Annotated in this window: 47 protein-coding genes and 1 tRNA gene (2 of these 48 cut by a window edge); 34 read left to right on the top strand and 14 right to left on the bottom strand. The window is 51.1% G+C overall.

Annotated features, from left to right (window positions below; all coding sequences use genetic code 11):
* A protein-coding gene (locus H6624_05000) for a hypothetical protein (GenBank protein ID MCB9083676.1) crosses the window boundary here: on the bottom strand, positions 1–1,142 show its 5' portion. It extends 352 nt beyond the left edge of the window; only the first 1,142 of its 1,494 coding nucleotides appear in the window; the start codon lies at positions 1,140–1,142; its stop codon lies off the left edge, out of view.
* A gap of 138 nt (positions 1,143–1,280) precedes the next feature.
* Here H6624_05000 and H6624_04995 point away from each other — a divergent pair, with 138 nt between their 5' ends.
* On the top strand, positions 1,281–1,868 hold the full coding sequence (locus tag H6624_04995; GenBank protein ID MCB9083675.1) for a hypothetical protein: 588 nt from the start codon (positions 1,281–1,283) through the stop codon (positions 1,866–1,868).
* Positions 1,869–2,041: 173 nt separating this feature from the next.
* The gene (locus H6624_04990; protein MCB9083674.1) at positions 2,042–2,446 is read left to right on the top strand and encodes a hypothetical protein; all 405 of its coding nucleotides are present in this window, start codon (positions 2,042–2,044) and stop codon (positions 2,444–2,446) included.
* Positions 2,447–2,458: 12 nt separating this feature from the next.
* Here H6624_04990 and H6624_04985 read toward each other — a convergent pair whose 3' ends face one another.
* Positions 2,459–3,664: a thioredoxin domain-containing protein gene (locus tag H6624_04985; GenBank protein ID MCB9083673.1), complete on the bottom strand. Its 1,206-nt coding sequence runs from the start codon at positions 3,662–3,664 to the stop codon at positions 2,459–2,461.
* Between the two features lie 169 nt (positions 3,665–3,833).
* Here H6624_04985 and H6624_04980 point away from each other — a divergent pair, with 169 nt between their 5' ends.
* Both H6624_04980 and H6624_04975 read left to right on the top strand, forming a co-directional pair.
* Entirely contained in the window at positions 3,834–5,456 is a 1,623-nt protein-coding gene (locus H6624_04980; protein MCB9083672.1) for a ChaN family lipoprotein, read from the top strand.
* A complete protein-coding gene (locus H6624_04975; protein MCB9083671.1) occupies positions 5,456–7,237 on the top strand; it encodes a DUF4339 domain-containing protein in 1,782 nt (593 codons plus the stop codon). Before H6624_04980 ends, H6624_04975 begins: the two co-directional genes overlap by 1 nt.
* A 31-nt stretch (positions 7,238–7,268) precedes the next feature.
* On the opposite strand, the gene H6624_04970 is transcribed toward H6624_04975, so the two are convergent.
* Positions 7,269–7,559, bottom strand: coding sequence for an HU family DNA-binding protein (locus H6624_04970; GenBank protein ID MCB9083670.1), 291 nt, complete (start codon positions 7,557–7,559; stop codon positions 7,269–7,271).
* Positions 7,560–7,699: 140 nt separating this feature from the next.
* On the opposite strand from H6624_04970, the gene argS reads away from it, so the two are divergent.
* The 5 genes from argS to pyk all read left to right on the top strand — a co-directional run bounded on the left by argS (position 7,700) and on the right by pyk (position 14,357).
* Positions 7,700–9,409, top strand: a complete 1,710-nt coding sequence (gene argS, locus H6624_04965) for an arginine--tRNA ligase (protein ID MCB9083669.1) — start codon at positions 7,700–7,702, stop codon at positions 9,407–9,409.
* A 100-nt stretch (positions 9,410–9,509) separates the two neighbouring features.
* The gene (locus tag H6624_04960) at positions 9,510–10,196 is read left to right on the top strand and encodes a tetratricopeptide repeat protein (protein MCB9083668.1); all 687 of its coding nucleotides are present in this window, start codon (positions 9,510–9,512) and stop codon (positions 10,194–10,196) included.
* Positions 10,193–11,008 (top strand): hypothetical protein, encoded by an 816-nt coding sequence (locus tag H6624_04955; protein MCB9083667.1) that lies wholly within the window; start codon positions 10,193–10,195, stop codon positions 11,006–11,008. Before H6624_04960 ends, H6624_04955 begins: the two co-directional genes overlap by 4 nt.
* A 160-nt stretch (positions 11,009–11,168) precedes the next feature.
* Positions 11,169–12,836, top strand: coding sequence for a hypothetical protein (locus H6624_04950; GenBank protein MCB9083666.1), 1,668 nt, complete (start codon positions 11,169–11,171; stop codon positions 12,834–12,836).
* A 48-nt stretch (positions 12,837–12,884) separates the two neighbouring features.
* Complete coding sequence (gene pyk, locus H6624_04945; GenBank protein MCB9083665.1) at positions 12,885–14,357, top strand: pyruvate kinase; 1,473 nt, start codon at positions 12,885–12,887, stop codon at positions 14,355–14,357.
* Here the strand turns inward: pyk and H6624_04940 are convergent.
* From H6624_04940 to H6624_04925, 4 genes are all read right to left on the bottom strand, one after another.
* Positions 14,354–15,340 (bottom strand): Crp/Fnr family transcriptional regulator, encoded by a 987-nt coding sequence (locus H6624_04940; protein ID MCB9083664.1) that lies wholly within the window; start codon positions 15,338–15,340, stop codon positions 14,354–14,356. The two genes, pyk and H6624_04940, sit on opposite strands and share 4 nt — an antisense overlap.
* Positions 15,341–15,464: 124 nt before the next feature.
* Positions 15,465–16,115 carry a CoA transferase subunit B gene (locus tag H6624_04935; protein MCB9083663.1) on the bottom strand — a complete coding sequence of 217 codons (651 nt, stop codon included), beginning with the start codon at positions 16,113–16,115 and terminating at the stop codon, positions 15,465–15,467.
* 36 nt (positions 16,116–16,151) lie between these two features.
* Positions 16,152–16,847, bottom strand: a complete 696-nt coding sequence (locus H6624_04930) for a CoA transferase subunit A (GenBank protein MCB9083662.1) — start codon at positions 16,845–16,847, stop codon at positions 16,152–16,154.
* A complete protein-coding gene (locus H6624_04925) occupies positions 16,844–18,022 on the bottom strand; it encodes a thiolase family protein (GenBank protein MCB9083661.1) in 1,179 nt (392 codons plus the stop codon). The genes H6624_04930 and H6624_04925 overlap by 4 nt, the downstream gene beginning before the upstream one ends.
* Positions 18,023–18,197: 175 nt before the next feature.
* Between H6624_04925 and H6624_04920 the strand changes: the two genes are divergently transcribed.
* Together H6624_04920 and H6624_04915 are read left to right on the top strand one after the other, a co-directional pair.
* The gene (locus tag H6624_04920) at positions 18,198–19,256 is read left to right on the top strand and encodes a DUF4097 family beta strand repeat protein (GenBank protein ID MCB9083660.1); all 1,059 of its coding nucleotides are present in this window, start codon (positions 18,198–18,200) and stop codon (positions 19,254–19,256) included.
* 72 nt (positions 19,257–19,328) lie between these two features.
* A complete protein-coding gene (locus H6624_04915; protein MCB9083659.1) occupies positions 19,329–20,114 on the top strand; it encodes a hypothetical protein in 786 nt (261 codons plus the stop codon).
* A 333-nt stretch (positions 20,115–20,447) separates the two neighbouring features.
* Here H6624_04915 and H6624_04910 read toward each other — a convergent pair whose 3' ends face one another.
* Positions 20,448–21,023 (bottom strand): hypothetical protein, encoded by a 576-nt coding sequence (locus H6624_04910; GenBank protein MCB9083658.1) that lies wholly within the window; start codon positions 21,021–21,023, stop codon positions 20,448–20,450.
* 114 nt (positions 21,024–21,137) lie between these two features.
* On the opposite strand from H6624_04910, the gene miaB reads away from it, so the two are divergent.
* The 7 genes from miaB to dnaE all read left to right on the top strand — a co-directional run bounded on the left by miaB (position 21,138) and on the right by dnaE (position 32,053).
* The gene (gene miaB, locus H6624_04905; protein MCB9083657.1) at positions 21,138–22,511 is read left to right on the top strand and encodes a tRNA (N6-isopentenyl adenosine(37)-C2)-methylthiotransferase MiaB; all 1,374 of its coding nucleotides are present in this window, start codon (positions 21,138–21,140) and stop codon (positions 22,509–22,511) included.
* Positions 22,504–23,016 (top strand): bifunctional nuclease family protein, encoded by a 513-nt coding sequence (locus H6624_04900; protein ID MCB9083656.1) that lies wholly within the window; start codon positions 22,504–22,506, stop codon positions 23,014–23,016. The genes miaB and H6624_04900 overlap by 8 nt, the downstream gene beginning before the upstream one ends.
* Positions 23,017–23,025: 9 nt before the next feature.
* On the top strand, positions 23,026–23,562 hold the full coding sequence (locus H6624_04895) for a gamma carbonic anhydrase family protein (protein ID MCB9083655.1): 537 nt from the start codon (positions 23,026–23,028) through the stop codon (positions 23,560–23,562).
* Positions 23,552–25,015 carry an IMP dehydrogenase gene (gene guaB, locus H6624_04890; protein ID MCB9083654.1) on the top strand — a complete coding sequence of 488 codons (1,464 nt, stop codon included), beginning with the start codon at positions 23,552–23,554 and terminating at the stop codon, positions 25,013–25,015. Before H6624_04895 ends, guaB begins: the two co-directional genes overlap by 11 nt.
* An 18-nt stretch (positions 25,016–25,033) precedes the next feature.
* The gene (locus tag H6624_04885) at positions 25,034–26,476 is read left to right on the top strand and encodes a hypothetical protein (GenBank protein MCB9083653.1); all 1,443 of its coding nucleotides are present in this window, start codon (positions 25,034–25,036) and stop codon (positions 26,474–26,476) included.
* Between the two features lie 573 nt (positions 26,477–27,049).
* Complete coding sequence (guaA, locus tag H6624_04880; GenBank protein ID MCB9083652.1) at positions 27,050–28,573, top strand: glutamine-hydrolyzing GMP synthase; 1,524 nt, start codon at positions 27,050–27,052, stop codon at positions 28,571–28,573.
* Between the two features lie 6 nt (positions 28,574–28,579).
* Positions 28,580–32,053, top strand: a complete 3,474-nt coding sequence (dnaE, locus tag H6624_04875) for a DNA polymerase III subunit alpha (GenBank protein MCB9083651.1) — start codon at positions 28,580–28,582, stop codon at positions 32,051–32,053.
* Between the two features lie 31 nt (positions 32,054–32,084).
* Here the strand turns inward: dnaE and H6624_04870 are convergent, their stop codons facing one another.
* Complete coding sequence (locus tag H6624_04870) at positions 32,085–32,852, bottom strand: hypothetical protein (GenBank protein ID MCB9083650.1); 768 nt, start codon at positions 32,850–32,852, stop codon at positions 32,085–32,087.
* 85 nt (positions 32,853–32,937) lie between these two features.
* Between H6624_04870 and H6624_04865 the strand changes: the two genes are divergently transcribed.
* The 9 genes from H6624_04865 (at position 32,938) to H6624_04825 (ending at position 40,002) form a co-directional block, all read left to right on the top strand.
* On the top strand, positions 32,938–34,416 hold the full coding sequence (locus H6624_04865) for a hypothetical protein (GenBank protein ID MCB9083649.1): 1,479 nt from the start codon (positions 32,938–32,940) through the stop codon (positions 34,414–34,416).
* 101 nt (positions 34,417–34,517) lie between these two features.
* Positions 34,518–34,808: a hypothetical protein gene (locus tag H6624_04860; GenBank protein ID MCB9083648.1), complete on the top strand. Its 291-nt coding sequence runs from the start codon at positions 34,518–34,520 to the stop codon at positions 34,806–34,808.
* Between the two features lie 336 nt (positions 34,809–35,144).
* Positions 35,145–35,624 (top strand): nucleotidyltransferase, encoded by a 480-nt coding sequence (locus H6624_04855; protein MCB9083647.1) that lies wholly within the window; start codon positions 35,145–35,147, stop codon positions 35,622–35,624.
* A 77-nt stretch (positions 35,625–35,701) separates the two neighbouring features.
* Positions 35,702–36,892 carry a hypothetical protein gene (locus tag H6624_04850; GenBank protein MCB9083646.1) on the top strand — a complete coding sequence of 397 codons (1,191 nt, stop codon included), beginning with the start codon at positions 35,702–35,704 and terminating at the stop codon, positions 36,890–36,892.
* Positions 36,893–36,950: 58 nt separating this feature from the next.
* Positions 36,951–37,889 carry a hypothetical protein gene (locus tag H6624_04845; protein ID MCB9083645.1) on the top strand — a complete coding sequence of 313 codons (939 nt, stop codon included), beginning with the start codon at positions 36,951–36,953 and terminating at the stop codon, positions 37,887–37,889.
* 28 nt (positions 37,890–37,917) lie between these two features.
* The gene (gene lipB, locus H6624_04840) at positions 37,918–38,577 is read left to right on the top strand and encodes a lipoyl(octanoyl) transferase LipB (GenBank protein ID MCB9083644.1); all 660 of its coding nucleotides are present in this window, start codon (positions 37,918–37,920) and stop codon (positions 38,575–38,577) included.
* Positions 38,578–38,634: 57 nt separating this feature from the next.
* Positions 38,635–38,711, top strand: a tRNA-Val gene (locus H6624_04835).
* 416 nt (positions 38,712–39,127) lie between these two features.
* Entirely contained in the window at positions 39,128–39,475 is a 348-nt protein-coding gene (locus H6624_04830; protein MCB9083643.1) for a winged helix-turn-helix transcriptional regulator, read from the top strand.
* Positions 39,472–40,002, top strand: coding sequence for a nucleotidyltransferase (locus H6624_04825; protein ID MCB9083642.1), 531 nt, complete (start codon positions 39,472–39,474; stop codon positions 40,000–40,002). The genes H6624_04830 and H6624_04825 overlap by 4 nt, the downstream gene beginning before the upstream one ends.
* Positions 40,003–40,115: 113 nt before the next feature.
* Here the strand turns inward: H6624_04825 and H6624_04820 are convergent, their stop codons facing one another.
* Positions 40,116–41,633 carry a hypothetical protein gene (locus H6624_04820; protein ID MCB9083641.1) on the bottom strand — a complete coding sequence of 506 codons (1,518 nt, stop codon included), beginning with the start codon at positions 41,631–41,633 and terminating at the stop codon, positions 40,116–40,118.
* Positions 41,634–41,888: 255 nt separating this feature from the next.
* Between H6624_04820 and H6624_04815 the strand changes: the two genes are divergently transcribed.
* From H6624_04815 to H6624_04805, 3 genes are all read left to right on the top strand, one after another.
* Entirely contained in the window at positions 41,889–43,403 is a 1,515-nt protein-coding gene (locus H6624_04815) for a tetratricopeptide repeat protein (protein MCB9083640.1), read from the top strand.
* Between the two features lie 195 nt (positions 43,404–43,598).
* Positions 43,599–45,251, top strand: a complete 1,653-nt coding sequence (locus H6624_04810) for a hypothetical protein (GenBank protein ID MCB9083639.1) — start codon at positions 43,599–43,601, stop codon at positions 45,249–45,251.
* A 204-nt stretch (positions 45,252–45,455) separates the two neighbouring features.
* Positions 45,456–47,534 (top strand): beta-propeller domain-containing protein, encoded by a 2,079-nt coding sequence (locus H6624_04805; protein MCB9083638.1) that lies wholly within the window; start codon positions 45,456–45,458, stop codon positions 47,532–47,534.
* 56 nt (positions 47,535–47,590) lie between these two features.
* Here the strand turns inward: H6624_04805 and H6624_04800 are convergent, their stop codons facing one another.
* A complete protein-coding gene (locus tag H6624_04800) occupies positions 47,591–47,938 on the bottom strand; it encodes a DMT family protein (GenBank protein ID MCB9083637.1) in 348 nt (115 codons plus the stop codon).
* Between the two features lie 211 nt (positions 47,939–48,149).
* On the opposite strand from H6624_04800, the gene H6624_04795 reads away from it, so the two are divergent.
* A complete protein-coding gene (locus H6624_04795; GenBank protein MCB9083636.1) occupies positions 48,150–49,319 on the top strand; it encodes a DUF2252 family protein in 1,170 nt (389 codons plus the stop codon).
* A 54-nt stretch (positions 49,320–49,373) separates the two neighbouring features.
* On the opposite strand, the gene aceA is transcribed toward H6624_04795, so the two are convergent.
* The 3 genes from aceA to H6624_04780 form a co-directional block, all read right to left on the bottom strand.
* Positions 49,374–50,675 (bottom strand): isocitrate lyase, encoded by a 1,302-nt coding sequence (aceA, locus tag H6624_04790; GenBank protein ID MCB9083635.1) that lies wholly within the window; start codon positions 50,673–50,675, stop codon positions 49,374–49,376.
* Entirely contained in the window at positions 50,599–52,284 is a 1,686-nt protein-coding gene (aceB, locus tag H6624_04785) for a malate synthase A (GenBank protein MCB9083634.1), read from the bottom strand. The genes aceA and aceB overlap by 77 nt, the downstream gene beginning before the upstream one ends.
* Positions 52,285–52,673: 389 nt before the next feature.
* Positions 52,674–53,702: a hypothetical protein gene (locus tag H6624_04780; protein MCB9083633.1), complete on the bottom strand. Its 1,029-nt coding sequence runs from the start codon at positions 53,700–53,702 to the stop codon at positions 52,674–52,676.
* 382 nt (positions 53,703–54,084) lie between these two features.
* On the opposite strand from H6624_04780, the gene H6624_04775 reads away from it, so the two are divergent.
* The 3 genes from H6624_04775 to H6624_04765 form a co-directional block, all read left to right on the top strand.
* A complete protein-coding gene (locus H6624_04775; GenBank protein ID MCB9083632.1) occupies positions 54,085–54,546 on the top strand; it encodes a CBS domain-containing protein in 462 nt (153 codons plus the stop codon).
* A gap of 3 nt (positions 54,547–54,549) precedes the next feature.
* Positions 54,550–55,776 carry a hypothetical protein gene (locus H6624_04770; protein MCB9083631.1) on the top strand — a complete coding sequence of 409 codons (1,227 nt, stop codon included), beginning with the start codon at positions 54,550–54,552 and terminating at the stop codon, positions 55,774–55,776.
* A gap of 110 nt (positions 55,777–55,886) precedes the next feature.
* A protein-coding gene (locus H6624_04765) for a penicillin acylase family protein (GenBank protein MCB9083630.1) crosses the window boundary here: on the top strand, positions 55,887–57,671 show its 5' portion. It continues 657 nt past the right edge of the window; only the first 1,785 of its 2,442 coding nucleotides appear in the window; the start codon lies at positions 55,887–55,889; its stop codon lies beyond the right edge, outside the window.

Raw genomic sequence — 57,671 nt, 5'->3', positions numbered from 1 at the left:
TTCTCCGATTGAATCTCCAGCTGATTGTTGGCGTCACGCCACAGGCACTGAAGGCTTTCCACCTGGTCCTCAAGGCGGGACTTAGCTAGGCGCAGGTCTTCAAGCTCGGCAATTTCCTGGAGATTTTGGTCAGTCAGACGGGCTACCTCCAGTGACTTCTCCTTGGCTTCACGGCGGAAATCAGCCAGCTCGACCTGTAGTCGACGGACTTCCTCATTAAACCCATTTTCAGTAGTCTCCACGGCCCTGTTGGCAGCGACGAGTTTATTTTCCAGACTAATTTTCTCTTCATACAGAGCTTCGTAATCCTTAAGCTGGCCTTCCAAGTCGAGAACACGGTCCTGATTTTCCTTAAGCTGTTCCTTTAATTGACCAAATTGAGCTTCGTAGCTTTCAACCAGCTGCCGTTGGTTCGCTTCAGACTCTTGGGCCTGACGCTGAATGTGATCAACGGTTTCACTCAACTTTTCTCGCAAGGTAAACAGGCGATCTTCTTCTTGCTGGAGGCGTTGAAGGAGAACCTCGTTTTCAGTGGTTAAGCCTTGAACCTGTTCTCGTAGCTCGCGCCGCATTTTCTTAGTCGCCCTTTGCATCTGGCTCCGGTAGCGAAGATAACGCCCCAGACGACGAGACAGCTGATCCACGCTTGAAGAGAGACGGCGTTGTCTTTCCTTGGAGGTGGCGAAGTACTCCGCGTATTGGACTTCCAACAGAGCCACCTTCTCTTTATATTCCCTGATTTGTTTTTCGTACTGACTTCGGCTCAAGCCCTGAACACGGTCTTTTTCGCGAAAGACAAGAAGTTGGTCGGCAAGGACTTCATTGCGGTCCTTGAGCTGTTGTACTGCCGCTTCATATTTGCCGAGCTTTTCTTCAATCAAAGAGCTGCGACGAATGGCCACTGCCAGGCGAGCCATGAGGTCTTCGTTTTGTTGCAGCAGGGATTCGACCGCAGCGGAGCGCTGAATGTGCTCAGGTAGGGCCGATAAATCCGGGCGGTGAGGTAGTTCCGTCGGGATCGGAACCTTTGTCACCTCTTCAGCGGTGAGACTCGCTTTGTCCTCGGATCGGTGTTTTTGGTTTTCGTCACCTACGAAGTCGTAGGTGATTTGCGGCTGGAAAGATCCTTCTTCCATCATCATTGCCCACTCCTTGCGGCAGCCAAAGTCCTGAAACTATTGTTTCATTAGAAGACAAAGCTTGTCAAAATGAGGGCCTTAGTCTTGTTGGCCTGGTGCGTAAATACTAAGGTCTGGAACGCGGATAGCCGAAAAGCCTCTATGGCGTCGTTACCAGCAATAGATTACGAAAGAATGGAGGCAGATCGCTTAGCCACCCATGAAGAGGAGCTCAAAAAAGAACTCCAGGCGCGGGTTTCCAGCGGTGGAGGGCATTCTAGTCTTCGGCGGATGGTCTTAAAGTTGGTGACGGAAGGTGAATATGACCTGGCCCAGGAAGAGGTTGAAGACTACCTCAGGTTTAGGGCGAAGTTTCCCAACTTTCAATCACGCTGTGAGCGCTACCAGGAACACTGCAAAGATCTAATTGGCGCCATCAGAACGAAGCGCAACTTCCCTGGCTTGCAAACCCTGAGTATCTCCAAACAGCAAGAACTCCATGACAAAGTGATCGAGCACTTTGACGAGCTCAAGGACTACCTGAAGCAAATCGAAATGGTTGAACGCGAAGTGCGCATGGATGATATGCGTTCAACCGTTTGGTTTATACGCACCTTGTTTCAATGTGTGCTGGCCGTTGTTGGTGTCGCCTTTTTTCTGGATCTCACTGGTGGCATGGCGAGTTCCTTCGTGATCGTCGTCAATAAGCTGCTCACTGACGGTGCCAGCTGGTTGGTGAGTCTCTTTTAATCAGGGTGGAGCAGCTCTGTTCAATCTTTAGTCAGGTGAATATAGGGAGGTCGGAAGGGGAGCCCAAATCCCTTTGAGAGGTCCTATTCCCAAGGGCTTAGGTCAACTGGAACGGCATGGCTTTTGATGTAAGAAAGGTTGGTACGGAAGGTTCTTATGGAGAGGAGCCCGTGATGAAATGGATTTTTACCGCCTTTGTTTTTCTCACTCTTTTTTTGGCTGGACAGAGCTGGGCTGCATCCGGTGCTTGTACGGTGTTTTGGTCCGAGTATCTAAAAGTCAACACCCTGGCTCAGGCCCAGCAAGAGGAGCTTCTTCAGTCGTGCAAAAAACCAGTCGCGACACTTCAGCAAGAGCTTGAATTATTGGGAGCGCAAAAGGATAAGTGCCAGTCCCTTTGCAATGGGAAGAAGACCACCCAGCCGTCTGGTCAATTATGTGATGAAATGTGCCTGTTCATCGGCACTCGTCAGGAGAGCTTTGTAAAGGGCTACTACCACGGTCTCAATCGCGGTCAGGCATCCTGCTCGAATCCAACAGATGGAGTTCCAGCTTCTGGCAATCGTGGTAGCCAATAATCGGCGGTAACACTATCGTGAGGCCGTGCCACTCAGAATATTTTTGTGGGTTCCCTCCAGGACGGGAATCAACTGCCCGCGGGGCAGTTTGCGACCATTAACATATATAGTTGGGGTGCCTTCGACCTTAGCCACTTCTCCCAATTTGGCTTGGGCCAGAATCTGTTCATGGACTTCGGCAGACTCCATACAGGCCTTGAGTTCATCAAAGTTAAGACCTAATTTTTTGGTGTACTCTTTAAGCTCCCAATCGAGCTCATCCACCGAGTGTTTGCGGTTGAGAGTTTCCTGATTGCCAAAAATCTCATCATGGAGAGCCCAGCCCTGTCCGGTTTTTTCCGCACACATCACGGCCTTGGCGAGACGACAGGATCCGCCGTCGGCTCTTGAAATGGCCTCATTGCAGGCCCCGTCCAGAGGGAACACATAGAACTGTAAACGAACATCGGTCTTGGAACGAACAAAGGCCTTGAGAGGCAAAGCAGCTTTCCTGCAGTGGCCGCAGCGGAAGTCAGCAAACTCCACAATCGTCATTTTCGCCTTGTCGGCATCTGCTCCCTTGGCCAGCAACGGATTTAAATCAAAATTTGCCGACGTATTGGCTTGCCAGTCGAGGATAGAAGCCCTTACCACCTTGTCCAGATTTTCAGCGCCGTAGTGCTGGATGATGGAGAAGTGGGAAAACACTGCCAACAAGGGGATTCCGGCCGCATAGCCGAGGAAGGATTTGTTTTCGCCAAAGGCGCTTTTGATGTCTGATCCTATATGAGAGAAGAAGGGTTCCGTTTGATTGCGGCGCAGGGCCTCGAAAGTGATGAATGAGGTGATGTAGGCCACTATGCAAAAGGGGCAATAGGTGCCCAGGTAAAACATCGATATCGAGCCCATGACCAGGGAAGTGAGGGCGACAAAGCCCGAGAGAAGGACGGTGATTCTCAGCTGGCGCCCCAGATTTTCTGTCATCCCGAAACCGTAGACTAGGAGCATCAGAAGGAGGACTAGGTTGGTGGCGGCGCCCCAGACCGCCATTGGCACTCCAAAAAGGGCCGAAAAACGGGAGGCGCTAACCGCGTCGCAATTGAATTTTTCAGAAAAGGAGCAAATCGCCTCACCTTCGGCAAAGCCCAGGTGGAGGGGGTAATAATGAAAGCTGAGGTACATATGGGCGCCAACAGCCACCAATATACTCAACAAGGCAATTCGGATTTTCCAATTCATGTGTCGCCTCCTGGATGTCTCTCCACCATCGCAGGTCATTTAACCTGAAATTCTTTTTGCCCGCAAACCTTTCTGCGTCCTTGATTTCAATATTTGGGTTTGGGAAAGTTAAGTAAGGACTGAGAATTGTTGTTGAAATAATTTTCCGCTTGGGACGGGGGAGAAATCGGTGGGATTTGACAGCCGGCAATGGCTGCTGACGCGGCAGAGACTCCTCCAGCAGCTGAAGGCCCAGGTGGCCATGCGCCTTGGTCCCCAACCCCGAGATGTCTTTGGTTATGCCCGGGAATACAAGAGGGAGTTCGATGGTCGTTGGCAGCTGTGTGGAAACGATGAAGAGCTGTCTGCCAGGCTGACGGAGACCCAGATTGTTCTTGGCGGGGACTTTCATGCATTTAGTCAGGCGCAACGCAGTCATTTGCGGTTGCTTCGCGATCTGCCGAAATCGAGATCCGTAATATTGGGCGTGGAGTGCATAGAGTCCTGTGATCAAGATGTGGTGGATTCTTTCTTGGAGGGTGAGTTGACCGAGGAGGAGTTCCTCGATCAAGTCAATTGGGCGGAACACTGGGGGTTCCCCTGGGAGAATTACAAGCCTCTTTTTGATCTTGTCCGAGAGAGGGGCTACAAGGTATTGGCCCTCAATCGTTATTTTGCTCGGCGAACGGGCTCGACTCTTCAGCAGCGAGACCGTCACGCAGCGCAAGTGATTGCCAAGGCCTTTCGCGAAGACCCCAATGGTTTGATCTATGTACTGTTCGGAGATCTTCATTTGGCGGACAACCACCTGCCACTGGCCCTCACGAAGGCGTTTAAGGGGCGGGTGCCCCCTATGGTGCGTCTTTTTCTCAACTCCGAAAGGCTTTATTTTCGCCTCGCCCGCAAAGGGGACGTGGGCCCCCAGCGGCTACTCAGAGCTTCGCGCAGTCGCTATTGTCTGTTGACCTCGCCCCCATGGGTAAAATGGCAGAGCTACTTGCTCTATTTGGAACAAACCTACGACAGAGAACTGGATGAGGATGAGGCCATTGACTACACCGATCACTTGGCGGCCCTGATAAAGTTGGCGGCAGAGGATATTGGCGTAAAGATCAAGGCCCAGGACTTTGCAGTTTATGGCCCTGAGGATGGAGATTTTCCCTCTCGGGTAGCGGGCCGCTTTGAGAGGAGTCAGGAAAGGCTACTTATCCATCTGGTGGACCATGACCGAAGCTTTTTTCTCCCTGATGGGGGGCTCTGCTATTTGTCGCGACCGACCATCAATCACGCAGCTGGCCTTGCCGGCCAGTACCTGCAAGCACGCCTGAGTGGCCGAGTTCGCCCTCCCTGGGGGATGCCTGAGGATTTTCTCGCTGCGATTTGGGTCGAGGCGATCAGCTTTTTGGTATCTAAGCTGATCAACCCCAATCGCAAGAGCGAAAGTCTACGCCAGTTGCGGCGTGAGCTGGAGGCCGGTGACCCCAAGGGGAGGGGTAGGGAAACTCTGCTGGTGGTTTTGGATCAGCGGATGAGTGAAATGATCCAGATCCACAGTAAAAAGCTTCGCCCCCGTCGTTTTAGGCCGCGTCGCAAGGTCAGCTATTTTGAAGCTGCGCGGATATTGGGTAATATGATGGGTGAACGATTGTTCCAGGCATTTAAAAAGGGGCGGCTGAGTCGAGTGGTCATGGTGGAGTTTTTCTCTCAGGACGTTTTTGCAGAGGACTTTGAGGAATTTTATTTCAAAGCCGTTAATCGCCTGGAATCCCACGATCCAGAGGGCCCGCGCAGGGGAGTCGGGGGGTGGCCCTGATGTCCCAGTGGTACTTCGTTGATGATGGCAAGGCCTGCGGCCCTTTGGGTGAGGAAGAAGTCTTGGCGGCGGTCGAAGAAGGCCGCTTAGGCCCGCTTGACTTGATTTTTCAGGAGGGTTCCGAGAAATGGCTTCCGGCCCGAGATGTGGATGAGTTTCGTGAGATCTTTCGCGCCAAGGACCAGGATGTGGATGCCCAGCCAACCTGGGTGCTGCTGCGAAAAAAGCCCAAGGCCCAGGGCGCTGGATATGTCCAATCAGGACCCTTTTCTTCCAATGAGCTGAGGGAAAAGATTGAGGCAGGCGAAGTGGATTATTCCGACTTCGTATGGAAAGAGGGAATGAAGGCCTGGCGCAAGTTGATCGACTCCAAGGAATTCAAAAAGATCTTCAAAAAGATTCCAGCGGAGATGTTGGAGGCGCAAACCATTACTAATGTCAGCATCCAGCCTGAACTTCCTGGGGAGGAACTCCTCAAAGATGTCATGCAGGGGAAAATTAAAAAGCCGGTGATGGAATTTGCCGAGCAGGGACAGGAAATGCCCCCTCTTGAGGCTGAGGGGCCAGATTTGACCAAAGAGGAAGTTCCACCCGTGTTTGAAGGCGATGAGGCGCCTCCAGCGCCCACCTCGCCCGAAACGGAGGAATTCCTTAAAGAGCGAACTCAGAAGGAACAGCAGCTCAAGGCAGGTACCAAGGGTGAGATTCCGAAGGGACCGGTAGTTGCCAAAAGGGCAACATTGGGAGACGAAATCAAAGAGGCCCTGCCCAAGGCGGTGCCGTCCTTGCCCGTGGGTCTTTTTATGACCCTTGTGGCGATAATATTTCTGGCTACCGGTGCCTGGCTGGTTTATTCCAGTTTGCCTTCCAAGGAGGAAAAAGAGGCGGCATTCCGCCAAGCCGAGCTCAACCGTCAGCAGTTGAAGAAGCGGGAGGAGGAGCGAGCCAGGCAAGAGCAAAGGGAACAGGAACGAGCCGCCAAGGAGGCCGCAGCAGCGGCAGCCCAGCCATCGGAGCCCGAACCTCCGCCAGAGCCCCCTAAACCCAAGGAATGGCCAAGGGTGGAGCCAACTTACATTCGAATTTCTCCAAAGGATTTGGCGGGAGGATCTCCTGCGGTGGAGTTTACCACTGATGGCAGTCACCATTTTCCGATTGAAATCAAAATGACAGGGGAGGCGGGGCAGATTTTGAATCGTCGGAGTTATTGGCGTCAGTGGGCCTTGCGTACAGAACCTGACAAGCCTCGAATTTTGAATCTGGCGGCTCTTCGTCTTGGTGAAGGGACTTACCAAATTGAAGCTGTCATCGGCAAAAAGGCCGCGCGCACTGAATTTTTTGTAGGCAAAAAAAGTGGTGGGTTCAACAGTGATTTGGATCAACACCGAAAGCGCATTGCTTTGTTCCACCAGAGGGAGCGCCGTCGGCTCTACCAGGCGGCCACCCACCTTAGAGACGTGGCCCGGGAGTTCGAGGGCCAGGCTTACAAGTTGGCCAGGAACCGCAGTGGCTGGAACCGCTTTTTTCGCTCTTGGTCGCAAAAAATGAAAAAGGCCTTTCGCAGCGAAATGAAGGTGAGCCCCAGCAATGTGGGCGCCTTCGTCTACCCGCAGGCCTGGATGGATCTAAAAGGTCTTTATGTGGAATTGGACCAGGCAACCCGCAAGGTTCATGGCAAAATGAATGGCAAATCCTCACCTGATGTGAGTGAGATCAGAAAGATTCAGGGGCAGCTCGCCCGCGAAGCTCAACAGGCTGCCGGCCAGACATTATGGCGCTAAAAAAATTGCGATAGTCATCCTGAGACGGGACTTACTTTTTGCGACGACCCTTTGTGACCCGCTCCTTAAAGTCCTTTCCAGGACGAAATCGGGGAACCTGTGAAGCTGGGATGGTCATTAGAGATCCGGTTTTGGGGTTGCGACCTGTGCGTGATTTGCGGTGAGATTGATCGAAGGTTCCAAAACCAACGAGCTTCACTTCCTCACCACTTGAAACTGCTTTTTGAATAATCTCAAGTGTCGCGTTGAGGAAATCCTCAGACTGGGCCTTGCTCATTTGGATTTTTTGGGACAATTGTTCAATCAGGTCCGCTTTGTTCACTCTTACCCCCATGGGATCAAACAAATTTTTTGGCAGGGTCGGCAGGGTAAGGGTCGAAGCTATCCGGGTCAAGATTTTCTCGCTGTACCGAGGGGAAAAACATTTAAAAATAAAAATTTTGCTGATACCTTAGGAAAATTATGTTGACAGCAATCAAAGAGAAAATAGTCGCAGATATCGCTCAGGAAACCTCTTTGCCCGAGGGAGAAATTCTATCCCTTCTGGAGGTTCCCAAGAGCTTGGATCATGGGCACTTGGCTATGCCGGTGTTTTTTCTTGCAAAACAGTTGCGCAAGGCACCTCCGGTAATTGCCAAGGAGTTAGCTGAAAAGTTGGCGGCGCGAAACAATCCCTTGGTGGAAAAAGTGGAGCCGGTGAGTGGCTTTGTTAATTTCCATCTCAAATCAAAGGAGTTTCAGGAAATCCTATTGCGGGCTGTCCAGGATTCAGGAGATGAACTTGGGGACCTGAAAGTCGGCCAGAATCAAACAATGATCATTGATTTTTCCTCTCCTAATGTGGCCAAACCCATGAGTATTGGGCATTTGCGGGCCACCGTGATTGGGCAGGCCATCTACAATTTGGCTAAGACCCAGGGTTACAAAGTCATTGGCCTCAATCACCTAGGGGACTGGGGAGTGCAATTTGGCAAGCTTGCCTGGGCCTTTCAGAAATGGGGAAATGAGTACGATTTTGCCAATAAACCCTTTGAGTCTCTTTTTCAGATTTACGTGCGCTTTCATGATGAGGCGGAGAAGGATGAAAGCCTCAATGCCGAAGGTTCTCTGGTATTCAAAAAACTGGAGCAGGGAGATCCGGAAATTCACGCCATTTGGCGGCAGTTTGTCGATATATCTCTTAAAGAGTACAGTCGGCTGTGGGGTCTTTTGGGCGTTGAGCACGACCTGGTGTGTGGGGAGTCCTTTTATAATGATCGCCTAAAGCCCACAGAAAAACTACTTGAAGACAAAGGGCTGCTGGAGGAGAGCGAAGGGGCCATGGTGGTGCGATTGGATGAGGACAAACTTCCGCCTTGTTTGATTCGTAAATCTGACGGAGCCTCTCTTTATGCCACCCGTGACATTGCCTCCGCCATTTACCGTATGGAAGATCTCAAATGTGACTTGAATCTCTATGTGGTAGGAGAGGATCAGACCTTGCACTTTCGCCAGGTGTTTCGGGTGATGGAGAAAATGGGTTATCCCTGGGCCAAGAATTGCCACCATATTTCCTTTGGTATGTACCGCTTTAAAGAGGGACGAATGTCGACTCGGAAAGGAAATGTAATTTTCCTGGAAGATGTCCTTAATAAAGCCATGGAAATGATGAGAGAGATTGTCGAGGAGAAAAATCCCTCTTTGTCGGCGGATGAGAAGGCCACCGTTGCTCGCCAGGTAGGTGTTGGCGCGGTGATCTTCAATGACCTCGCCAACGACCGGGTGAAAAATGTGGATTTTGATTGGGATCGGGTTCTGAGTTTTGAAGGCGACAGTGGACCCTATGTGCAATACATGAACGTGCGTTGTCTGAGTGTGTTGCGCAAGTATGGCAAGCCGGTGCCGACGGAGATGCCTGCTGTGTTGGATAGTGAATGGGAAAAGGAATTGATTCGCCTGCTGATGAAGCTCGAAGATGTTTTGAGTGGCGCCTTCCGCCAGTTTAAGCCCCACGTGGTAGCCGGATATTTGCTCGATGTCTGCCAGGCTTTTAGCCAGTTTTATCACCATTGTCGGGTGTTGGGTGAGGGTGAAGACTTGGAAAAGTCTCGAGTGGCTCTTGTATATTGCACCCAAAAAGTCCTGGCCAAAGGGCTAAAGGTCCTCAGTATTGAGGCCCCAGAGGTCATGTAGTAGCCAAATTGTCTCGAATTGAGAGGGTCTGCTAGACCTTTCCAGCCTAAACCACCGGTTTTTTTCAAAAATTGGCCGGTCTGTGCCGATAAGAGAAACGATGAGCAATCAGGTGTTTCTCTTGTTTATATCAGTTCTTTTATCAGGCGTGATTTGGTCCTACGGCGCCTTTCAATCCCATTTTAATGAAGCCCACATTTACAAGGAACAAGTCGAGATTCTTCGCCAGGCGGTGGAGCGGGAGCAGCTAAGGACGCTTTTGGCTGCCGAAAAAATGGCAGAATTTCGTCAGCAGGTGGCCACGGTTTTGCCCGAGTATTTGAAATCCAAGGGCAAAGGAGAAAAGGGCTATCCCATCCGCCAACTGGCATCGGTCACCCATTCATCCGACGCCGACAAGATTCGCGAACACATTTCGGGAGTTCTATTTGAAAGGGCCAAGGAGAAGTTTCGCGCTGGAAACTATGAAAAGGCCAATGTGATCTTTGAAAAAATCATTCAAGATTACTCCTTCTCAGTTCACGTGGCAGAGTCTTACTTTTTGTTGGCCGAGGGGCTGTTTCAAATGGGTCACCTTGAAAAGTGCGTCAAGACTGTTGAACGCATGGTGGACCTGTTCCCTGGCAATGAATTGACTGGCTTTGCCCTTTTGCGCATGGGTCGCATATTTGAAATCCAAAGGCGGCCTGAGGAAGCTTTGGAGATTTATAAAACTGTCCTTCGAAGTTTTCCTCATCGGGGAGTGGCCTCGCAGGCCGCGCGATCTTTGCGTTCGGTGGATTTATGAGGTGTCGCCACCTGGCTCTTCTTGGTGTGTTTTTGCTGGCCTCGGTTATTGATGTGCGAGTGAAGGCTGCAAAAAAAGACGCTCCGGTCAGCAATGGGCACAGCACACGAAAATCTCTGCATCACAGTGGACCAGTGGCGGAACCTCCGGACTGTGTTGTTGGTAAGACATTTCCCTGCGCCATCCAGGTGAGCGACAAAAAAAACTGGCAGTGGACGTGGCCTGACGGGAGAGTTGAATTCCGTCCGGGCACAGTTGCCGTCCTCAAAGGTCCTGGCGATGTCAAAATCATTCGCGGTGAGTTGATTCTCTACTCCAATTCGGGAGGTGCCCGGCTACGTAGCCTTTTTGGAGATGTGGCGATGAGCGAAGGAATCCTCCTGGTTCGGCGGGATGAGAATGAAGGAGCTTTAGAAGTCACGACTCTGAGGGGGGAGGCCCAGATTTTTCCCCGTGGAGGTCAGGAAAACCTTTTTGTGCCAGCAGGTTATCGCAATTGGCTGGGAGCGGTTGAGGCTAATGGCGAAGCGGGGTCGGGTATTCCCCAGGCTGCAAATAAGGAGCGATGTCTGAAAATCTGGGCTGAGTCCTTTCGTGGGGAGAAAGCTGATTTTTTTATTTTTGCGCGTGACTTCCACTCTGCCTGGATGGGTGCCGTTGATGTGGCAGGTGACCTTCACCGCGATTTGATCGCGCGAACTATTGCCTCCATGGAAGCTGAGCGCGCCCGACTGGCTCGACTCAAGGAGCTGCGCGAGCGGGAAAACCGCAAACTGCGGGCCCTTTTTCGCCGCAAAAACTACTTCGAATAGCCCGGCTGCCTAAACCAAGGTCTTGCGACAAACAGAGGGAAAGGGCCACTGGCCCGAGGTGACTACTGAGTTTGCGGGATTTCTGGGATAATATAGAATAAGCCTGATCGTTACAAGCTAACTCAGGCCATGTTTAATTGCTTTCTCAGGAGGAGAGGGTATGTCGTCAGTGAGTGGGTCCGGAGGATCGAATCGTCAGGATGAAGTGATTCGCCGAGCGCGGGAAGAACACCAGACCAAAGAGTCTGAGCTGGTTAAGAGGCACAACAAGGAAATTCGTCGGTTGAACGAAAGCCACCAGGCAGAACTTGACCGCATTAATGCCAACCATTCCCAGCAAATGGATGAGCTACGTAAAGCATCGCAAAAACAAATGTCCGTCCAGACCATGCGCCATCAAAGAGACGCCGAAGACATGCGCCGTCTTTACCAGCAGCAGGCGCAAAAATCGGCTTATGAGAATGAACGAAAAATGGATGCGCTGCGGGAGTCCATAGGCAAGGACAAGGAAACCACAGTACAAAATCAAAATGACCGATTGGAGGCCGTCAACGAGCACTACAGGGAGGTCCTCACCGGAAAGGACCAGGCCCACGAAAAGTCTCTCAGGGAAATGCGCGATTCTCAACAGGAAGCAATTGCCAGAAACCGAGAAAGTTTGGAGGCAGCCCACAAAAAGGAACTCGATGCCCTGGAAACAGACCGGCGCGAAAGGTTTGGTGATCTGCAAAAGCGCTACAACAATCTACAGGCCAGCACCACTCAGCGCCTCAAACAACAGGAAGTTCAGCACCTTAGTGACAAGCAAAGAATGTCGGACAATCTGATCGAGACAGTTTCTCGTGAGCGAAGGGCCTTTGATGACACCTTGCAAGTCCAGAGGGAGGGGTTTCAGGATTCTTTAAGAAAACAGGCTGATAGTCATGAACAGCGTTACGCCAAGGAGCGGGAGGCTATCGCCAACACCAGGGAGAACCTTAAGGCGGATTTGGGCAGTCGAATTGGCAATCAAATTCGCGGTCTCGAGCGGCAGGTTGCGGATCTCAAAGCTGTAAATGTGCGCAAAGAGCTGGAGGTCAAGCGTAAGGCAAAGCAGGAAGTGGAAAACATACGCACCTCGTACCAAAAGAATATCGACAGCTATGAAGACCAAAAAAAGGCGGCAGTGGATTTTTACAATGAGCGCAACGCCGAAGACATAAAAGACATCCGTAAAGAGTTGTCAGGACAAATGGTGGAGCAGGGCCGCTTCTACCGGCGCCAGATCTCAGTGGAGAATGCTCGCAACCGAGAGGCTATGGATCAGTTGAACACGGACTTTGAGGCCCGCCAAAATCAAACCAAACAACAGGCGGATGAGCGGGTGGCAGTGGTACGCGAGGATTCTGCCAACCAGGTGGAAAGGATGCGCGAGCACTACGAGGACAAATCAGCCACAGAACGCATCACCAAGGCTGAAGAAAATTTGGACCTCCGCCAAAAATTAGCGCAGGAAAAGACCGAAGCCATTGAGCGTATGCGAGCTCAAGTTCGGGAAGAGGAAATCCGCCACGAAAGGGAAATGAACCAACTTAAAGCCGCCTACGACAAGCGTATTGCCAAGATGAACGATGCCCGGGTTAAAGAAAACGAAGGTCAGAAAATCCGCGAAAAACGCTTGGTTAAGGATATGTCTCGGCTTCATGAGACTCAATTGGCCGGCCAGAAGGTGCAATACGAAGAGCGAATGGCCGAGATGAACGACAGGCACCAAAAGGAACTGCAGACGATTCAGCAACGCCACAATGATCGTATCGATCAAATGGCAGTTGTAACAAAGAAAACCTAACACAAGATTTGGTGTGACAGCATCTGAGAGTGCGAGTAGGTTGAGTTCATGCTAGCAAATCGACGCGTGAAAATTGTGGCAACAATTGGTCCATCCACTCGGGATCGGGCGAATCTTCGCAAAATCATCGAGTCAGGCGTGAATGTTGTTCGCCTGAATTTCTCTCACGGTAAACATGAGGAACACCTAGAGGTTATCCGCAAGGTTCGGGAGATCGCCCGCGAGCTTCAGGCTCCGGTGGCTCTGCTTCAGGATCTTCAGGGCCCAAAAATTCGTGTGGGCTTGTTCAAGGCAGGTTCAACGGAGTTGGTTCCGGGAGAATTGGTGACCTTTGATCCCCAGCTAAAGGAGGGGGAGGGGAATTTCATTCCCACTGACTTTGCAGAACTTCCCGAAGTCGTTCAGCCTGAAGCGCGCATTCTCCTTGATGATGGTTTGATGGAATTGGTGGTTCAGGAGGTTAAAGACCAAAAGGTCATCGCCAAAGTGGTCTATGGCGGTATCTTGAAGAACCGCAAAGGAATGAACCTTCCCGGCATTCCCTTGCCAGTTGAGTGTTTAACTGAAAAAGATTTGGAAGACCTGGAATTTGGTCTCAAGAACCGGGTGGACTATGTGGCTCTGAGTTTTGTCCGGCGTGGGCAGGATATCCGTAAACTTCGTGAATTGGTTGAAGAACGGACGCCAGGTACCAGGATTATCGCCAAAATTGAAATGCTTGAGGCCTTGGATCATCTGGATGAGATCGTGTCCCTCTCAGATGGAGTCATGGTGGCCCGTGGGGATCTGGCGGTCGAGGTTGGGCAGAGTCAGCTCCCTGGAGTACAAAAGAGGTTGATACATTTGTGCAATCAAATGGGTAAACCTGTGATTACCGCTACGCAAATGCTCGACTCCATGGTGGAGAATCCGCGACCCACTCGCGCTGAAATCACCGATGTGGCCAATGCCGTACTAGATGGCTCTGATGCTTTGATGCTGTCAGCAGAGACGGCCAGCGGACGCTACCCCCATCGCTGTGTGCAAACTATGCATGAAATTTCCATGGAAGCAGAAAAAACCGGCGATTATTTTTATAACATTTCCCTTGAGGATGAATTCACTGACGTGGCCCGCGCCATTGCCGCCAGTGCCTGCCTTACTGCCCAGAAGCTCAATGCCTCGGCCATTGTTTGTTTGACCACTTCGGGTAAGACGGCATCTATGATTTCCCGTTTTCGACCCAAGGCGCGGATTGTTGCTGTGACTCATATCATGGAAACCTTGAACCGGCTGGAGTTGGTCTGGGGAATCCAAACCTTTACCATTCGGCCCTATAAATCTACTGACGAGGCCATGACCCAGATCGAAGACCTTTTGATGAAGTACGGATTGGTGAACCATGGCGACCAGGTGGTCTTAACTCTTGGTGTTCCTGTTTTACTCCGCGCCAAGACCAACTCCCTCCGCGTTTTCACCATTGGCAGTGAAGGGGAGAGGATCTCCGATGTCAATCAGCTTCCCTTGCGCTTTCGGCCTTAGTGAGAAGGGACTTTCTTTAAAGTATAGACGATCTCCCAGTAGGGGACGATCTCTTCGATGTCTTTGAGAACGAAGGCCATGGTGATAATGCCGCCTTCGCCACTTTGTTTGTCCTGGGTGAGGCCCTTTTCCGACAGGCTGTCCGCATCATTTACTTGAAAGAGAAAATTCAGGTCCTTCATGCTGTTGTTCTGGATGTCGGTCAGACTGACCGTCACCTCTCCCTTGTCATTGGGAGTTTGTTTTTGCCCATAAAACCTCAAGGCTCTTAGGGCGGGGAGCTCCTTCTCTAAAACAGTGATTCTCTTGGAGTCTTCTGTGAACAAATATTTGTTATAGAAATCCACAAAGCCAGTGAGTTTGGCGTGATCAAGGATGGTGAGCCGCTGTTTGCCCTCACCTAAGTCCTCGATTTTCATGAGTCCCAAGGCCTGCAGAGTGAGCATCAGCTTTTGCATTTTATGGGTGGGTTGCTGAAAAATCTGAATGGTGTAATTGCGCAAAAGCCCCGAGGGGATCACCAGTCCCTCTTCGGCTTTCTCTCCTGCCTTAAATCCAATCAGTGAAATAATGGCGCACAGGCGAGTGATGGAGTGATCGTCGAACATTTCCGCCGACTGCGACGTGGCAGACTCCAGATTCTTGATGCGTTGGTTGGCGTTGCGCAGGTGAGAGTTGACGGTTTTCACCATGGCTTTGAGCCACTCGGGAAAGGTCTTAAACTGTGCGTGTAGGGCGGAAAATGGAAGAGCGATGACCTCTGCGTCCGCTGCCGCCATGGCGCCGGCTGAGCGGGGCTTGTTGTCAAAAAAGGCCATTTCACCGAGCATCTCACCAGCGACCAGTTCGGCAAGAGTGATCTCACTTGCCCCTTTAGCTTTGGTGATGGCGATACGCCCAGTCTTGATCACGTACATAGCGTCGGAAGGATCGCCCTCGCGGAATAGAATTTCACCCTTCTTGAGTTTGCGGACGCCGCTCAAGTTGACCTTACCCCTCAGTGATGTGATCAGGGTCGAGAGCGACCCTGTGCGTTCATCCTAAATTATGACTAAGATCAACGGGCTTTGGTACTGGACAGAGAGCCAGTACTGGTGTTGGGGACCACTAAAAGGTCATGGTCTTCACGTCATCGGCGATAGTCAAGGGAGCTGCCGTTGCCTTCTTAATGTCCTCGACATTATAGCCGGGAGCGATCTCTCGTAACATAAAACCATCGGCGGTGACATCGACCACGGCCATATCGGTGACGATGCGATCAATACAATTGACGCCGGTTAATGGGAGGTCACACTTTTCCAGCAGTTTGGAGTTTCCAGCCTTATCCATGTGTTGCATGGCAACCACAACCCGTCGTGCTCCCGCAACCAAATCCATAGCTCCGCCCATACCTTTGACCATCTTGCCTGGGATCATCCAATTGGCAATTGATCCCTCCTGGTCTACCTGCATGGCGCCTAAAACGGTCAGATTCACGTGACCCCCACGGATCATGGCAAAGCTATCCGCACTGGAGAAAAAACTGGCCCCCGGGACCGCCGTGACGGTCTGTTTGCCCGCATTAATTAAGTCCGCATCCACGTCCTCATCGGTGGGGAATGCACCCATTCCCAAAAGGCCATTTTCACTTTGCAACATGACCTGCATATTGGCGGGAATAAAGTTGGCCACCAGGGTGGGAATGCCAATTCCTAAGTTCACCACAAAACCGTCTTCCACTTCCTGGGCAATTCGCTGTGCAATTTGATCTCTGGTCAGTAACTGTCCCACTTGATCATCCTTTCAAGCCTAAGATTAGGTCTTTCTTACCGTGCGTTGTTCAATGCGCTTTTCATAGTCTGTGCCCTGAAAGATTCTTTGCACAAAAATTCCAGGCGTATGCACTTCGTCCGGGTCCAATTCGCCAATCTCAACCAGCTCCTCCACTTCGGCGACGGTGATTTTTCCAGCCGTGGCAATCATGGGATTAAAGTTGCGTGCCGTTTTGCGGAAAATCAAATTGCCGAATTTGTCACCCTTCCAGGCCTTGACCAGAGCAAAGTCGCCGACGATGCCCCTCTCCAAAATGTACCTGCGGCCATCGAACTCCTTCTCTTCTTTACCCACGGCCACAGCCGTCCCTACACCTGTTGGAGTGTAAAATCCGGGAATTCCTGCACCTCCTGCCCGTAGCCTTTCGGCCAAGGTCCCTTGCGGCACAAGCTCCACTTCCAGTTCCTTCTCCAGGAATTGGCGCTCAAAGGTGGCGTTTTCGCCGACATAGCTTGAAACCATCTTTTTGATCTGTCTGGTTTGCAGCAGAAGCCCCAAACCAAAGTCATCCACACCTGCGTTGTTGGAAACACAGGTGAGGTTTTTCACCCCCAAGTCGCGAAGGGCGGCAATGCCATTTTCTGGAATTCCGCACAGACCAAAACCACCCAGCAAAAGAGTCATCCCGTCTTGAACGTCCTTAAGGGCCTCTTTGGCATTCGGATAGACCTTGTTCATACTTTCTCCACAATCAGGGCAACGGCTTCCCCGCCACCGATACATAGACTGGCCAAGCCATACTTTTGATCCCGCTGGTGAAGGGCATGAACCAGAGTGGTAAAAATACGGGCGCCACTGGCACCAATGGGGTGACCGATCGCTACGGCACCACCATTCACGTTGACCTGATCACGGTTGATGCTCAGCTCTTTCATAGCTACCATTGTGACCACGCTAAAGGCCTCATTGATTTCCCAAAGGCCAATGTCAGAGGCCTTAAGACTGGCCATTTCCAGAGCCTTTTTCATGGCGCCGACAGGGGCTGTTGTGAACCAGTTGGGATCTTGCGCAAAAGTGGCGTGGGCCACCACTCGGGCCATGGGCTTGAGGCCTTGGGCTTTGACCACATCCTCACTTGCCAACACCACCGCAGCGCCACCGTCATTGATTTTGCTGGCATTGGCAGCGGTGATAGTGCCCGCCTTATCAAAGGCTGGGCGAAGTTCCGCCATCTTATCAAAGCGGGCCTTGCCAGGCTCTTCATCAATCTCGACCGTGACTGTGTCTCGGCGCACTTGAACCTGAACAGCCGCAATCTCGTCTTTAAACAGGCCGTCCTTTTGCGCCTTTTGGGCTCTTTCATAGGATTCAATGGCAAACTGATCCTGCTCTTCGCGGGTGATTTTGTATTCGCCAACGCAAAGTTCGGCGGCATTGCCCATGTGCCAATTGTTGTAGGGGTCCCACAGGCCATCTTTAATCATCGAGTCCATAACCTGCACATGGCCCATGCGATATCCAGCGCGGGTATTTTCCAGTAGATGTGGAGCCAGAGTCATGTTTTCCTGTCCCCCAGCCACAACTACCTCACTGTTGCCAAGGCGAATGGAATCACTTCCCAACATCACCGCTTTGAGACCAGATCCGCAAACTTTGTTGATGGTCATACAGGGAACGGAATTGGCCAGGCCGGCGGCAAGGGCTGCTTGACGGGCGGGAGCTTGTCCCACACCAGCGGTCAAAACCTCACCCATAATACACTCGCTGACACTGTCAGGCTGGATCTGGGCCTTGGCCAGAGCCGCGCGAATGGCGATGGCCCCCAGTTGAGGGGCGGGAGTGGTGGCGAATGCTCCTTGAAAACTACCAACAGGGGTTCTCTGTGCACTTACAATATAGACGTTTTGAGACATGGGGTTCCTCCTCATATTAGGCTGGAGAAAAAGTGCCGTGATTTTGAGGAATCCCGGCCGATGTTGTCAATGTTTGAGGGGTTGTGACGCGGCGGAATACTCACTGTGTCAACCGGTGGAAACAGGTGCCTCACGGGTGAGCCTTCGTTATCATCGGGGGTCAAGGAGTAGGACTGTGACAAGATCGATGAAGACCCTTGGATTTGGATTGCTCGCTTCATTGTTGTTCCTGAGTGAGGGACAACAGTCTGAGGCAGCTGTGTTGGACTACAAGCCACTGGCAATGGAAGTGCAAAAAGGTGATCGCTTGGTTATCCAAGGTTTTGAAGGACGAGTGAAGCTTGTCGGCAACAATCGTAATAACGCCAAGGACATTGTCATCAATCTCAAACAGGACAATCCGGCCAATATGTCGGCTGAAGGCAAAGCCGTTCTCGATGAATGGCTGTTCAGTTTGCAGCGTAAAGGCGAGGTGATCGAAGTCGCTATCCGCTCTCCCCAGAGCAAGCAAGTGTGGTCGAAGCTTCTCATGTCAGGCGGCATGCCCCAGTTTTATATGGAAATCAGCGCGCCACCGATTCCCGCCGAGGTGACTTGGCGCAAAGGGACGGTCTCTATTGAGAATTGGAATGATACTTTGAGTGTCCACGTGCTTGAGGGGGAGACCCGAGTTGTCGGCGGTAAGGGCGAAGCCCAGGTGGTCCATCAGGACGGGACCCTGGTTTTGAGTGGCCGTGAGGGGAATGTGAGTGTGGAATCCTTTAAAGGCACCCTCACCGTGGCCAAAGTGAAGGGTAAATTGGACGTGGAGAACTTCAGCGGCACTTCCCGGATTAGCGACGTTGATGGTCAACTGAATGTCACCAGTACTTCGGGGACCATGAAGATTTCGGATAGCAAAGGCCGGTTGGATTTTCATAATTTGAGGGCTAATTTAGTCATCGATGATTTTAGCGGCGAGCTGCGTGGGCGCAATGGGGCTGGCTCCGTTTCGGCCAGCGTTAAAGGGGAGGCCGATGTGCGCATCCACTCCAAAGAGGGTGGCGTGAGCTTGCGTCTGCCCAATTCGGCCGCACGGGTCAACCTGGGGACCGCGGAAGGTAATATGGCCTTGCCCAATTATCTTCATGTCTCCCGCTTGCCCAATTTGCGTTGGGTGAGAGGTCGGCTTCGTGGCGATGTGAAAGGCTCTGTCTATGTGCGAACCAATGAAGGCAATATTCGATTGCGTTAAAGGCTAAAAATGGGTTGGAGAAGATTCCTTAAACCGCTTGACGCCCGTGAGAAAATAACTCAACTATTACCCATGGCGAAAAAGAAGAAGGCCGCTAAGAAGGCCAAAAAAGTGACAGCAAAGAAGAAAACCGCAAAGAAAACCACAGCTAAGAAAAAGGCAGCCAAAAAGGCAGCGCCTAAAAAAGTGGCAAAAAAGGCGGTCAAAAAGACCACGGCGAGCAAAAAGAAAAAGGCGGCAGCAAAAAAGGCGACGCCGGCAAAGGCCAAAAAGGCAGTCGCGCCAACCAAAGCTCCTAAAGCCAAAGCTTCTCCCAAACCCGCGAAACCGGTTCGGGAAAAAAAAGGACCCGGCCCAAGTCCGGATAAAAAGAGCAAAAAGGCAACCAAGGCCCCAGCCCCTGTGCAGGCTGCGCCTCAGGTGGTGGAAGAAGCTGAAGAGTTTTTGGACGAGGATGAAGAAGTCGAAGGGCTGGCACCCGAAGAGGTCATTTTAACAGACGCCGAGGGGCGTCGGTATTGTCGACGTCGTGACTGTGATCAACTGGCCAGTGTGGAAGCCTACTGTCGCTACCACTACCTGCTTTATTGGAAGAAAATCCAACAGCGCAAAAAAATTCTTTCCGACGGAAAACTCATTCACTACATCGAAGAGCTTACATCCCGTTATCCAGACAAGTATTTGGAAATGATCGGTCGCGACCTGCGCACGGAAAAAGATTTTCTGGCTGCCATTCAAGAGCTGGAGATCGATGAGTCAGCGGGTGAAGACGGCGATTACGATGAGGATAACAGCATTATTGATGAGGTGAGGGGGATGTCGGAGACTTCCCACTCTCGCGACGACGACGACTATTAGGGAGATTGGTGAAAAAGGCCCATCTGCTGCGTTGGAGGGGCCTTGACCTCCCTACAACGTACTCTCTAGTACGCCTCCGGTCGATAAAGTCCCCTCCGCCTTGCACCTGAGCCTTTTTGACCAATCTCCGCTGCAACCGCCTCCATTCGATTAAATCCGCCCGCCTCGCATTCGAACCCTTTTGATCGGGTTCAAACACATAGAGGGGTGAGGGATACCGCTCGCTCGGACCATCCCGCCTTGCATCCACCGCCCTTTTGATCAGCCCGAGGGAGAAGGGGTCGATAAAGTCCCCTCCGCCTTGCATCTGATCCTTTTTGACCCATCTCCGGATTAGCGCTTTTTGGTTTTCTTTTTGGTTTTGGACTTCTTTTTGGTGGGGGATTGGCCTTCGGGGAAGTCCTCGTCGCTGAGGCCGAGCATGGAGATCTTCTGTTCGAGTTCTTCCTCAGAGTCTTCGCCTCGCATAAGGCCACCCTCGTTTTCTCCTAAGAGGCGATCAGCTTCTGCTTCCAGCTCCGTGTTCTCGGTGGTGTATTGTAGAAAGACCTGACGACCTTCGACTTCGTAGCCCTTCCAAGTCTTGGGGAAGTCCACCCCACCTGGGTCGCCAAAAAACTGCTCCAACATGGAGGCCGCGCAATCCACCCCTAAGTGAATCATTTTCACCATGTTGTCCCGATCCTTGGCGTATTCGATGCTCACTTCAAAATTATCCTGGTGAAGGCGGCCATTCTCTTTGTAGCCCACGCTCAAAAGGACTTCGCGGAGATAGATCCGGCCCTCCACAAAAATCCGTCCTTTTTTGATGTAACTAGCGAAATTCTCTTCGAAAATTTCGGTAATCTGATCGGCCAATTCGTCGGGAATTGGGGTCCATTTGGAGGAAAAGGGCAGGCGAGGTTGCATATTTGGGGCTCCCAGGGCTTGATTTGACCTTTTTGTAGTGGCCGTTTATAAACTTGTCCATATTTCTTCACTACTTAGGGTGTTCGTCAAAGAAATCGGAAACTGAACGGGCCTATGCCCAACGCGTCGAGGCGATCATTGCAGGAAAAGGACATGGATACAAATTCCGACATGGGGCGGGGTAAGGGAGTCTATATCTCCACTTACGGCTGCCAGATGAATGTCAATGACACCGAAAGGATGTATTCGCTGTTGGAAATGGCGAACTACACTCCTGTGTCCACGCCCGACCAAGCCTCACTGATTATTATCAACTCCTGCAGTGTGCGTGAAAAGCCGGTTCATAAAGTTCATTCAGAAGTGGGCCGCTACAAAAAGATGAAGCAGCAAAACCCCGATCTTAAAATTGGCGTTGCCGGCTGTGTGGCCCAGCAGGAAAAAGAAAAAATCATGCTCGATATCCCTATGGTGGATTTTGTCATGGGAACTGATGCCATTGACCGTCTACCTGAGATCGTGACTGATCTGCATCAGCGGGATCGAGTGGTGGCGGCCCGTTTTGATCACCAAAAGCCTTACTACATTGAAACTCTGGTGCGGGACCCTGGCGTATCGACCTTTGTGAACATCATGAAAGGCTGCGATAACTTTTGCACCTTTTGCGTGGTGCCTTTTACTCGCGGCCGTGAGCGCAGTCGCCCCCTAAATGATGTGATGGGTGATGTGAACGGATTGGTGAAGCGGGGGGTGAAAGAAGTCACCCTCCTTGGGCAAAACGTCAACTCCTACAAGAGCGAATGTGGAGCCAATTTTGGCCAGCTCTTAAATAGGTTGGCCCAAGACACAGAAATCGAGCGCATCCGCTTTACCACGAGCCATCCTAAAGATTTCAATCGCGAGTTGGTGGACCTCATGCAGGCCAATCGGGCAAAAATTTGCGAATACATTCACCTGCCAGTGCAGTCGGGGAATTCGGACGTGCTGGAGCGCATGAATCGGGGCTACAGCCGTGAAGAGTACATTGAAACGGCCCTCATGATCTTGGATCTGATGCCCGGAGCGGTGCTTTCTACCGACATCATCGTTGGTTTTCCCGGAGAGACGGAAGAGCAATTTGCCGACACCCTCAGTCTCCTTGACGAAGTGCCTTACGAGAGCATTTTTGCTTTTAAATACAGTCCGCGGCCCTTCACCAAAGCTGCTCGCTGGGAAGATCAGGTGAGTGATGAAGAAAAATCCTCACGTCTTGATCGCCTGTTTTCTAAGCACAATGAAATCGCCTTTGGCTTAGCAAAAAAGTACTCCAGTCAAAAACTGCAGGTATTGGTTGAAAAATTTGATGAAGCAACTGGTCGTTGCAGCGGGCGTTCGACGCAGAACAAACTGGTGCATTTTCAGGGCGAAAAAGGCTTGATTGGTCAGACGGTTCCTGTACTTGTAACGGAAGCATTTCCCCAAACTCTACGTGGAGAGTGGATCCGTGAGTGAACGATTTGAAGCAGAACTGCATTCAGACCAGGAGTGGATACAGGTTTACCCCTACGGGGTCACCCTGGCCGCTGATCAATCGCGGCCGATTATGATTTTTAAGGATGAGCAGGAAAAGCTGACCTTGCCGGTGTGGCTGAGCCCCGTGGATGCGGGAATTAGCCTGACCCAGGCCATGAATCGCACAACCCCCAGCACTCCTCACAGCCTGACCCAGAAAATGCTGGGCCAGGTGGGTGTGGCATTAAAGAAGTGCCTCTTTGTCGATATCAAAGGGCATCATCAGATTGTGCAGCTTCACTTTGAAGGCCACCCAAAACTGAAGGTTATTACCCATCGGGCGGATGAGAGTTTGTCCTTTTGCCTGCACGCCAAGGCTGAGTTTTTTGCCCAGCGCTGGTTTTTTGATCAGAGCCGTCAGCTGAATGCGGAATTGGAAGGCGTGCAAAAAGGTCTGGAGTTAGAGCCCGGTCTCGGGCACAATGAACACCCATATGTGATGTAGGAGGCTAAAGTGTTGTCCATTTCGGTGCGCGGGTTTCATCCTCAAATAGGCGAGGGGACCTTTGTGGCGCCGAACGCGACCCTGGTGGGCGATGTGGTCGTGGGCAAACAGGCTTCCATTTGGTTCAATGCGGTCATTCGGGGCGATGTGATGCCGATTCGCATTGGCGATCAAACCAACATCCAGGATGGCTCCATCATCCATGGCACCTACAAAAAGTGTGGCACCACCATCGGCAATCGAGTGACAGTCGGGCACGGCGTGATTCTGCACGGCTGTGAAGTTGGAGATGAGGTCCTTGTTGGCATGAGCACCACGATTATGGATCTGGCGCAGATCCCCTCTCGCTGTATTGTCGGAGCTGGGTCCTTGGTGACAGAAGAGGCACGTTTTGAAGAAGGCTGGTTGATTCTCGGCAGGCCCGCCAAAGCCATCAGGCCCCTAAAACCCGAGGAGTTGGCTTTTCTCGGGAAGTCGGCTGACAATTATTTGCATTACACGAAATGGTTTGAGGAAGGTGAAAAAGGAGATCCCCATGGCAACTGAAATCCCCCAAGGTTTAACCTATGACGATGTTCTGCTCATTCCCCAGTTTTCTGAGGTGGTGCCTTCTGAGATCAGCACGGAGAGCTTCTTTGCTAAGGGAATAAGTCTCAAAGTCCCAGTCATCGCGGCCGCCATGGATACGGTGACTGAACATAAGACTGCTCAGGTGATGGCCCAACTTGGGGGATTGGGGATTATTCACAAGAATATGTCTATCAAAAGCCAGGCCTTTGAAGTGGAAAAGGTCAAGAAATACGAAAGTGGGATGATTCTCGATCCCATCACTATGCATCCCGACAACCGGGTGGCCGATGCCATGCAACTGATGCAGAAGTACTCCATTTCAGGAGTTCCCATTACTGTTGATGGCAAGCTGGTGGGTATTCTCACTAACCGCGACTTGCGTTTTGAAACCAACATGGAACAGCCCATTTCAGCCCTGATGACTCACGAGAATCTGGTGACAGCAGAAGTGGGCACAAATCTGGAGCAGGCCAAGGTCATACTCCACAAGCACCGCATTGAAAAACTGCCGGTGGTGGACTCTCAGGGCTATTTGCGGGGACTCATCACTATAAAGGACATTGAAAAGGCTCAGACATTTCCCCAGGCGACAAAGGATGCCCACGGGCGTCTACTGGCTGGCGCCGCCGTGGGAGTGGACGCCACCAGCCGTGAGAGAGTTTCGGCATTGGTCGAAGCCGGCTGTGATGTGATCGTGGTGGACACCGCACATGGACATTCGAAAAACGTCATGACCATGGTCGACTTTGTAGCCAAAGAGTTTCCAGACACGATTTTGGTTGCCGGTAACGTGGTCACTCCTGAAGCCACAGAAGCTCTGATTGATCGGGGAGTGGATGTGGTTAAAGTCGGCGTTGGGCCAGGTAGTATTTGTACGACTCGCGTTGTGAGTGGTGTGGGAATGCCCCAGATTTCGGCCATCATTGATTGTGCAAAGGCGGCAAAGAAAAAAGGCCGCACCATTATCGCTGACGGAGGAATCAAGTTTTCAGGTGACGTCACCAAAGCCCTGGCGATGGGAGCGGCTTCGGTCATGGTCGGCAATATGCTGGCAGGATCTGATGAAAGCCCCGGTGAAACCATTCTTTACCAAGGCCGCACTTACAAAGTCTATCGTGGCATGGGTAGTCTGGGTGCCATGAAGCAAGGTTCTAAAGATCGCTACTTTCAGGAAGATGTGGCTGACATGGACAAACTGGTTCCCGAGGGGATTGAAGGCAAAGTTCCCTACCGTGGAAACCTGAGTGGAATTGTTCACCAGTTGATTGGTGGTTTGCGATCCGGGATGGGCTACTTGGGGGCTTCAACAATAGAAGAGTTGCAGAAAAGAGCTCGCTTTGTCAGGGTCTCGCCTCAAGGTTTGCGTGAGTCCCATGTCCATGATGTGAGTATTACCAAAGAGGCACCGAACTACAGACTTGAAAACTAAAGGGAACACTTGTCAGCAATGGGGTTGAGGCTTCTTGGTTTACTCGTTATCTTTCTTTCTGGTTGTGCGACCCTGACCCACAATGGACGCAATCAAGTTGTTGTTGTGGACTCAAAGCCCTCAGGTGCTGAAGTTGTTTACCAGGGTAAGGTTGTTGGCACCACTCCGGCTCTAGTGGAAGTGGAGCGTGGGAAAAAGGTTGAGTTAGAGATCCGCCACAGTGAGGCTGGAACTAAAACGGTTCGGCTGAAGTCTGAGTATCGCTGGGGCCGCAGTTTTGCCGGCAACTTGATTTTGTTTGGTTTGGCTCCCATCGGGTGGTTTGTGGATTTGATAAAGGGCTCCAGTTGGGAGCTCAAAGATCCGGTTCGGGTCAGGCTTTCCGATAATGGCAAACGCCAGGGACCAGAGTTCACCCGCCTCGCTATTGCCCCCCCTCAGAGTGCCGATGAGTTTTTGACCGATGAGGTGGCGCGGGTGATGGAAAAGGAAGCCCGCGACCGGTATCCCAATGTGGAGTTGATTCCTTACAAAAAGTCTCTCGAGACCTTTTTGGAGTGGGAATATGATTTCGATTCCCGGCCCAGCTGGTCATACCGGACCAGACTGTTTAAAGAGTTGGCAGCGGATCACTTTCTCGAATCCGAAGTCATCTCTGGTCGCGCCACCCATGTGGACGTCAAAGCCAAGTTAACATCATTTACCAGTGAAAAACCCCGGCAGGATTTCGCCGTCACACTTAACCCTGAAGAGGTGCCGGCCTATTCTGAAAGGCGTTGGACGAGAAAGCTGGGTGGTTTTTTCCGCTGGATTCCAAATACCGTGACCGTGGATTTGGCGGGATCATCGCCTTCTCTAAAAGTGAACGATGTGGATGTCCCAGGCAGAAGTCGCTTTGAAGAAGGTTTTTGGGGAGATGTCTTTCGCTACCTTGGAGCCCTTGGCCTTTCACACATGGAAAAGCAGAGTGAAAGGGACATTTGGCAGTACCAGTTCCAGTTTGTCCCAACCGCCTCAGTGAGTTGGACCAACATCACCTATCCCGACATTGCCGTTATCGCCAACGAAGAGTTTGAAAGGCTCTATGTGGCCGCCGGCTACGGCCCTCAGTTTGGTCTTAAATCCATGTATGGGCACACCTATATTCAAATTATTCCTGTCGCTGCCTATTCGGCCATCAAATATGAAAATGGGGGCAAAGTATACGAATTCGGGCGTGGCGACCTCTCGGCTATCACCGAAATCGGCTACACCTATTTTTTCTCTGATCGCTTTGTCGGCCGCTTTTTTATCCGCCGGGTGAATGAGGATGCCTCGCTGTGGAAGAAGACCATGGAAAAGGCTTCGCCAGTGATTGCTCAACAGGAGTTCGTTGAGGTGGGGTATAATTACGTGGGCTTTTCTTTTGGCTATCATTTCTCGGTGGGGCGGAATCCTGTGCGCCAAATCGTCGGCGAGTAGCTGCCGATGAAAAGGGTCCATCTGCTTCGTTGGTTGGTCAGTCCATGAGTCTCTGCTCGCTTTTCCCAGCTGAGTAAAAATCTTCAAACATACTTCCGGCAGCAGCGTTAGAGGCGAGACTCCTCTTTATGGTGATCCGCAAAATCCTTTATTGGCGAAATTGGCCCTTTGCCGACCATTCTCCACAAATCCTCACGCACCTTATCGGCCGCAGGCGCAGGAGGCTGAGTGACCGAAGGGAATAGACTCAGCCGAACGGAACGCATCAGCTTCGCTGCCGCAGTTCGGATACGCCCTGCGCGACGGTGAGGATTCGGATTTGCGGGAATGGCTCGTCATTCGGACCACTTTCTCGAATAAAGGCGGCCCAAGGTTTTGCGGATCAACATTTGAGGGCCGGTACGATTTGTTTTAATGGGTTGCTTGTGAGGGCAAGGATAACTCTATGAGTCAATGAGTGGGGGAATGGGGTGGGGAGGGAGAGTTTTCTAGACCGGGGAGGGCGGCTTCGCTATGGTGGAGGGCTCTAAAAACCGGTTTGGTTCCCTAGATTTTTATAGAGGTAAATGGCTGATGGAAGGCGGATTTCTCGTACTTGATTTTGGTTCCCAATACACCCAGATCATCGCTCGCAGACTTCGTGAGTTGGGCGTTTACTCGGAACTGCTTCCCTATGACATGGCTTTAGCTGAGATCAAAGCTAGAAAGCCTAAAGGCATCATTTTGAGCGGCGGTCCCTCTTCAGTTAATGAGGCCGGCGCTCCCCATCGGGACGTTCATGAGCTTGCGGCCATCGCGCCACTCTTGGGTATTTGCTACGGAATGCAACTAATCTCAGCCCAGATGGGCGGAGTGGTCGAAAGTGCTGATCGCAGGGAGTATGGCCTTAACGTCATCAAGTGGTCCAAGCAAATCGGCCAGGTGCCCAAGGAGCAAAACGTGTGGATGAGCCACGGAGATGTGGTTAAAAAAGTTCCGCCTGGATTTGAGGTCGTCGCCACCAGTGCCTTTGAATACCCGGCGGCTTTGATGTCGGACCGGGCCTGGGCCTTTCAATTTCATCCCGAGGTGAGTCATACCGATCACGGCATGGATCTTTTGAAGGCCTTTGTTTTCAATCTTTGTCAGGCTGAACCCGATTGGGCGGCGCCATCGATCACCGAGCACCTACTCGAAGAAGTGCGAAAACAGGTCCCAGATGGCGAGCATGTCCTGTGCGCCCTGAGTGGGGGCGTGGACTCGACTGTTGTTGGCACACTGCTGACCAAGGCTTTGGGTGCAGACCGAGTTCACTGTGTGTTTGTCGATACCGGACTATTACGTAAAAACGAATTTCAGCAGGTTCTTGAGACCTATAAAGAGCTGGGTCTCAACGTCAAAGGTGTGGACGCCAGCCAAACCTTTATGAGTAAACTCAAAGGGGTTGCCGATCCTGAGAAGAAACGTAAAATCATCGGCCATACTTTTATCGAAGTGTTTAAGGACTCAATCAAAGAGATTGGCCCCATTGATTGGCTGGCTCAGGGGACTCTGTATCCGGATGTCATTGAGAGTATTTCCCTGCGCGGCACCAGTGTGACCATCAAGTCTCACCACAACGTAGGCGGCTTGCCTAAAGACTTAGATTTGAAGCTGATCGAGCCTCTTCGCGAGCTTTTTAAGGATGAAGTACGGGCCATCGGTAAAGAGCTGGGGATTCCCCATGGCTCACTCTGGCGCCATCCTTTTCCGGGTCCTGGTTTGGCAATTCGTATCTTGGATGAAATCACGCCCATGAATGTGAGCATTCTCCAGGAGGTCGATGCCATCTATATCGACGAGCTTAAGGCCAAAGGTCTTTACGACAAAATCTGGCAGGCATTTTGTGTTCTATTGCCGGTCAAGACCGTGGGTGTCCAGGGTGATGCCCGAACCTATGAAAGAGTGGCCGCCATTCGCGCAGTCACTTCCAGTGATGGGATGACGGCTGATTGGTTTGCCTTTCCACCGGAGTTTTTGCGCCATCTTTCCAACCGCATCACCAACGAAGTCAAAGGGGTGAATCGGGTGGTCTATGATGTGACCAGTAAACCCCCTGGCACGATTGAGTGGGAATAAACTCCGATGAGCTTTGTTCACCTCCATGTTCATTCCCAATATTCCCTACTTGAAGCCACCATTCGCTTTAAAGAACTGGCCAAAACCGCCCAGGAAATGGGAATGCCGGCAGTGGCCATTACTGATTACGGGAATATGTTTGGGGCCGTCGAGTTTTACTTCGCGGCCAAAGGGGCGGGGATCAAACCCCTAATTGGACTTGAAGCCTATATCGCTCCCAAGAGTCGGTTAATTAAGGGCGAGGACCGTGAAGCCGCGCAAATGCCCAATCGGCGCATTGTGCTCCTGGCGCAAAACCTGGAAGGCTACCGCAACCTTTGCCAGATCAGCAGTATTGGCTACAAAGAGGGATTTTACTATCGGCCACGTATTGATTACGAAGTGCTTGAGAAATTCAGCAGCGACCTTATTTGTTTAAGCGGCGGACTGATGGGAGATGTTCCTTGGACCTTTGTGAACCAGGGAGAGGAAAAAGCCCTAGAGGTGGTGCGCAAACTCCAGGCTCTTTATCCCGAGCGTTTTTATTTGGAAATGAACCGCACCGGTGTGGCGGCTTGGGAGCAGATCAATCCCTTCTTGGCTGAAGCAAGCAAAATCACCGGAGTTCCCTTGGTGGCCGCCAACGATGTTCATTACTTGAATCAGGGTGACCAGTTGGCGCAGGAGACTCTGATCTGCATTGGCTCCAACAAAACCCTGATGGACGAAAACCGCTACCGACTGGGGAGTGATCAATTCTACTTTAAAAGTCCTGAGCAGATGCAGGGGCTTTTTAAAGCATTTCCTGAAGCCTGCAGCCGCACTCTGGAGATTGCCGACCGTTGTGAGATTCACTTCAAGCTTGAGGATGACGAAGGAAAGCCAATTTACCATCTTCCCACTTACCCTACCCAAGGGGGCGTGAGTCTTAAAGACGAGATGGCTCGCTTAAGTCGCGAGGGTTTGGAAAAACGTATTGCCCAAGCCATTCAGCGCGGTGAGGAAATCAACGAAGAAAAGCAGGCTGAGTACGACAAGCGTCTGGACTATGAGTTGGGCGTGATCGATGGCATGGGCTTTAACGGTTACTTTTTGATCGTACAGGACTTTATCGGTTGGGCCAAAGACCACGACATTCCTGTGGGACCTGGGCGAGGCTCAGGAGCCGGCTCTTTGGTTGCCTATTCCTTAGGGATTACGGATCTCGATCCCATGCCCTACAATTTGATCTTTGAGCGATTCCTCAATCCTGAGCGGGTCAGCATGCCTGACTTTGACGTGGATTTTTGTCAGGAAAACCGCCAGCGGGTGATCGAGTACGTCACCAACAAATATGGCGAGGCCAGTGTGTCTCAGATCATCACCTATGGAAAGCTTCAAGCCCGTGCCGCCATTCGCGATGTGGGCCGGGTGATGGGAATGACCTTTGGTGAAGTGGACGTGGTGGCCAAACTGGTTCCGGAAAAACTTGGCATCACCTTAAAAGACGCCATTGATGAAGAGCCCAGGCTTCGTGATTTGATGGAAACCGATCCCAAGGTCAATAACCTCATGGAGCTGGCGCAAAAGATCGAAGGCTTGGTTCGTCATGCGGGAATTCACGCCGCTGGAGTGATCATTGCCGACGGCAACATAATATCTCATGCCCCCCTCTATCGTGGGACGGAAGGGGAAAATGTCGTTCAGTACGACATGAAACACTCGGAAAAAATCGGCCTGATCAAATTTGACTTTTTGGGCCTAAAAACTCTGACCCACGTGAACGACGCTCTGAAGCTGGTGGAAAAAAACCGCGGCAAAAAATTCCGCACCGAAGACATCTCGCTCACGGACAAGGGCATTTATGAAGTCATGTGTAAAGGGGACACAGCCGGGATTTTCCAGTTTGAAGGCGAGGGTATTACTGACCTGATCCGTAAGGCCCAGCCCACTTGCTTTGAAGACATCGTCGCCATTAACGCTCTTTATCGCCCAGGTCCTATGGATATGATCCCGGACTATTTGGCGCGCAAAAAGGGCGAAAAGAAGGTGCAGTTTTCGTTTCCGGAGCTTGAGCCCATCCTTAAAGAGACCTACGGCATTGTGGTCTACCAGGAGCAGGTACAGCTGATTGCCTCACGCATTGCCAATTACTCACTCGGTGAAGCGGATCTTCTCCGTCGCGCCATGGGTAAAAAAATTGCCGAGGAAATGGCCAAGCAAAAGGATCGCTTCCTTCAAGGTGCACGGGAAAATCAGCATGACGAAAAGAAATCCTCTGAACTATTCGACACCATGGCGGAATTTGCCAAGTACGGATTCAACAAATCACACGCGGCCGCCTACTGTGTGGTTGCGGCCTACACGGCCTGGCTTAAGAATTATTACCCGGTTGAGTTTTTTGCAGCCCTTTTGAGTACGGAGATGAACGACACCGACAAGGTGGTGAAGTACGTCAAGGACGCCCAAAAGCATGGTATTGTTGTTCAGCCTCCCCATGTGAATCATTCCGAATATAAATTCACAGTCAAAGGCAATGAGATTTATTTTTCTCTTGGTGCCATTAAAGGTGTGGGTCAGGCGGCGGTTGATGCGCTACTTGAGGCCCGTGAATCAAAGCCGGAGAAAAAGTTTGAAACCCTGGAGGACTTTTTTGCCACTGTTGATTTGCGCCGAGTGAACAAGAAAACCGTGGAGTGCCTGATCAAAGCCGGAGCCTTCGATGGCTTTGGGGCCAACAGGGCAGAACTCACGGAGAATTACCCTCGCTTTATTGAGCGCGCTGAACAGTCGCGCAAAGACCGTGAAGTGGGGCAGGTGAGTCTATTTGCCATGGTTGAAGAGGTGCAGGAACAGGAAAAAGTGCGGGTCGAAAAGCGCGCTCCCTGGACCAGAGGATTGCGCCTGGCCGGCGAAAAAGAAGTCTTAGGCTTTTACCTTTCCGATCACCCATTAAAAGGTCTGGATAAGTTGGCTTCGCGTTGGGTGTCGGCCAATATTGCAGGTCTTCAGGATCTCAACAGTAAATCCAACGTGAGAATTTTAGGTTTGATCAGCACCATGAGGGAGATCATCACCAAAAAAGGAACCCGCATGGCTTTTGGGGTTCTTGAAGATCTCACGGGCACCTTAGAGCTGGTTATTTTTCCTGATCCCTTTGCCAAATACGAAACCCTATTGAAGTCTGATGTTCCTCTGGTGGTCACCGGAGTTTTGGAGAAAGAAGGGGACGCCTGTAAGGTCTTAGTCGATGAGATCAAGGCCTTTCCAGATATCATGACCAGTGCCAAGATCATGACCCTCAGTCTTCGCCCGGAGATGGAAGATAAGCTGGCACTGCTACGGGAGATATTACTTAAGCATCCGGGCGAGAGTCACCTTCAGTTAGAACTTGAACTTCCAGACCTGGCCAAGTCCGTCAACCTGGAGTCCATCGACCCCCGCTCAGTTAGACCCTCGCCCGAGCTCCTTGAAAGCCTCCATACGCTCTTAGGCACCACCGAAAACATCGAACTCCGCTAATGTTCCCAGTTTAAACCTGCAACACTGAATATTACTGAAGAGGGTTAATGCAGAGAGCGTCTTTCTCCACGGGGACGCCAAAAATCAGTCCTTGGATCATGCCGGGGCTGTGTCTTCCGTCAGGAGAAAAGGACGACACGGTAAGGCTGTAATTCTCTCGGAAGAATTGCGCTCCTGGTACGCCGGGTGGGAATTCCACCGGCTGACCCATAACCTGTTCGGGCTCAGTCACCATTGGGACAGGTTGATTCGTCTGAATATCCCAAACTGCGACCTGGATGATTCGCAGGAAAATATCCTGGCGAGGTTCATGGACAATGATGTTGTCCATAGCCAAAAATGGACCCACCTGTTCTGAGTGGCAGAGTTTAATTGGGTAGGGCTCTCCCGGCTGTGGTGGCTGAGGAAACTGCTGGTATATCTTGGTATCGTAGCCGATGTATTGCTGCGAGTACTCATTGGCAGAAAGATCGGCAAAGGAAACCTCATACTGGCTACCGGTGCAGTTGTCGGTATAAAGGGCAACATCCTTCTTCTCAGATACGTCGATGATTCCTTGGACTTCTTCGAATGCTGGTCCGTGACTCCCGCTTGGGCAAGTGAAATCCTGCTTACGAGCGTAGTAGGTGCCATTGGGTGGACGATTGCCGACATAGGGTTCGCCATTGCCACTCTTGAAGGTGGAATCAGATCCATCGCTCTTCTTTAGAATCTCGCAGTTTTGGAAACCCAACAATAGGGCCGTCAGGAGTCCTAAAAGGATAAGAATTGAAGCCGTTTTGTTTTGAGGCAGTGGCATTTTCATAGTCCTCCCAATTATGGATGATTCCATAACTTAACTCTAGTGCTTGCTGGATGACATAAATACTGATAAATTGTGCGCGATGAGGGAATGGTCTGGATATCTTCAGGAATTGGATAAGAAAGTGCGCCTCGGCCGGCATGCCGAAGTTCGCCGCGACCTTCTGGGTCTCAATTTAAGACAGATTCCTCGCGAATACTTTGTCCGCTTTGCCCGCCTGTTTTACCGCTCCAATCTCCCTCTGACATCTCTGCGGCTGATTGGTCCTGCGATTCATCAGACCAAGCGGCGGATGGACCCCGCCACTTCGGAGGAAGTGGCCGAATATTCAGTAGGTCTTTTGCGCATTGGCGCTTCGAGAGAAGCAGAACACTTACTTGAAGGGTTAGCCAAGTCAGGCCTGCCCAAGGTCCATCTCTATTTGGCATTTGTGGCCATCACCCAATGGGACTACCAGAAAGCCGCCGGTGCGCTCCTTCAATATTTGCAGCATGAAGACGACCCCTATCAAAGGTTGGTGGCTCAGACCAATCTGGCCGCGGCCCAGGTCTTTTTGGGCCAATTCGCCGAAGCTGGGCGGTCACTCAGTTCTTTGCGGAAACAGACAAAAAGGGAAGGTCACCTTCTGCTCTTTGCCAATGCACTGGAGTTGTCGGCCCAATTGAGTTTGGCCAATGGCGATTACGAAAGAACCGAAGGTTTTTTGGAGTTAGCCGAGGCGACCTTAAAGAAGTCCACAGCTATTGACGAACTCTTTGTGCGCAAATGGAAGACCCTCCTTCAATTGGACCGGAGCAGGGGCCGAAGCGGCTGGGGGCAGTGGGAAGAAATTCGCAACCAGGCCTTTCACAGAAGGCATTGGGAAACTATTAGAGAAAACGACTTCTACAAATCGGTCTATGGGCGAGACGATGATCTGTTTGCTCGCGTTTACTTTGGAACCCCCTTCTCTTCATACCGGGAATACATGAAAGAGAAGGCAAAGCGCCAAGTGGTCTTGCCCAATTACTATGATTGGCAACTCAAGGGAGGGGCCTCTCGGCGGGGGCGGGTCTTCAACGTGTCTGAGGGCCAAGAGATCTCTGGGCCCAGCGCCCTGCGCGCGGGTTTTTTGGAGCATCGCTGTTTACAGGTGTTGGCCTCTGATATTTATCGACCGGTGCGACTGGGGGCTTTGTTTGGCCACCTTTATCCTGATGAGTTTTTTGATGCCCAATCTTCTCCGACGCGGGTTCATCAAGTCCTGCGACGACTCCGTCGATGGCTAGAAGCAGAAGGTTGGCCGATCCTCATTAAGGGCCGCGGTCATGCCTTCGCACTTCAGGCATCAGTTCCGGTGCGGTTGCGGCTGAGCCTCAGCCTGGTACCGGCCACGTCGGGCGAGTTGCAGCTTCAGGAGTTGGCCAGGTGTTTTCAAAGGGAGGCCTTCTCTTCATCGCAGGCGGCCCAGGCGCTTGGCGTTTCAAAAAGGCAAATCAATAAGTTGCTGGCCGCGGACGATCACTCTTTGTTTGAGAAAGTCGGTTCTGGTCCGCAGACCAAATATAGGTCAAAATCCTAGTCTTTTATCGCGCACAAAATATCAGTTTTTAAAAATGTGGGGGCCGCCTATCCTGGGTTTGTTGTTACTTGTTTGATTTCAAACCTACAAAGGAGGGGAATATGAAAAAACTCATTATCGCAATTGGCCTTCTGTTGGCTGGACTCTCAACTTCAGGCTTTGGCCAAAATCTGGCTCGGGCAGAGGGTGACCCCCAACGCGTGCAGTTTTGTACGGAATTAAGGGCTCACATCCAGCAGTTGTCTTTTTACCGTGAGCACCTTAAGGCGAATTTGCGTGTGGCCATAGCATCCCAGAACGCTCCGGCAGCGCAGAAGCTACAACAGGAGATTCAAAGGGTAAGTGTTATTCTGCGAAACATGAAAATCGTCTTCGCCGAGGAGTGCTTGTAACTCCAGGCGGACCCAAGATTACGATCAAGCTGACGCGGCCCCATATATCATGCTCGCATGGTGTATTGGGGCCTATAATGTTTCCGCCAAGAACCAGTAATGCATTGCCTAGGGGTGGCGCATTACAAGGGCCGATCGGGAATAGCCTGAAGGGGCTTGGGTAAAATGGTGCTTAGGTCATGTAATTGCAATAGCCTGAAGTAGGCGGCGCTGCTATGATACTGGCCATGGACCGAGATCTAGCCAGAAATCTGAAGCTGACGCCTCAACAGCGAATTGAAGAGCACCAAAAGGCGCTTAATTTAGTTCTTGAAATCGAAAAAGCCAGAAAAGTAAATGCAAGACCTAAACCTACTCCTTAAGGCCCTTCTTGAGAGCAAATTGGATTTTTTGGTGGTCGGTGGTTTTGCTGCCGTCGTACACGGATCTTCCCATGTCACAAAAGATCTCGATATTACAATGGTCATGACCCCGGAGAATATCGAGGGGCTCCGCAGGGCTTTAAAGGGTCTCGATCCCAAGCACCGAATGAACCCTTCTCACAAAGCTTCATTTCTGGAGGAGCCAGCTGATCTTTCCGGACTGAAAAACATCTATCTTGAAACCCAAGCTGGGATATTAGACATCGTCACTCTGGATGAGTCGCTTGGCTCCTTTGAACAGCTCAAGTCGAGAGCATTGAGGGTGCAATTGTTCGGCTACGAGTGCTCTGTTCTGTCCCTCGATGATCTAATTTGCATCAAAGAGTCCATGAATCGCCCTAAAGATCGAATAATCCTTGAGGATCTAAAGGCTATCAAAAAGCTAAAGAGCTGATAGTGTTCTTACGCGACGCCGCACCCATAGGAACCCGGTACCTTCTGTGATTTCATTATAGGGTTCTTGGAGGACTTATGGGTCAGTGGATGCACCGATGGATGTTGGCTTTGGCCTTGGTGGCGGGATGGATCTTGGCGTTTTCTCCGGTTTCTTGGGCCGAGGATGTTGTGGAGATCACCGCTGAAAAAACGGTGACGGCTTCCAGTCCCAATGCGGCTCGCCAGCAGGTCTTTGATGAAGTTGTTCAGGAAACAGCTGAGAAGTACATCCTGGATATCATTGGCTCGCAGAAATACGAACGCAACAAGGTCGTCATCCGCAAAAAGATTCTCAAAGATTCGCGCAAATACATTCTTTCCATGAAGTCTTCCAAACCGGTCAAGGCCGGAAAAGGCTTTCAGGTATCCGTGGTCCTAAAGTTCTCGGTCAAAAACCTTCAGGCTCTGCTCTTAGAGCATGGGCTTCTTTACAAAATGGAAGGCGCTCCCCGGGTGATCCCCATGGTCAGCTTTCAGGATCGGGTCAATGGTCGCACTCATACCTGGTGGGTGGGCGAGACAGGAGTCGACAAGAGTTTTATGGTCGCCCAGAGCCGTGACTTCCTCAATAAGTTGCGATCGGAAATGCGCGAGTCCGGTTTTTTTAGTTTGTCGCCCATGGGCAGTGGCTACCGCAACATGATGCCCACGGCTTTTATGTCAGATAATCCACGAACCGAGGATTACCTATTTTTGGGTGAGTATTTCGATAGTCAGATTGTGGTGAAGGGATTTATTCGCTATGCGCAAAACCGCAAGCGCTCCGATGCCTATCAAGTGGATGTCAAACTGGTGGCGCTCCACTCCGGCAACGGCCGCGTGGTGGGCGAGGTGATTCGTACCTATGAAACCGACGCAGGGCCATTTCAAGCCACTGTGACGCGAAAAATGGGCGAAGTGATGGACACCGTCAGTAAGGATTTGGCTGCCCAGGTCTACGACGCCTGGAAAAGGGGAACCTTTGGTGCCAACCTTTTGCGGTTGGCTGTAAACGGTAAGCTTCAGTATCCTCAGCTCATGGAATTGAAAAAGCAGCTGGTTGATGGGGTCCGGGATATCCGCACCCTCAAGGAAAGGTTCTTCGAGCAAAACCGGGTGGTGTTTGAGATGGACGCCTCCAGTGGTACCCGGCAAATCGCCCAGGTCCTGGAGAGCAAGGCCTTCAAGCCCTTTCGTGTGAAGGTCTCCAAGGTCAATTCCAACACCATTGAGCTTGATGTACGCTAAGGCAATTTCAGACCTTGGTCGGATTTAAGCCCTATTCGGGCGGTGCTAAAATAAGGGTATGAAAACCGCTCTAAAAATCTCCCTAGGTTCTGCGTTTATATGTCTATTAACGGCCTGTTCACTTCCGGCTCCAGCGCCTTCTCCAGGGATTCAAACCAGAGATGTGCCTTTTTATGCGCGCAATGAGAACCAAGAGCCGCGCAAAAGATTGATTGTGCTTCCATTTTTGGATGAAAAACCTGAGCGCGCCATCAAAGTAGCTGAAGTTGCCCGCACCACGGTGGTGCAGGAACTTCTCAGAACCAATCACTTTGTCGTGGTTAAGAATGAGGACTTCCCGCAAAACCTCAGTCAGTTCATGACCAAGGATCGCGAATACGACATGGAAAAGATCTCGCGCATTGCTTCCAGCATGGGGGTAGCCGCTGTTCTTGAGGGTAAAATTTTGGACATTCGTGCACGCCGCTTGGGCGATCAGATTGGTCTTATTCGCAAACTTCGTGCCCGAGTGGAAACTACTGTGCGGATTCGTTTATTTGCTACCAAGAACTCCCGCGAGATTTTGCACGATGTGCGCGAGGCCACAGCTGAAACCGAGACCACTCGCGTGGGTCAATATGCTTCGTCTGATCGATTTTTGGAGGAAGACCCAACCCTCGTGCGCGAGGGAGTGGTGCGCGCCTTTTACGGAGCCTTGGGGCCCATCGTAAAGGCTGTTGAAAAACTCACCTGGGAGGGGCGCGTGGCCATGGTCTCGGGCGAGAGGATCTATATCAATGCTGGACGTCTGTCAGGGATACAGATCAATGACATTCTCAAAATTACTGAAGACAGTGAGGAAGTGTTCGACCCTGAGACAGGTCGCTTTATTGGCACGGCTCCAGGACGAATGAAGGGCACTGTCGAGGTCACCAGCTACTTCGGGCGAGACGGGGCCATTGCTGTTATCCACTCCGGTTCGGGGTTCCGCGAAAATGATCGGGTAGAGCTTTACTAAACCCTTAATCCTTTCTTAAAATAGAGGTATGGAATCCTATCCACTAGAGTTTCGGTGGTTAGGCGAAGTTCCCTATGAAGAAGGGGAACGCCTACAGCAGGAACTCTCTGAAGAGGTACGTCAGTCGGGAAGAGGGATCATACTTGGGCTTGAACACAGCCCGGTGATCACGCTGGGAATTCGTGGGGATTCTCAAGACGATCTTGTTTCCAGTGAAAAAGAACGAAATGATGATGGAATTCAGGTGATCGCCTCCAAGCGGGGAGGACAGGCCACTTTGCATTCACCCGGACAGTTGGTGATTTACCCAGTTCTCCCCACTCGGGCGTGGAAGATGGGGCCAAAGAGGTTGGTGTGCCTGCTTGAGCGCAGCACTTCTGATCTCTTACAGAGTTTCGGTGTGGAGGTGATTCCCGCCAAAGATGAACCTGGGCTCTTTACTCCCAGAGGCAAAATCGCCTTCTTCGGCCTACGTATCAATAAAGGGGTCAGCTCCCACGGCCTGGCTCTGAACGTGACTAACGATCTTCGCCTTTTTCGCCATATCCGCTCCTGTGGTCAGCTCAATCAGCCACTGGATTCCCTGTTATTTCAAGGTGTTAGCGATAAAATCCCGGACCTTTTCAAGTCCTGGTGTGGCTACTTTGAGCGCCGCCTCAAGGGTGTGGAATCGGTCTGTCCCGCCTGATTCGTCCTTGTTGACCCGAGCCCTATTTCCTCTTAGACTGCCGTTCCTTTCAGATATTGGGATATAGCTCAGTTGGTTAGAGCGCTACCTTGACATGGTAGAGGTCGCTGGTTCGAGTCCAGTTATCCCAACCAAAAATGCCGACCGCGAGGTTGGCTTTTTTGGTTGGGATAACTGACTCGAACCAGCGACTCGAAGAGGCTTTGGGATGAGCGCCACGAAGGGGCGTAGGCTCATCCCAAGGGTTCGAGTCCAGGCCTGATCTGCTCGTTTAGCTTTGTTGGTAGCGAGGTTGGCTTTTTTTGGTTGGGATAACTGGACTCGAACCAGCGACCGAAGAGGCTTGGGATGAGCGCCACGAAGGGGCGTAGGCTCATCCCAAGGGTTCGAGGCCTCCAGTTTAGCCTTGTCCTGTCCTTCCCGACACATAGTTTACACCTTATTCCGGAGACATCGTTTACACTTTTTTTTGGGCGTATGCTAAAAAATAGGATGATTATACTAAATATAAGTATAATTATACTAAAATCCAGTATAAAAACAGGGGGAATTGGGCGATAATGGTTGTATGTATGAAGCTCTATTTGGAAACCAAGTCGCAGAGAAGTGCCTCCTCTATATTCAAAACTACGGGGAGGGGCACATCAATGGCATTGCCAAAACCTTTGGCTTTTCCCCCAGTCAGGTGCAACTGCAACTAAGAAAGCTGGAAGACGCCGGTGTTGTTGTCAGTCAGTTCTCTGGCAACATTCGACTCTTCAAAATCAACCCTCGTTTGGCGATTAAGGGAGAGTTGTCGGCTCTGCTTGAGAAGATTCTTCTGCTGACTCCAGAAAAGGAAACGCAAAAATACTTCCGCCAACGAACCCGTCCCAGACGTAGTGGGAAAAAGCTATGAGCAACATCACCAAGGCAACCACGAGAGAGGAACTGGCGGCATTGGTCACTCAAGCATTACGGAAAGAGGGGCTCGACCCTGTGTTGGTCGGTGGGGCCGTCGTCTCTATTTATACGGATAACAAGTACGAGTCGCGAGATTTGGATTTCATTGTCTCAGCCAGTAGTGATGTGGTGAATGAGGTCATGAAGAAAATGGGGTTCAAAAAATCGGGCAAAAACTTTTATCATCCCAAATCAGAATTCACTGTTGAGTTCCCCATGGGGCCTTTGGCAATTGGTGACCAGGAGCCCGTCAAACCAGAAGGGGAGCTCAAAATCAAAAGAACGACCATTAAACTTCTCTCGCCCACCCAATCGGTGATGGACCGTTTAGCTTGGTTCTTTTATTCCAACGACCGGCAATGTCTGGATCAAGCCCTATGGATTTCAAAGGCCCACCCGGTAGATCTCAAAAAGGTGGAGGCCTGGGCAAAGCGGGAAGGGCAGGAGGAGAAATTCCACATCTTTCTTGGTTCATTGAGGTAGGTTAAAAGGGCATTGTGTGCCATAGAAAAAAAGGGCCCTGAACGCAGTTTCAGGACCCTTTGAAAGCATTTCCTCACGGATTTTCAAAAACAAACTCGGATAGGAATCGTAGGTTATTGAGGAATAGCAGGTATTCCGCCACCACTACAAATCCCATCAACACAAGGTCCACCCGCTCCAACACATTGGTCAACTGGTGCAACTTCACAGTAGAACTTTCCGTTTCGGGCACTGACCGATTTGCCCGTGGAGGAGTTCGCCAGAATCGGGCACTGGAACTCACCCAATATAATGGTCGCGGTTGTCGGTGTGAACTCAACCTTGTCTGAGTTACTGGAACACGGCATGACACCTTCATCACGCTGAACCGTGATTTCGATGGTACAGGCCTGGTCGATGCGGTTGAAATTCTCGTGCGAAATACCGTCATCGCCGGCTGAAACTCGGTAACTTGCTGAATGGAGTTGGACTCCATCAGCCTGGGTATAAGTTTGGGACGCTGAACTGCCGTTATCGGGTATATTGTTAACCCGTATTTCCATGCCATGAATAAACTGGTTGCCTGAATCCATCTGCAGGCCACCCGTGTACCAGTTGAGTCCTTGAATCGTGAATGATGCTTTCTGCGCGAGTTTCTCAAAATTATAGGTGCAGATCACTCTCTTTTCCTTATCACCTGGGTACCAGGTTCCTAGGAAAGGTCCGTTCACGCGCTGCTTGAGAGAGGGAGATGCTGTTGTCGTAACAGACTCGGATCCGATGTCAGACTGTAAGTAGTAGTAGCCCTTTTTGACTGCTTGTGACTCAGGGGTTCTGGCGATGTTTGGAAGTTCATCCGCCATTTCTACCTGAACAGTGTCGGACTCCATATTACAGCTGTTACGTACCCGTAACAAAGCCACTCGCCGATGCGATCCAGCCGAGGCAAACACACTGTAAATCCCTTGAGAAACCGGGGAGTCATTCCAAATGGCACCAGCGGCAGAGTTCAGATCAAATGGATCAAAAACTCCGTCACCGTTGAAATCCCAGGCAAACTGGAATCCCGAACCACCTGAAACCGCCCCATTAGGAACGCTAAAGGTGTAAAAGTTGTGTTTGCTTTCTGCGGTGATCGCCACCATTGAGGCATTGACCACGGGTTTTGCTCCATTGGCACATTGGGCATTGATGGCGAAAGTCTTGATTGAAGCGAGACCATGCTCATCAACAGCCTTTAGGGCCATGGTTTTGTTACCAGCAGCTAACGTGAGATTAAAATCAAAAGCCTTAAAGTCAGGATTTTGGGCATCGTAGTCGGTGTCAATCGAGAAGCTGACAGAGCTGCCTTCATCCTCGGTGTTCGAACAATCAAAACGGACCGTATCACCTTCTTTGGGATAACCATTAAAGAAAGTGTCTTGTTCGCCAATCGTATTGATGCTGCGCTTTTGACTGGTATTGTTGGTATTGGTGATCTGGCATGAAATCTTTGGAGCCTGATTTGTAACGCCAGAATTGAGCTGATCGAGGTTTTGGGCGGTCGATGCGCCGTCGTTGCTGTTTGTTTCTTGGTTGCTGTCAAACCCCGATTGACATGACCACAGGACCATTGCAAGACCACCAATAATGGTGAGAGTCCTTGTATTCATCTGGATTTCCTCCTCTAAAAAGATTAGTAGTTAGAGAATTGAGCCCGCTCACGTCCTGCATAATGTAAGGGCTCAATCTCACGAGGCCCCTAACTCTATAATTTGCCCCATTTTGCCTCGTTTACTTTCGGTACCGCCTTTTGGGCTAATACCTGATTCCCCCGTGATTCCATTTTGTCCAAATTCACCCCTTAATCCCAGGGACATTTTTGACGATAAGTAAGTCATGGATATCAGTATCAAATTGAGGTGTTTTTGAAGGAAAAAGGTCGCGGCGAGCAACAAGCGCTCATTTTAGAGTTAGAGAGGATGGTGCGGGAGGGGCATTCCCTTCTGGCCTATAAGAAGTTGCGCTCCCTCAATCCCTCTGAGTTTGAGCCAGGACAGGTGGCTGTGCTTGCAAATCTCTGCCGCCGGCTGGGCCATGGCGACACCAGCTTCCGCTGGCTGAAGCCTTTAGTTTGGCAGCAGATCGAGTTAGGAGTCACTCCTGAGCCCAAGGTCCTTTTGGAATTCGTTTATCACCTGGCAACCTATGGATCTTTGGACGAAGCTCATGAACTCCTGGACTGGGTCGACTTTGACCAGTACCCCCAGGCTCACCTCGCAAAAATCACAATTCTCTTTAAGGAGTGGCGCTATCTGGATTCGGTCCCTCATCTCCAACAGTACATTCGGAAAATGAAAAATGATCAGTACCAAGTCGCCATTGGGACCATTAACCTCGCTGCTTGTTATGTCTTTCTAAAGATGGACAAGGCTGAAGAGACTGTTTCTGGCCTGATACGAATGTGCCAAGAGAATGACTATAGAGTTCTCTTGGGGAATGCCTATGAATTACTCTCTCAGGTCTCCATCGCCCAGGGAGAATACGCACAGGCCCTAGATCTCCTGAGTAAGGCCGAGGAAATCCTAAGAGGGAATCAGAGCTCCAGCCTGCTTTTTGTGGAAAAGTGGCAGTCCATTGTGGGGCTTTTGCGAGAGCCAAACTCGGCGGAGGCAAAAACTCGCTTTTTGGCTGTTCGACAAAAGGCTGCTGAACGCAAAAACTGGGAGACAATCCGCTCCTGCGACTTTTATTATTCTTACGCCACTCAAGACCTGGAAACCTCAAAAAAGGTGTATTTTGGGACCCCATTTATTCCCTATAGAAAAATGGTCGAACAGCAACTAGGCGCAGACCTTTTTTCGGACGAAAAATACCTCTGGATTCCCCAATGGGATATTCCTAAAGTTCACAAAAACCTGAAGACCCTTTCAGTGACCGATCTCTCCTATGAAGGGCGGAGTGTTCCGATCAAACAGGGGCAGCTTTTGCACAATTTCTTAAAAGGGATCTGCCTGGATTTTTATAAGCCAGCAAGCATTGGCTTCTTTCACCACAATCTTTATCCTGGCGAATACTTCGACGTGAAATCGACGACCGAGAAGGTGGTGCGCCTTAAAAAGCGCCTCAATAAAGCACTTGAAGCAGAAGATATTCCGTTGGTGGTGCGCTCCTCAGATAATCAATTGATCTTAAAGGCGACGGCCCCTATTGCGATTGAGGTCCCTCGTGAATACTGTTTTCGGAATCGGCAAACGGAGCTGGCCAACAAGGTTGTTGACCTCTTTCCAAACAAAAACTTCACCACTAGCGATGTCCAAGGGGAGTTCAAGGTTTCCGAAAGGACGGCTCAGCGCTTGATTCAGTTTGGGGTTGAAAAAGGTCTCTTTGAACAAAGAGGCAGCGGCAAAAAAACCCGATATCAGGTGAAGAAAGCCAGTTAGATCAACAGATTTCAGTCACTTAGGTCTCTTGCCCGTCAGTTATGTCCCTAGAAAAACACCTCTGTTATACGGCACTATATAGAAGAAGGCTGGATGAAGAAGAATCTGGAAACTGCAGATGTTTCAGTTTGAGATTGTCTCAGAAGATTTCATCCATCTGGGTGTTTTGACTTTATTATGTATATTGAGGGTGGAATGACTCGAAGGGGTTTAATTTTAACTATTTCGCTGATTTCAGTGGCGGTCGTGCTGGCGCTGTTTCAATCCTGTGGTTATGTGCTTCCTCCACGAGACGGTTCAGATGAAATTAGTAGCCGAGGCGCCGGCAATGGTGAGGCCTATACGGGAATTCACCTCGATTATCCCATGCTGATGTCACCCGGCCAGAAGGTCACAATTGTCGCCAGCAATGGCGAGGGCCCTTACACTTTCTCCGTTGAATCTGGTCCGGCTGTGATTGAAGCGATTTACAATGACCGCATCGTCATTCGCGCTAATAACAGCTCTGTTCAAGACCAGGAGGTCGTAGTTTCGGTGACCGACCAGGTGAAGGCTCGAGCTAGTGCCTCCATTCTTATTGTGGAGTTCACCAGTCGAGACTTCAGATCCATCGATGGGCCTCGTTTTGGCCAGGTGATGAAGCGCCTAGGGGACGAAGTTTATATCAATTCAACGACTGTTGACGAGTTTTCGGGGCGTGTGCACCTTCTTAAGCGGGAAGATGACCTGTGGGACAACTACAGAACGATAGTCTCTCCAGTAATTGAGCCCTTTTCCAGTATGCATCGCTACAATGACTTCTCACACTCCTACGACTCCCATGGAGAGTGGCTGATCGTTGGTAATCCACGGCAAGATATTTGGGGGCGAACCGATGGCGAGGGTGCCAGAACCACCGAAGACTCGGGAGAGGCCATCATTTACAAAAGAAACTCTGTGTCGGGTCAGTGGGCCTACAGGCAGAGAGTTTTTGCACCCCACATGACTGTCTACAATGGAATGCGGTTTTCCACATCGGTGCAGATCAATGATCGCTGGGCTGCGGTCTCATCGGTGCCTGCCAATGAGGACGTGTCCAAAGATCAAGTTTCGAGGGTGTATCTCTTCTTGCGGCAGGGCGAGGTCTGGACTCTTTATCAAATTCTGAGCTCTAAGAATGAACATACAGAATTTGGCCAGAACCTACAGTTCGTTGGTGATGACCTAGTGGTCAAAGCAAAGAGGCGCACGCCAAAGGGGCAGGTAGCTCCTGCTGACACTATTGATCTGTTACTCTACCGCTTTAATAGTGCGCTCAACATTTTTGAACTCAAGAACAGCTACAACTCCGGTCTGCAGGCTGATAGTGGTTTTGCTGACCAAATGACCCAAGCGGGTGGACAGGTCTTTGTCAGCTGCGGAGGTTGTCCGGTCTCTGAGCTTTTGGGAAATGATGAATTGGCCGGATTTAGTGCTACTACGCTTCGAGCTGGCGGCTATTTTGGTTTTAAGTTCACCGCCAGCGGTATTGAACTCAATTCTGCAGTTGGTGGTGACGTCCAGGCCTTGGGTGAATCCAACTCGGCCTTTGGTTACCGGATGAGCGCACAGGGCGACCTCCTGGCTGTGAGCGCTCCCTGTCTGGGCTACACCCAAGAGACTTGTGAAGGAACTGTCTTTATCTATCGTCTACTTCCCGATGGCAGCCGAAAGGAGCTCGTTTCCATTCAGCTCCCCAATGCCGGCCCCAACGAACGTTTCGGGGAGAATCTGGTACTATTTGGAGAGACCTTGTTTGTTAAAACCAGGGACACAGCCCGATTGTTCATTGTGGATCTAAAGCCAGTTCTTCGTTCCTCAGCCAGATAACTCAGATTCAAACTTCATTTCCAAAATGACCCCTGTTTCAAAGTGAGACGGACAGCGGTCCTCTCTGCCAAATTCAAAAAAACATCCCTTGATATTCCAATGACTTAGAAGAATTCCCTCACTTCTTCACTAAGAAACCAGAGGCCTCAGTCGTTATCTTCCAAACAGCACGAATGGTGATTTAAACCTTTGGGAGGATTATTTATGAAAACACGTAGATTTGTGCAATTACTGGGAATGGTTCTAAACCTGACTCTGGCGACCCCTTCACATGCCCGCAAAGTTTCTGTTCACTACCAAAACATGGCAGATGAACTGGTGGGCTTTGGTTCTTGCTCAGATTTAGAGCAACATCTGAAAAAGTCCTTAGTCGACTACACAATGGGAGTTGGTGGCAAGAATGAACTGGGGCGCGGGAGTTGGGGAGTTCGCAAAAAGGGCAAGACATCTTTGGCGCGCCCAGAGCGTTCTCGACAGTCAGGGAGTATGGCCGATGCCTTAGGCTCAGTGGCATCAAAGGAAATGAAGGCTCAAGCTCCGGCAGCTGAAGCAATGGCCGACTTCGACGGCAAGGATGATCGAGAGGCAGATCCTGGTGATTTCACAGGCACCAATAACCAAGTGGCTCGGGTCGACGAAGCCGATTTCGTAAAATTTGACGGTAAACACATCTATCAGCTTTACCAAGGTGAACTGAAAATTCTTAAGGCTTGGCCTGCAAACAGCATGAATATGCTTTCGTCTTTGGCCATTAGTGGTTCTCCTAAAGAGATGCTCATGGACAAAGAGACCTTAGTGGCGATCTCTCAACAGGGATCAAGCACACTGGCCTCAGTTATTGATATTCGCAATCCGCGTACGCCGAGTCTTCTCACTCAGTTTGAGATCCCTGGCAACTATATGTCGGCTCGATTGGTCGGGCGCACGGTTCGCATTGTCAACCAGGACTATGGGACAACCGTGAACTACAACGTTCACCACGTAGAAGAACCTCAGGTACAGGGCTGGTTTCAGGTTCAAGGTCAGTCCCGTGAGGACATCATCCAGTCGCGGGTCAACACCACACCTTTAAGTGAAATCCTGAATGTGCGGCCTACGGTTCATATTCATAATAACAATCGTCGTGAGATTGCTGCTCTTAGTGATTGCAAACGGGTGTATTTGCCCAAGGTCTATCAGCCAGGGGCCCTTACGCGAATTGCCACTCTGGATCTAGAGCGCCGCAAGTACAGTGAGTCTTTGGCTCTGATTAACCCCTCAACTGTTTATGCTTCTGAGACCGCCATCTACCTGGCTCAGCAGGGCTACGGCCAAAGCGAGGGAACTAATGTTCAGCAAACAGCGATTCATAAGTTTTCGACCTCTAATGGTGAAGCTGCTGTTTATGCGGCGACTGGAATCGTCAATGGTCACTTGATCAACCAATTTGCCATGGACGAGCACAAAGACAATCTGCGGGTAGCGACAAATGGTGCTGAATACAGCGGTGGTTCCTGGTTTAACAAGCGTGGTCGTCAGTGGACGACGGTTAACCGTGTGCAAGTGCTCGGGCAGTCGGGTCGTCAACTCCGCCTCTTGGGTAAAACTAAAAACCTGGCTGAAGGCGAAAGGCTTTACAGTGTTCGCTTTAACGGCGACAAAGGTTTTATGGTGACTTTCCGCCAAGTCGATCCCTTGTTTACCCTGGATCTTTCCAATCCTCGCAATCCGCGTGCGGTTGGAGAACTTAAGATCCCTGGCTTTTCCACTTACATTCATATTCTGGATGACAATCACTTGTTGGCCATTGGTCAAGATGCCGATCCCAACACCGGCCGTGCCAAGGGCCTTAAGCTTTCAATCTTTAACACAAAAAACTTTCGAAAACCTCGTGAAGTAAAGAGCTTGTTGTTTGCTCCTCAGGCTACTTCCGAAGCCTCATATGAGCACAAGGCCTTTAGCTTCTACCGCAGTCGGGGAATCCTAGCTATCCCAGTCAGTGGTGTGGTCAGCTCAGGTCCGGCTCGTGGATCATGGGACAGTAAAGAGATGCATGTTCCTGGTCAGCAGCGTAGCTCCCTTCTTTTGTTCAAGGTCACAACTAATGACATCAAACCTTCGGGTGAACTGGATATGACGGATATGTCAGGCGGTCAGGCGTCAGGCGTGAGACGCAGCTTTTTCGCGGAAAACATTGTGTATGCAATCGGTCAGGACGGAGTCCGCGCAGCATCGATTGAGAACCCGGGGAATCCGCTCTCTTCCGTGTTCTTTGATCAGCGTTTGCAGGTTTCATCCTGGTAACAGTTGGTTCCTCCCACAGGACCTCTTCGGGGCCCGTTCAAGCGGGCCCCTTTTTTTTATTTTGCCGGCTGAAACAAGCTAATGCTGACAGCCACAATGATCAGGGCAAACGAGGCATGGTCATAGATAGTGGGGCGCTCCTTCAAATAAAAATAACTAAACAGGGCAAACACGGCAAAGGTGATAGCTTCCTGGAGAGTTTTGAGTTGCGGGGCGGTGAGGACACCGTGGCCTATGCGATTGGCCGGTACCTGAAGACAGTACTCAAAGAAAGCCACGCCCCAGGAAAGCAAAATGGTGATCATTAGTGGCTTGGATTTATCCTTTAGGTGGCCATACCAGGCATAGGTCATAAACAGGTTACTGAGAATCAACAGGCCAACAGTTTTTGTCAGGGTCATCATACATCTGCCTCACGGGGGATCTTTTTGTTTATACCTCAAATATTGCGGCAGGCGGGCCAGCCTGTCACTGGGAATGATAACTCCTCTTCTGTCGACAGAGGCGCCGAATTGGGGCAGGACACTCTCTGTTTTGCCAGAATGGAGCTTAAGAACAATTTCAAAGGACGTATAAGTCCTTGGATTTGGCGCACAAATTGAATATGTCTTGCCCATGACTCATCCAGCCCTTCGGTCCATTTCAGTCCTTCTGCTCGTGGTGGCGACCTTTCTAGGTGGTCATCGGGCCTGGGCTGTGGGAGGCTGCGGGACCGAGGTAAAAGCTCGGCCCTATTTTAAGGCCGACTGGCGAGCCACCGATCAGGGCCTGATTATGGGCTTAAGAGCCAATGCCTATCACTATTGGAAGTGGGTGGGGCACCGGGCTCGTCAGTTGTTTTCCAAAGAACTACTGGCAGAGGGATGGATCGTGGGAGACCCTCACGGGCTTAACTTCGCTGACGTGTGGATCCACGGTAAAAAGCGTTTTGTCCTGGTCGATGTGGACGATGTGGGACGAGGGCCTTTCTTGCTCGATTTTGGCCGACTTCTGCTCATTAGCCGAGCAGGGGACAAGGGCTTTCCACAAAAAGAGATGTACGATGCCTATCGGGCGGGCCTTAAGGGTGTGACCTACGACAAGCCCAAGATTTTGAAAGAGGCTCTTTCGGCGAAGGACAAGGAGTTCAAACGCGCGGCCAAAGAGTCGGTGGGTAAGGTCTCTGAAAAGGACCGATTTGACTTTGAAGGCACGGATCTTATTCCAATCAGTGAGGCCCCTGTGGAGTTGGTTCAGCAACTGGCTCTTGATGCCCCCTACTTTCAGGCCAGGCTCAAGGATTACACGGTTCTTGACCAGGCTCTGCGAGTGAAGACAGAGGGCGGCAGTCAGGGAATTCCCCGTTACTGGTACTTGGTCTCCAAAGGCAAACTGGAGTTGGCCTATGAGTTCAAACAGATCTCTGATGTGGCCCTCAAGGGATGGTCAGAACAGCTCGATCATGCGGTGAGGATTTGGGAAGCCCTCAAAGTCTTTTGGGGGGTCGATGCCGCCACTGATTTCTTTTCTGTGGTTAGGGCGGCAGAGGGTCGCACCTATTGGCAAAGGCCACGGTTCCGGTCCAATTTGGAAATCAATATGGAACCTTCCAACAAGAAGGAAAGGGAGGAGTTCCGCCAGGTCTCCATTTACATTGCCAATCATCTTGGTCGCCGCCATGGGCTTCAGCCTCAGGCGGAGCGCCTGCGTGACCAAATCGAAAAAGACCCGGACGGGGTCTTTAATCTTCTCATGCAGCTTTTGAATCGCTATGTGGAAGTGGCGGATGTACTCAATCCCAGCTAGGCAAAAAGTCCCCGGCCCAGAGGTGAGTCAGGGCCGAGGACAGCGCATCGATTATTAGAGGGTCGCTAATGGCGCTTCCGAGGAAGGCTGGAATTGGGCCTCTTCGGTAGAACCTTTCATTGCCAATGTGGAAGACTGACCTCCCGAGATCACTTGGGAGACCAAATCAAAGTAGCCTGTTCCCACTTCGCGCTGATGCTTGGTTGCCGTGTAGCCCTGAGGCTCGGCGGCAAATTCCGCGTCTTGAAGTTGAGAGTAGGCCTCCATGCCTGCGTCTCTGTAGCCAGTCGCAAGATTGAACATGGAATAGTTCAGTGCATGAAAACCAGCCAGGGTCACAAACTGAAACTTGTATCCCATGGCATTGAGCTCATCCTGGAACTTGCGAATTGTGTGGGCATCGAGTTTCTTGGACCAGTTAAACGAAGGCGAACAGTTATAGGCCAAGAGTTTATCCGGGAAGACCGAACGAACCCCTTCGGCAAACCGCTTAGCTTCGTGAAGGTCAGGTGTTGAGGTTTCACACCATACCAGGTCAGCATATGGAGCGTAGGACTTGCCGCGTGCGATGGCCATTTCAATGCCACCCGTGATGCCGTAAAAACCCTCGGGTGTTCTCTTTTGAGTGATAAAGGGATGGTCGGTGGAGTCTACGTCACTGGTGATCAGGCGAGCCGCATCGGCATCCGTACGTGCTACCAATACAGTGGGTACGTCGAGTACGTCGCTCGCAAGGCGAGCCGCCGTCAAAGTGCGAACAAACTGGGAAGTGGGTACCAATACTTTGCCACCTAAGTGACCACACTTTTTCTCTGAAGCCAATTGGTCTTCAAAGTGTACACCAGAGGCTCCGGCTTCGATCATGGCCTTCATCAATTCATAGGCGTTGAGAGTGCCGCCAAAGCCGGCTTCCGCATCGGCCATAATTGGCGCCAGCCAGTCAATTTCTTCCTGACCTTCACTGGTGTACACTTGGTCGGCACGCAAAAGAGTTTGGTTAATTCGCTTCACCACAGCAGGCACACTGTTGGCAGGATAAAGACTTTGATCAGGGTACATTTGGCCGGACAAGTTGGCATCCGCCGCCACTTGCCAGCCGGAAAGGTAAATGGCCTTAAGGCCGGCCTTTACCTGTTGCAGGGCCTGGTTACCGGTGAGAGCACCCAGGGCTCTGACAGCTTCTTTCTCCTGAAGCATTTGCCATAGGCGGGTTGCGCCCCGCTCGGCCAATGTGTAGGAGATCTTCACGCTGCCTGCGACCTTTGTGACATCCGTGGCGCTATAGTTGCGTCGAATTCCCTTCCATCGTGGATCGGCGATCCAACGATGTTGCAGTTCCTTTGCATTGAGTCTCATATTGGCCCCCTTGAGGTGCGTAAGTTTGTGCATGTGGATGAAGTGTGAAAAAGTCATAGAGGTCTTTCTCCAAAAACAATTCTTGAACCTGTTGCATTGCCCTTTCGTATTGTTGAGTGAGCTCGTCGCTCAGGACGCCCTCGTCTTGCAGGCGGCTCAAAATGACCTGCAGCTCCTCGGGAAGTAGTCGTTTGATCAATTCAGGAGTCACTTGGGTGCCGCCATCGAGAGTGACTTGGTGATGAAGCCACTGCCAGGTTTGGGCGCGACTGATTTCCAGAGTTGCCAAATCTTCCATGAGGTTTTCAAAGGCAATGCAGCCCAGGCCTTCGTTCCACCCTTGCATATAAGCGATGCCCACGCGCAGGTTGGTCCTTAATCCTTCGATGGTTTTCGCCCCAATTGGTTGGGGGAGAAGGTTGGGTCGATAGGGGAAACCAGGCAGTTGCACATGAAGTTGGTTTTTGTGGGTAAACTCTGCGCGAGCAATGGGAATAAAGTAGGGATGACTGACCCAACAGCCGTCATGGCCAATTTCAGCCTCACGAGCCTTATCGGCTCTGACCTTTTCCGTCTGGAAATTGCGCGTTTTTTCATCTTTTCCGGGAGTAAAGGCCGACATGCCACCCATGGCAAAGGCCCCGTGGCGGTGGCAGATCTTAATCAACCTCTTGGCGTAGTTGTCCATCCAGGTTCGCTTCATGTCGATAGTGGCTCGATCACCAAGAACTCTGTCCCCATGATTCTTTAAGACTTTGATATCGGAAAAGATCTTGTCCCAGCGTCCGCCGTTCAGGCCGCAGGCCCGTTCGCGGATTTCGTAGAGGATCTCCTCCATCTGATAGGCGGCGGTCAAAGTTTCGATCAGAAACGTCACTCTCAAGGTGCCGGGCTCAAGTCCCAGCAAAAGCTCTGTCTGGCGAAAGAGTTTGTTCCACCACCGGGCTTCGAGAAAGTGTTCACACTTTGGAACATAATATTTCGGAGTTACTCCATCGGCGAGAAACACCTTGGCGGTGTGATAGGCGGTCGTGACCAGGTCAAACAGGCCGGCGGAGATGGCTTCACCATCGACAAGTACGTGGGCCTCATCCAGATGGAGACCTCGCACGCGCACCATAGGGTGAGCGGTGTTGGTTTTTTCTAAGCTGTAGGTCTTCTGTCCTTGCTGAAAAGTGAGATCTCTATGGGCCACACCTATATAGTTACGAACTCCACTGAGAACGTTCTCCCAGGTCGGGCACATGGAGTCTTCAAAGTCGAGCATCGCCATGTCAGCGGGGAAGCCAGCTGAAGAGGGGTTGAGCATATTAATAACCATCTTGGCGCTATTGATGGGTCCGGTGATTTCCACCCGCCGCTCTTGAAGATCATGTGGTATGGGCGCCACCTGCCATTTGCTCAATTGAGCCGGGTGATCTTGGACGTACTGGGGGAGTTCCCCTTGGTCGAATTTTTGTTGTTGATGGTGGCGTCTCTTTAACAGCAGCTGGCGGTCTTTCTCCAAGCTGCGATGAAGATGAACGATATGGTTGAGAAGTGGTTCGGGTAGGAGCTCCTGGTCTGATGGGTTCAGACATAGAATCTCTAGTTCTTCCTTATGATTCATGGACGTGATCCCCCTTTTGTATAGTCGATGCGCGACTAGACCTTCATCTCAAAAATATAGTGGTTTTATCAAGCGAATATTCGCTATTGGTGAAAAATCGCTAACGCGAAGCATCTCGATCAAGGGTACCAAGTCCCTTTAATTGTTAGTCCACAAAACTGTGTTCTGCCTTTGTCCGGGAATAGGTCCGATTGCCGAGCCATTCCCGGAAATCCGAATCCTCCGCCGTCGCGCATGGGTGTATCCGGGGTGCGGCGGCTTGCTGACGCGCTCCGAAGACACGCCTGCGGCCGAAAGGCGCGTGAGGATTTGCGGAGAATGGTCGGCAAAGGACCGACCTCACTGATAAAGGATTTTGTGGACTAACAATTAAAGGGACTTGGTACCAATTAGAAGCGGACGGTGGTTTTGAAGCCAGTCATGAAGTTGAGATCGTCGTGACTCGCTAGATAGGAGTCGAACTCCTTGACCTTGATGAAGGCCGCACCAGTGCCGATGGAAAGTCCTACGTTGGGGCCAAAGTTAAAGCCCAAAGAAAAGCGCAGGGTGCTCATCAGGCCAATCTTGCTTTCGGTGGTGGTGCCCCCTAGGAGTTCAATGGCAAAGTACTGTCGATCAAGGGCGGTGATGGGAAAAGTAAAGGTAGGACCGACGAGAAAGTAAGGGCCCGAGTAATTTCGCGTATCACCCGTGCCATTGACCTTAAGATCCAGTTTAAACTGACCGACTTCGGCGGTCAGTCCCATGACCCCGCTGGGGAAGTAATAGCCACGGGAATAATAGAGACCCTTCAATTCTCCATCTCGTACCTGGGTGTCGTTGTCGTCGAAAATATTGGTGTAGCGAAAGCCCAGCTCATCCCAGGATTTGCAGGCCAGTTTGTTGGCAAAGGATTGATAGAGATAGGCCCCCGCATAGACGACGAGGGCCGCGACAATCACAATACCAATGACAGCGACAATGATCAAAAAATCTTTGTCGCCCTTAAAGGAAAAGTCACTGTCAAAGTTGAACTTGGGTTCTTTAGCGCCTCGCCGGTCGAGAGGAATGCCCTCTGCGTCTTCGGTGGCCTCATGGTAGTAAAACAAAGACTCATAGTAGCGGCACTCATTCCACTCCTCAGTCGAAGAGCTGATTTTTTTTGGCGGCTCTGGTGGCAGCGGTGGAGGAGGTTCCACAGGTGTCACCGGCTGTCCGTCCTGATTGGTCTGAGCCACCAGTTGTCTTTTGATCGCCTCAAGCTCTGCGACGGTCACTGTTTGAACGCGAGCATGAGGATAGGCTTTTTGGACATCATCAACAGTTGTGAGGTTTGCTTGGGAAAGAGAAGGCAACGTTCCTTTGCCTTGAGCAAAAGCTGGGGTTTGGAAGATCACCGAAAACGCGAGAAAGAAAATAAAAAGCTTTCGAGCCAGCATGTGGCCCAATTGTAGGGGCCACTTTGGGTTAAGGCCAACAAAAACCCTGTAAATGGGGCCAGGAGGCGAAGTAAAAGCCCAATAAATCAATTTTCCCCATGGCTGTGGCAGCGTCCTAGGGCTGTCTTCAATAGATTAGGTACCAATTACCTTTTCCGGCAAGGTACTTGGAGATTATACCAAGCACCTTGCCGGAAAAGGTAATTGGTACCTGGGCCCCTGGGCCAGGGCGGGCCACTAACCTTGGTCCAGTGACATATTGCCCCGATCGAGAAAAGGGGTGCGGGGCGCGTTGGTATAGCTCATCATCAGAGATACAATAGAGAGCGACAAGAGGGGAACGGGCCTTGCACTTTGGTAGGCCAACAAAGAGGAGGTCTGGATGAATAAACCAACAAACGTGGGAGATTCCATGGTGAGCGATCCAATAACAATTGAGTCCAACGTGGGTCTTCTCGATGCCCAGGAAATCATGCGCGCCTGGGGAATGCGCCATTTGCCGGTGGTGGAAGGTGAGAAGTTGGTTGGTGTGTTGAGTGACCGGGACATTTACCGGGCGATATCGCTGAAAAAAACCAACGACTTGTCCGTACGCGATGCCATGAGTGAAGACCCCTATGTGGTGCAAGCTTCTGAAACCCTGGCCACCGTGGCGAAAGCCATGGCCGAACACAAATTCGGTTGCGTGGTGATTGAAGGATCCAACAAGAGAGTGCGCGGGATTTTTACCACCACCGATGCCCTTTACATCTTGTCCCAACTTCTTCATGACCCGGATGATGGGAAATTTCGAGTGATGAAATTGGATGAATACCTTAACTCCTATCAAAAGATGGCGGTATAAAGAGTGAAAGCTAGGGGCGGGGCGAAAACGATTATCCTGGGTCTCCTGACGTGTGCCATTTTGCCTTCCGTATCCATGGCGGGCACTAAGGCTAAGACCATTATGAAAGAGCAGCCTAAACTGCGTCCTGGTGGTGGAGATGATATTCGCGCCATCATGCATTTCTTTTACGAAAGACTGGTGGAGCTGCGCCCGGCCCTCACATCTGAGTTGGAATTCTCTGACAAGAAAAACCGCAAAACCATTCGGTTGGTGCTGTCTGAAGTTGAGGCCCGATTGAAGAATCCCAACAGTCAGGACGTGATGATTGGCGAAGGCCACAGGGCAACGGTGGAGCTTTTTCGTCAACACATTGCCGACACCCGGGAGTCCTTTGACTTGGGAGAGATCACCAGGGCCTATCAGGGCGTTCGTATGGCCACTGAATTTTGCATTAGCTGCCACACCCACTTGCCTCAGAAGGGCATGCCTAAATTGGATTGGAAGAAGGACATCCTCGCCCGAGATCCGCGGGATGTCAGGCGCACTGCCGATTTCTATTATGTCACTCGTCGCTATGACTACAGTCTGAATATTTACAATTATTTGATTCGCGAGTACCCAAAGTCAGTTCTTCAGGAAGGGGATTTGCGAGATATCTATCGGCGCAAGATGCTGGTTTATGCTCGTGTGAAGAGAGACCCTGGTGAGGCGGTTGCCAATCTTGCAGAGGATTTAAAGAATAAAGAACTACCTATCGGCATTGTTCGTGAGGTGGAGGCCTGGAAGCAGTCCTTTGCCAACTGGCAGGAGGAAGACAAAAAGAATCCTGTGCCCAAGGATGCCAAGCAGATCGCCGCCTATACGGATAAACTGCTTAAAGATCTGGAAGGTTATCGAGGGCCTTCGGATTCACACCCCTATTTGGTCAATTTGCTCAAAGTGTCGGGTTACCTCTATGAAGAGCTCTTTCGCTCTTACAAAGAAGAGGACAAAGCGCGAAACCTCTATCACCTGGGTCGGGTGGAGAGAATCCTCGGGCAGAGTTCCTTTGCTGCCCTCGGTGATCTCTACCTGAAAGAATGTGTTCGCACAGCACCTCAGTCGAACTGGGCTCCGCGCTGTCTTGCTGAATATAAGACCTATCTCGACTGGCGCTACCCCCAAGGCAAAAAGCGCCCGGCCAAGCTCGACAAGGAGTTGCGTGAACTGGAGCAGATCCTTGGTAAGGCCGCAGGTAAAGGCGTCTAGGATCAACTCCATTCACATTTCTTTTGCCAAGCCCCCGTGCCTAGTGGACAATTAATCGTCGTAACACCGGCTGATCGTCGGTATTTTGCGTAGTTGAAGGGGAATGAAGGATGGGGAGTCGAGCGCGCCATGCACTTTTGGCGGTGTTTTTTTTGGTGCTAACAGTTGGCCTGGGTGTGGTGGGACAGTTTGGATTAGGATCACTTCCGCCGCCCATGCCGAAGCTTTATCCCTTTCAGGGTCTTTGGCGGCAGCAGGCACAAAAGCCGGCTCATTTAAAAGTCGAAAATGAAGCTCTCTACGGAGCGGTTGAGGTCTCCTATGATGCCGATGGCATCCCCCATTTGTTTGCTGAGAAGACTGCCGATCTTTACTGGGCGCAGGGCTACATCACCGCCCGGGATCGCCTTTGGCAAATGGACATGCAGAGTCGGGTGGCCGAAGGACGACTGTCGGAGCTACTCGGTTCTCGCACCCAAGGCTTCGATGATTTCTTTGTGCGCATTGGAATGCGCCAGGCGATCGATGTTGCCGAAAGGGAAATTCTCAAAGACGAATCCACTCGCCTGGCCGCTGAACGCTATGCCGATGGGGTGAATGCTTACATTAAGACGCTCACAGATAAAGATCTCCCTATCGAATACTTCCTTACCAGAAGTCGCCCGCAAAAGTGGTCGGTTCGGCAGATGGCCAGCTTGTTAAAGCTCATGAGCTATCGCTTGGCGGGTTATAATTCGGATCTGCAAATGACCCACCACTTAAAGAAATTTGGCCGTGCCCGGGTGGAAGACCTGTTCCCGGAATTTCATTCAGGGGAAGCCCCATTTGTTCCTCGCGGTCTGTCTACAGTGAACCCCACAGCAGCTCCAAAGGCGCCGGCTGACTTTTTTATTTCGGCTCTTGAGCACTTGCCTCCCGTTTTGCGACCCGAAAGGTCCAATGGCAGTAACAATTGGGTGGTTTCCGGTCGCAAGACTCGCTCTGGTTTTTCACTGCTCGCTAATGACACGCATTTGGCCTACAGTCTTCCGCCTATTTGGTACGAGGTTCAGCTCCACTCTCCGGACCTTAATGTGTACGGAGCCACTATTCCAGGAGCGCCAGGAGTGATTCTTGGCTTTAACGATTACGTCGCATGGGGGGTCACCAATGCGGCCATGGATGTGATGGACTGGTATGAAATTGAGTTTCGCGATGAAGCCAGCACCGAATATCTTGTCGATGGTCAGTGGCAAAAGGCGACGATTACAATTGAAAAGATCAAAATCAAAGGTGAGACACCAAGATCAAAAAGAGTTCTGTGGACTCATGTAGGCCCAGTTGTTCACCGCGAAGGTCGATTGGCTTTGGCCCTTCGCTGGGCGGCTCACGAACCATCCAATGAGTTCAAAGCCCTTGTGGGACTCAATTTTTCCAAGAGCTTTCGTGAATGTGTCCGTTCCTTGGAGGACTACCAAATCCCAGCGCAAAATTTTATTTGTGCGGACCCTACTAACATCGGGATTTGGCACAACGGCAAGATTCCGCGGCGGTGGGCCGGACAGGGTCGTTACGTCATGGATGGGCGTAGATCTGATCATCTGTGGCAGGGTTGGCTCAAGCGCTCTGAGATCCCTCAATCGGTGAATCCGCCTCAGGGCTATTTGTCTTCGGCTAACCAAAGGCCAACGGACAAAGCCTATCCTCATTATTTGGGCTGGGACTACCCCGAACCCTACAGAGGTAAGCGAATTCAGGAATTTCTTTCTCGTCGCGAGCGCATGGATTGGACGGATATGGTGGATCTGCAAAACGATGTGCTTAACATTCATGCCCGCGACATCCTACCTGAAATGATGGATGCCGTGAGAGATCGACTAGGGGAGAGGCCTGAACTTAAGGACGTCTTTGACGAG

The sequence above is a fragment of the Pseudobdellovibrionaceae bacterium genome (genome assembly GCA_020635075.1).
In the GTDB taxonomy this organism is placed as follows: domain Bacteria; phylum Bdellovibrionota; class Bdellovibrionia; order Bdellovibrionales; family UBA1609; genus JADZEO01.
The sequence above is the reverse complement of the archived record's forward strand: the minus strand, read 5'-3'. Positions and strand labels throughout refer to the sequence as shown.

Coding starts and splice junctions, on each gene's coding strand:
- H6624_04995 (MCB9083675.1), top strand. CDS start 1,281: ATGGCGTCGTTACCAGCAATAGATTACGAAAGAATGGAGGCAGATCGC.
- H6624_04990 (MCB9083674.1), top strand. CDS start 2,042: ATGAAATGGATTTTTACCGCCTTTGTTTTTCTCACTCTTTTTTTGGCT.
- H6624_04985 (MCB9083673.1), bottom strand. CDS start 3,664: ATGAATTGGAAAATCCGAATTGCCTTGTTGAGTATATTGGTGGCTGTT.
- H6624_04975 (MCB9083671.1), top strand. CDS start 5,456: ATGTCCCAGTGGTACTTCGTTGATGATGGCAAGGCCTGCGGCCCTTTG.
- argS (MCB9083669.1), top strand. CDS start 7,700: ATGTTGACAGCAATCAAAGAGAAAATAGTCGCAGATATCGCTCAGGAA.
- H6624_04960 (MCB9083668.1), top strand. CDS start 9,510: ATGAGCAATCAGGTGTTTCTCTTGTTTATATCAGTTCTTTTATCAGGC.
- H6624_04955 (MCB9083667.1), top strand. CDS start 10,193: ATGAGGTGTCGCCACCTGGCTCTTCTTGGTGTGTTTTTGCTGGCCTCG.
- H6624_04950 (MCB9083666.1), top strand. CDS start 11,169: ATGTCGTCAGTGAGTGGGTCCGGAGGATCGAATCGTCAGGATGAAGTG.
- pyk (MCB9083665.1), top strand. CDS start 12,885: ATGCTAGCAAATCGACGCGTGAAAATTGTGGCAACAATTGGTCCATCC.
- H6624_04930 (MCB9083662.1), bottom strand. CDS start 16,847: ATGAACAAGGTCTATCCGAATGCCAAAGAGGCCCTTAAGGACGTTCAA.
- H6624_04925 (MCB9083661.1), bottom strand. CDS start 18,022: ATGTCTCAAAACGTCTATATTGTAAGTGCACAGAGAACCCCTGTTGGT.
- H6624_04915 (MCB9083659.1), top strand. CDS start 19,329: ATGGCGAAAAAGAAGAAGGCCGCTAAGAAGGCCAAAAAAGTGACAGCA.
- H6624_04910 (MCB9083658.1), bottom strand. CDS start 21,023: ATGCAACCTCGCCTGCCCTTTTCCTCCAAATGGACCCCAATTCCCGAC.
- miaB (MCB9083657.1), top strand. CDS start 21,138: ATGCCCAACGCGTCGAGGCGATCATTGCAGGAAAAGGACATGGATACA.
- guaB (MCB9083654.1), top strand. CDS start 23,552: ATGGCAACTGAAATCCCCCAAGGTTTAACCTATGACGATGTTCTGCTC.
- H6624_04885 (MCB9083653.1), top strand. CDS start 25,034: ATGGGGTTGAGGCTTCTTGGTTTACTCGTTATCTTTCTTTCTGGTTGT.
- guaA (MCB9083652.1), top strand. CDS start 27,050: ATGGAAGGCGGATTTCTCGTACTTGATTTTGGTTCCCAATACACCCAG.
- dnaE (MCB9083651.1), top strand. CDS start 28,580: ATGAGCTTTGTTCACCTCCATGTTCATTCCCAATATTCCCTACTTGAA.
- H6624_04870 (MCB9083650.1), bottom strand. CDS start 32,852: ATGCCACTGCCTCAAAACAAAACGGCTTCAATTCTTATCCTTTTAGGA.
- H6624_04865 (MCB9083649.1), top strand. CDS start 32,938: ATGAGGGAATGGTCTGGATATCTTCAGGAATTGGATAAGAAAGTGCGC.
- H6624_04860 (MCB9083648.1), top strand. CDS start 34,518: ATGAAAAAACTCATTATCGCAATTGGCCTTCTGTTGGCTGGACTCTCA.
- H6624_04855 (MCB9083647.1), top strand. CDS start 35,145: ATGCAAGACCTAAACCTACTCCTTAAGGCCCTTCTTGAGAGCAAATTG.
- H6624_04850 (MCB9083646.1), top strand. CDS start 35,702: ATGGGTCAGTGGATGCACCGATGGATGTTGGCTTTGGCCTTGGTGGCG.
- H6624_04845 (MCB9083645.1), top strand. CDS start 36,951: ATGAAAACCGCTCTAAAAATCTCCCTAGGTTCTGCGTTTATATGTCTA.
- lipB (MCB9083644.1), top strand. CDS start 37,918: ATGGAATCCTATCCACTAGAGTTTCGGTGGTTAGGCGAAGTTCCCTAT.
- H6624_04825 (MCB9083642.1), top strand. CDS start 39,472: ATGAGCAACATCACCAAGGCAACCACGAGAGAGGAACTGGCGGCATTG.
- H6624_04820 (MCB9083641.1), bottom strand. CDS start 41,633: ATGAATACAAGGACTCTCACCATTATTGGTGGTCTTGCAATGGTCCTG.
- H6624_04810 (MCB9083639.1), top strand. CDS start 43,599: ATGACTCGAAGGGGTTTAATTTTAACTATTTCGCTGATTTCAGTGGCG.
- H6624_04805 (MCB9083638.1), top strand. CDS start 45,456: ATGAAAACACGTAGATTTGTGCAATTACTGGGAATGGTTCTAAACCTG.
- H6624_04800 (MCB9083637.1), bottom strand. CDS start 47,938: ATGATGACCCTGACAAAAACTGTTGGCCTGTTGATTCTCAGTAACCTG.
- H6624_04795 (MCB9083636.1), top strand. CDS start 48,150: ATGACTCATCCAGCCCTTCGGTCCATTTCAGTCCTTCTGCTCGTGGTG.
- aceA (MCB9083635.1), bottom strand. CDS start 50,675: ATGAGACTCAATGCAAAGGAACTGCAACATCGTTGGATCGCCGATCCA.
- aceB (MCB9083634.1), bottom strand. CDS start 52,284: ATGAATCATAAGGAAGAACTAGAGATTCTATGTCTGAACCCATCAGAC.
- H6624_04780 (MCB9083633.1), bottom strand. CDS start 53,702: ATGCTGGCTCGAAAGCTTTTTATTTTCTTTCTCGCGTTTTCGGTGATC.
- H6624_04775 (MCB9083632.1), top strand. CDS start 54,085: ATGAATAAACCAACAAACGTGGGAGATTCCATGGTGAGCGATCCAATA.